We start from the raw sequence: 57,671 nt of genomic DNA on the forward strand, positions 1-57,671 counted from the left end.
CAGATATACACCTTGTCTTTGCTCAAATGAAATATTGGTTTCAGCTTGAATACGTTGGTAAAAAGAACGCGTTTCAAGCGCGTACTTTCGCCACTGTTGCTCTGGATGGGTTAATGTCGATGTCCCGACCATGCCAAAATTACGGCGAGTCGCCCCCACTGGCTTAGAATTTTTCTCGAATATACAAACTTTTAAGCCTTGCTCTTGTGCCTGTATGGCAGCAGACAAACCTAAAATACCGGCACCGACAACAATTAAATCAAACTGTGTGTTATTCATAAGACTTCCAATTTGCGAAATTTAGGATGAACAAACCCTTGCCTTGTTGAACAAAGCATTTCGTTTCAATCGGTTAAATAAAAATTGTGTTTAGCTAAAACTTAGTGAGCGCTTTCGCGCCATTGCTGACTTCTTGCCATAATTTTTCTGGTAAATAACCAGTGAATGAGTTTTACAACACATGAGGTTGTCAAAATGAGAATGCTCATCGCAACAGCAGCAACCGTGTCTCCCGCATCATCCATATTCAAAACAGCCACCGCAGCTAAACTTGTGTCTGGTGAATAGAGGAAAATGGCAGCCGACACAGTGGTCATGGCATTCACAAAAATATAGACCGACACATCGCATAGCGCTGGAAAACACATTGGCAAATATACTTTCCAAAAGGTTTTCCACTTCGATGTTCCTAAAGTTTGTGCTGCTTGGTCGAGCTGTAGCGGAATTTGTGTAATGGCATTGCTTAAAGTGAGGTGTGGCACAGTGTAATAATGCACGATGGTTGAAATCACCAAAATGGTCATGGTTCCATACAACACATTTAACGGGTTGCTTTGCTGGTTAAAAAACAAAATATAAGCAATACCCAAGACCAAACCCGGCACAGCGAGTGGCAGTAAAACCAAAGCTTGTACATAGTTTTTAATGACAGGATGTGCCTTAAAACGTTCGGTTAACAGTGCCACCATAAAAATGAGTGCCGTTCCAAAAACTGTACTAAAGAGTGCCATGCGAACCGAGTTGAAGTACGCAGCCCAACCGCCGCCATCGACATATTCAAAACTGTAATGTGCCAAGGTCAAAGACAAATCATAAGGCCAAGACTGAATAAATGAAGCCAACACAGCCGTTAAAATAATCAGTAAAATCGAGCCTGAAACCAAACCACAAAATAAGCTCAGAACGACTTCAAGTTTTTTATTCGGTGCAGAGACATAAGGTTTAGCCTGAAAAGCTTGAAAACGTGTATGACGTTTGCTTTGTATACGATCAAAAATGAACACAAAAACTGCTGGTAGCAATAACAAGATGGAAATCACCGCACCCATGCTCATGTTTTGCTGACCAATAATCTGTTTATAGACATCAAGCGCCATCATGTTAAATGAACCGCCAATGACTTTTGGAATCCCAAAATCGGTCAGTACATAAATAAAAGCCACTAAACTTGCGCTGATGAGTCCATAGCGAATTGCAGGTAGCGTGACATGGTAATGGGTCTTCCAGATATTTTTGCCGAGCGACAAAGATGCTTCAATTAAACGCTGATCGACGCTGCGAAAAGACACCATCATCAACATCAAAATTGCTGGAAATAGCCAAAAACAGTAACTGATTAAAATACCGATTGGGCCATAAATTTGTATATCGGCCAGTAAAGGTTTTAATACACCTTGCTTACCAAACAAGTAAACCAGTGCCAAAGAGGGCAAAAGTGACGGCGCTAAAATGGGTAAAAAAGCGACCACTTTAAAGAAGCCTTTGCCTTTCATATTGACGTTGGTAAGTGCAAAAGCATAAATACTGGCAAGCAACACTGTAATGACAGTGGCAGCACAAGCAACCCACACCGAGTTAAATACAGAGCTGAGTAAAGCTGGACTTGCAAAATAATTATAGAAGTTTTCAAGGCCAACAAACTGCTGATTTTCATCAAAAAATGCAGTTTCAAACAGCATCATTAAAGGAGCGATAATCGCTAAAGTCAAAGCAATTGCGACGCTAGCCAAAGCAATATTTGATCTTAATGAATAGTCAGTTTTCCGACGCGGCTGTGTTTTTAAAACCGCTGAAGCAGCTTCATTTAACATAGTGCGTATCCTTGTTCGTCAAAGACATGAATGAGCTGATTAGGCACTTTTATAAACATGAGTTCTTGCAAAGATTTGAACTTGGTATTTTCAATTTCAATTTGCAAAAGGTGTTTTGCCTGCTCAATTCCATCGATATGAATAGTGCAAAACAAACGACGTTTTGCGCCTAAAAATTCAGTGCTTATTACTTTAACTGGCAAATACAACGACTCTTTATCACTACCAAAATCATCAACCAACTCGACTGCTTCGGGTCTAAAACCAATGCTGTAGTTTTCCCCAGCTTTAAGTTTTTGCTGTTCCAAATTTAGAGGAATAAAACCCAAAACCTCGAGCTGATTAACCACAAAACAAGTAGCTGCTAAAAAGTTCATAGTGCCAATAAACTTTGCAACGAATTGGGTTTGTGGCTTGTAGTAAATATTGTGCGGTGTATCAATTTGCTCAATGACGCCATGATTCATCACCACAACACGGTCAGAAATGCTTAATGCTTCTTCTTGATCGTGTGTGACCATAATGGTGGGCAAGTTAAGCTGCGTTTGAATCGAACGAATCTTTTGTCTTAAGTTTAGACGTACCTGAGCATCAAGTGCAGACAAGGGTTCATCGAGCAGTAAAATATCAGGATTCGGTGCAATTGCCCGAGCAAGCGCAACACGTTGCTGCTGCCCACCCGACAATTGGTTTGGATATTTTTTAGCAATATCGGGTAATTCAATCAGTTCTAATAACTGTTGAACCCTTTGACTACGCTGTGCCTTATCCCACTTTTTTTTGTCTAAGCCAAAAGCAATATTTTCTTCGACGTTTAAGTTTGGAAATAACGCATAGTTCTGAAACACAATGCCACAGTGACGTTTTTCAGCACTCAACAACGTAATGTCTGTGCCTTTTTTTATGACTTTTCCATAATCAGGTTTTTCTAGACCTGCAATTATGCGTAGCAATGTGGTTTTACCGCACCCTGAAGGCCCCAAAAAGCTCACGAACTCGCCAGCTTTCAGGTCTAAATTAATATGCGTTAGGGCCTGAAAGTGTTGAAACTTTTTTTGAATATCCACCACTTCTAAAACCGAAGGGCCATGTTCAGGATATTTATAGGTCGTTAAGGTCGACAATAAATGCCCTGCTAACTCACCCTTTTGGTTTTGACCTAGCAGCGATGATTGCAATGACGAAGGTATTTGCATAATGAGGCCCTTATCCAAAAGATCACTTTTCAAAACGCTTTGACCATTCAGCCAAAATACGTTCACGCTGCTCAGCCGCCCAATAAAAATCATTTTTTACTAGCATTTGAGGAAGGTTTTTTGGGAAGTCCATAGTAGTATTTTCAGTGCCTTTATAAGCCACCATTGAAAAGTTATGGGCATAGGCTTCATTTGCCGCTTTGCTTACCGACCAATTTATAAATTTCTGTGCACTACTTAATTTCTTGGTTCCTTTCACAATTGCTGATGCTTCCATTTCCCAGCCTAAACCTTCAGTTGGATAAACTACTTCTAAAGGTGCACCCTCTGCTTTTAATTTAAATGCCGGATAACCGAAAGAAACACCGATTGGAATTTCGCCCTGTGCCGCCATCTTGCAAGGTTTTGAACCAGAGTGAGGATATTGTGAAATGTTTTTATTTAAAGCCTGCATATAGTCCCACGCCTGCTTTTCACCCCAGATCTGCATCCAAGCTGTCACATCCAAATACCCTGTGCCACTTGAAGCTGGGTTTGGCATCACAATCAGGTTTTTATAAATTGGATTGGTTAAATCTTTCCAAGTTTTTGGAATCGGTAATTTACGCTTTTCTAATTCGACTTTATTGACACAAATTGCAGATTCCCATGCATCCATACCAGTCCAAGTCGGTACAGTTTTTTGGCTTATAAATTCTGGTTTTAAATTTTGAATGCCTTCAGGTTTAAAAGGTTCAAGCATGTCTTTCTTTTCCATGACCAGCAAACTGGTTAAAGCCACACCAAAAACCACATCTGCTTGAGGATTCTTCTGCTCTGCTAAAAGTTTAGCGGTGATTACACCAGTTGAATCACGTACCCATTTTACTTTGAGTTCTGGATAGGCTTTGTGTAATTCCTCTTGGTATTGCTTAAGCTGATCGGCTTCCACTGCCGTATAGACTGTAATTTCTTCTGAGTTTTTTGATGTTGCCGATGAACATCCCATTTGAATAGCGACCACTACACCTAAAACTGATGCAGTGCCTAGTTTAATTGTCTGTTGAACGTACTGTTTCATCTGCAAACCATCGAATGCAATTATTTGATGATCGTATTTCAACAGGTTTATATGACAGTTTGATTAATCTGGTTTAAACCAGATTATATTTTTATGCTCGCGCTTCGAAATGCAAATCTAAAACATCGTGTAGCCAATATTCTTGGTCAACATCTGTAATCACGCCTTTTTCATTTCTGTTGCTACGACAAATATATAACCCGAGCGCGCCCACATTGACATGCAGTGCTTTGGCCTGCTGCTCCGATAAAGCTGTTGGATACAGATTAATATCGGCTCTTGTGATATGGCAGTTATATTGATTTGCCATGAGTAAAGTAATCGATTGCTTAAGATCATGAGTTAAAAACTCAGGAAAAAGCTCGGCATTCACACGTAAATGTTCAACCAAAACAGGTCGACCATTAATACAACGACGTCGCCAAACTGAATAAATCGGATGCCCTTTTTCAACTTTTAAATGCTTGGCATCCCAAGAAGTAGCCGTTGTTAGCTCACTCGAAATCACTTCGGTCGAAGGTTCATAGCCTTGTTCAATCACAAACTGGTTAAAGTTTTTTGTCGATTGCGGATGATAAATAATACGAGGAGAACGAACATACCAACCACGGCGGTCCAAGCGATAAATCAAACCATCAGTTTCCAAAGCCAGTAAAGCTTCACGTGCAGCCACTCGAGTGGTTTGGAATTGTTCCGAAAGCACTCTTTCTGATGGAAGTTTTGCGTGGGCTTCTAATACACCAGATTCAATATCATGGGCAATTGCATCGCGGATAGGAATATATTTAGGTATGCGTGCTTGGTCCTGTTCCATACAAACTTAGAATTTATAAATAAAGAAATTAATAGCAATATACTGAAAAAATGTGACAAAAGCTTTTATTAATGCTGATCTTTTAAGCAAAACAATCTCTTAAACTATTTCGTCCCACCCCATTTTTTATATAAAAAAAGGACATTTTCATGCCCTTTTTATTTTTTATCTAGCTTTTAGCTTGCGCGCTTAAAACTATCAATTTGCTTAATCTCATAAGGCAAACCGACATAATTTTCAGCCAATGTTGTTCTACCTGCAATCGAGCCAAGCACATAACTGAGTTCGGCTTGTTTAATCTTATGATCAAACTCACTTTCAGTTTCAAAGCGATGCAATAAATGAGTCATCCACCAAGAAAAACGCTCTGCTTTCCATACACGTTGTAGGCATTTTTCAGAATATTCATCAATACCTTGCTCGGAACCTTCAACATAATATTCAACAAGCGCACTTGATAAATAAGCAATATCGGAAGCCGCGAGGTTTAGGCCTTTTGCTCCTGTCGGTGGCACAATATGCGCAGCATCACCTGCTAAAAATAATTTTCCAAAGCGCATTGGTTCGGTCACAAAGCTTCGTAACGGCGCAATACTTTTTTCAATAGAGGCCCCAGTTACTAGCTTTTCACGGCTTTCGGGATCTAGGCGGTTTTTTAACTCATCCCAAAACTTTTCATCTGACCAATCTTCGACGTGATCTGTTAAAGGGACTTGTAAATAATAACGGCTACGCGTTTCAGAACGCATACTGCATAAAGCAAATCCACGTTCTGACTGTACGTAAATGAGTTCATCGGCTACAGGTGGAACGTCTGCCAACACCCCTAACCAGCCAAACGGATAAACTTTTTCAAAGGTTTTAATTTTATCTTCTGGCACGCTGGCACGGCAGACACCGTGGTAGCCATCACAACCAGCAATAAAGTCACACTGAATTTGAAAGGCTTTACCTTGGTACTCAAACTCAACTTTTGGTGCAGTGTAAAAATCTTTCACTTGTACATTTTGAGCTTCATAAAATGAAGTGAGCTGCTCTGCTTCACGCGCAGTCATTAAATCTTTGGTGACTTCGGTCTGACCATATACGGTCACTTGTTTACCACCCGTGAGTGCGGCTAAATCAACTCGATGCAATTCACCATTGGTTAAGATTTCAATGCCCGAATGTGGTAATCCTTTTTCTTTTAAGTTTTGGTCAACGCCTGCTTGTTTCAGTAAGTCGACCGAAACTTGCTCTAAAATTCCTGCACGAATCCGTGAAGCCACATATTCAGCACTACGTTGCTCAACAATAATATGGTCGATGCCAGCTTTATATAAAAGTTGCCCAAGCAATAACCCTGCTGGTCCAGATCCAATAATTGCAACCTGTGTCTTTAAAATATCCATAACTTCATCCTTGTTTCATCCTGACTTTTAAATTACTGGCTTTAAGTTTTGTGCACTATGTATCCAAGACGAAAATAACCGTTTATCATTTAGTTTGTCCGAATAGCGGACAGAAACAACCAAAATAACAGGAATGAAAGGATGCCTTCTCTCGATGCTTTTTTAGAGCACCCAAACTCGCATGAGAAAATTCGTCAAGAAGACTACATTGCAGGGTTAGCAAAAGGTTTAGCTTTACTCGAAGCTTTTGGAACAGATCGGCAACGGCTCAATGTCACTCAAGTGGCCGAGCGAACTGGCATTAGTCGTACCGCGGCAAGACGTTATCTTAAAACTTTAAAATACTTAGGCTATTTAGAAACCGATGAACATTACTTTTGGCTCACTCATCGCGTGCTGCGCTTTTCGAGTTCTTATTTAAGCTCTGCCCACCTGCCTAAAGTTGCTCAATCCTTTTTAAATCTTTTGTGTGCGCAGACGTCTCTGACTTTTTCGATTGTAGTTTTGGATGATAACGAAGTGGTGCCGATTGCCCGTAGTTATTTACCGCAGCAAGATAATTTGCGCGTTAGTCCTTATGGCATGCATTTAGGAAACCGACTCCCTGCCCATGCCACGTCTACAGGTAAAGTATTGCTGGCAGCACTGCCCGAAGAAGCTCAGCATGCATGGGTAAAGACTTATGGTTTAAAACGCTTAACCCCATTTACCATTGTAGATGAGTCAAAGTTTTTTGAAGTACTTAAGGGTATTTCGTTATCGGATTATTGTCTTTCTAAAGAAGAACATGAGCTTGGTGTGATCGCGATTGCAGTGCCTGTATTTAATGCACAAGGTCAAGCCATAGCAGCGCTTAACTGCATGTCTCAAACTAACCGTGTACAAGAAGATTATTTGGTTCAGCAAATTTTGCCATTGCTACGCAACACGGCAAATGAACTCAGAAATGTGATTTAAATAGAATTAGAAACTCTTGTTTCCTAATCATGAATACAAGAGTTTCAACTCATAATTTTAAACGGCGAATTCTTTGACTTGCTGGTTTGCCAGAGCTAATGAAAGAACGAATACGAGCCAATTGAGCAGCTAAACAATATTGAAAAAATTACTTACAGCAATTTTTAGGCATTGGTGTGTTGATGAAGATTTTGTTCAATAGACATGGCTTTTTTCCAGCTTTCTAGGTTTTCTAGACCTTTTACATATTGTTCAATATTGAGATATTTTGACCGAATATTTAAAGAATTAATTAGACCATAGACTACGAAACCAATCATAAAATCTGCACCCGTTAAGCAATCGCCTACTAAGAATTTTTTGCCTACTAATTGTTGATCTAAATATGAAAATACTTTATCCAACTCAGTTTGCGCATATTGATCTAAGAACTTTAATTGAGTGCCATTTTTTAACTCAATCGAATTAAAAATATTTAATAAATATGGAACCATAGCCGAACTTTCTGAAAAATGAACCCATTGTAAATAATCAAGATAACTGTCTGAATCTTTCGCGGGCATCATTTGAGGAGCAAACTTTTCAATCAAAATTTCTACAATGGCACCTGATTCAGCAATTACTTTTCCATCAAGCTCAATCACAGGTGATTTTCCTAAAGGATGTATGTTTTTTAATTCTTGAGGTGCAAGATTTGTAGTTTTATCTCGAAAATAACTTTTTAATTCATAAGGTTGATTAGTTTCTTCAAGTAACCACAGAATGCGAAATGAGCGTGAAGCATTTAAATGATGAAGAATAATAGACATTAATTTTCTCTTTTAAACTAGAAGGCCAACAAAGTGAGGCCTAACTATATAGATCTATAGACGACCGGTCTAATATTTTTTGTTATCAGCTCAGTATTTGTCTGATTAAGTAATAAAGTAAATGTGTTAAAAACATAAAAAAAACACATCCGTAGATATGGTGACAAATTGGCTTTTAATTTTATCGATTATCTAGCGCATTCTGAGGCCTCAAATTACATTAACTAACTAAACTGCGCAAAAAACAATCCAGTACCTTTTCCCGATTATCTGCCCCATCTGAGCTTAAATGCTGAATAATTGCGCCTTCAATCATATATAAAAATAGTTTTGCATCCTGAAAAGTCGCATCTGTTTTTAGTTTTATAAGCTGGCTATAGATTTCATTCATTAGCCACGTTCTATATTTAATTGCGACTTGATAGGCTTTTGAATAGGTCAGTTTTGTTTCAAAAATAGCTTTAAATAATAGGTAGTACATCCCGTCTAAATCGGTGTGTAAAAGATAAAGTTTCTTAAGTTTTTCCTTCACACTTGTGCCTTGGTCGTACTCAGCAATTGAAACCACTTTTTCTTTTAGACGCTCTTTTTGCACGATCAAACAGATTTCAATAAACCGCTCTTTCGAGTGAAAGTAGTTATAAAAAGTCGCTTTTGGAATTCCGCACTCTTTCACGATTCTGTCGACCCCAACAGTATGAAACCCAAAATGGTGAAATAAATTAATCGACTTATTGATGACTTGTATGGCACGTGTTGGGAGAACTAATTTTGGCATGGTTTTACCGTTATAAATTCTTGTTGTTTCTAAACGAGATACTTTTTTGGGAGAAAAAAAGGCATAGCAAAGCCTATAAAGACTGTGCGTGGCACATCTCAAGTTTTGTTGTTCAAATAAGTTTTTTGAGCCGTAATGACTTAAAGCCTGAAAACCTTAGGGCATTCAAGCTGCTTTAATTTTTTAAGCTGTGTCGTTATAGCTTTTGGCATCGAGAGCCAAGAAATAATGGATGTGCAAAGCCAACTCCTTTTTATTGGGAGTTCTGCCGACATTAAAATTATGGTGGCAGAACGAGAAAGGGTTCGCGGACTGGTACAACAACCAGCACACCCGAAGGTGTCCCTCTCCCGTCCTACCGCTACGGGAGGGAACGAGGAGATGCTCACACAAAACTATCCCTCAGAAAGGAATAATTCTGATGCTGTTGTAATCGGTCCGCGACGACCGGCTGACAATGTAGGCCAGCAGGCAAAGGATAGTGCCCTGTCCTATTTCAGTCAAGCACGCAAAATGCCATTTGTTTTAAATTAAATCATTAAAAAAGTAAGGCTAAATAATGAAGGGGTTATTGTTAAGTGGGGGTTGTAAGAAAGTTTTAGGAGAGAAATTAGTTTAGAAAATGAGTGGGGTTAAGTAAAACTTTTACTTAAGAAAAAGCGGCTATTATTCAATTAATAGCCACTTTTCTATTTAGTATCCCTTATGATGAATGGAAAGCTATAGCTTAAATACATTAAAAACATTTAATTAAATATAATAAACATGATTAGAAAAATAGCTTATCAAGTTCTTGCTGGATTACCTGTAATCAAAGAGTTAATTATTATTCTAAGCATCATCCACCACGCATAAACAGTAGCTATGGTTGATGAAGTCTCATCATCCAACAGTCCATGAGCAACTTGATTTCTCAAATTAAAGCCCAGTGATTCCGTAAAGATACATTTAATTTCAAATACTAAATCTTTGCCAAATACAATTTCAGCTTCTGGTAAATTCATTAATGTGCTTAATCCATTTTCATTTTCTATTCCTGCTTTGTCTATATTTCTTGTCTGAGCTCCAACTTTAATCAGTTCAGTACGTACAATATTTTCTAATTGAGGACAAAGTAAATGAATTGCCGTACTAAAATCTTCTTCAAATCCAAACCATAAAGCGCTGCCTATTAAAACTGCTCTCCCATCAGGAACCAGTGGTGATTTTTCACAAATCGCAATCAACAGTTCCTTCGTAAATCTATGTTCTAAACTTAATTGTCGTAAGGCAGGGAGAATACTTCCTTGCACTATAACTTGAACTTGATTAGTAAAATATTCATACATTTTACTATTCAAAAGAACTTCATTTTCTGGATCATCTAAACCAACTTCACGTTTTAGACTAGGAATACGTGCTATGACTCTTCCATCAGAACTCATTTTAAATTTACCAAAAATACTTTCAAAGACACTATTATTTAGCAATTCTTTTGCATTATTCCTTAGGATTTGATAATTAGCACCTTGACTTAAGCCGCAAAAATAAACTAGTGCATGTTGAGCATTTCGTTTACTAGTAACATGCGTAATTGACGATTCAACTAGGTCCGAAATATTATATTTTTCTGTTTCGAACGTAACCATTTCATCAACTGAAGCTTGCCCTGATGAGAATTTTTTTGTTCTTATATTCGATATTTTCTCTTCAATATTATGTTTAGATCTATGTTTTGCTGGAATATTTCTATAAGCCTGAATTGCATTTTCGTAAAATGAATTAGCAACTAAATTACTATCTTTACTCCTAGAAACTGCTTCCAATTCAAAAGTTTCAGCAATTTCAACTAGAGAGTTAATCCATTCATCCTCCGAACCACATTTTTTATATTTTTTTGCTGCTAATTCAAGATAGCTTCTAGCAGTGAAGTAATCATATTGTGCTTTAAAATTACTAGCTCTAGTAAACAATGAGTCTGCAATATCTTTTTCAAAATCCTTATCAACTTTAAATTTATCCATCAAATCTGCTATCCAAAAATTCATATACTTCAAATTTGAATATTCAACAGAAAAAGCGGAAAACAAACGTCCTTTTATATCATCTAAACTGGCATAATCTTTAATTTGCATACTTAACTGTATTGCACGTGACCAGCAGGTATTCACCCCTCTATGCCATCCTTCCTCATTAATACTAGCTGAGGTATATGAATCAATTGCCATTCTTGCATAATCAGGATTCCTAGGACTTTTCAGTAACCAAAGAATATCCGCAAGCCTTGCTTTCAAAGCTGGTTCATTCACGTCATTTAAAATCAGTTCAAAAAATGTTAATTCATCCAAAGTGAAATCATCGGGAATCACTCCTCTTCTTTGATTTTGAAGATCATGGAAAGCTGGCTGAAAAGGTTCATTTAAACTGTTTGGTTCAAGAAGCATTGATGTTACTTTATATAGTAATTCTAGAATTTTATACTCATCTGTTTTTCCTACATCCAACACCTTCCTTGCTGATACCTCTAAAATTCTACTAATAGTTAAATAGTCATAACACTCATTTTCAGGAATTTCACTATTCCAATTACATTCTAAAAATTTGTCACGTGTAAGATGTTCATTATTTGCCATATTCTCCCCTCTAATTTATTAAGGTAATAAATTATTCTTATTAAATATCTATTTTTTTTAATTTCAATAGTATTATATATTTTTTGTCTATTTTTCACTTACTTGATATATTTCAAAGTAAAGAACCAAATATTATTAGAACTATATTTTTCAAAGTTGTTAAAAATTAGAATATTTTAATCAATTCTCTTAAATTGAATGTACTCTGATATTTAGTATAAAGTGTCATACGAAATTTAAACGAACTAGGATGTAATATTTAAAAAATATGGAAAGAAATGAATATCAAGAAGAGAAATACACAAAGTTCATTTATTCAAGTAAAAAACGTATTCAGCGAAGAGTTCTACAGCTAGAAAAACTTACGGCTGAGGCCATTCATAACTATATTCAGCTCAACTACAAAGACGAATGGTTTGAAAGCAATTTTTCAATTTTAAGTTGTTGGAAATTTTCAAAAAAAGACTTTGAGAACACAGACAAATTTTGGTGTGATGCCATTTATTTCGAAGACTTTCATATAGAAAATGAACGAGTATTTATTTTTAATGGACACGCGTGGATTGGCTTGGCAAGCAATGTTGGATCAGAATGGAAAGTTCCAGTCTCAGGAAAATTTTGCATAAGTTCGAATGGAAAAACTTTAAAAAGCTATACCTTAACTTTTTACAATGAAAGTCAGGAATTAGTTTTATCAAAACGGAATTAATATGAGTATTTTTCTGATCAGGCATGCTGAAAGTGAAGCCAACATTAATGGAAAAACCCTTTCACATGCTTCAATTGCTTTAAGTGAAGATGGGCATAAACAAGCTCAAGCACTCTGTTTAAAGCTCCCCAAGATTGATCATGTGATTGTGTCTCAATATCTACGTACACATCAAACCGCTGCCCCCCTACTAGAAAAATATAATCTCACTTTTGAAGTAGATAAGCATTTGCATGAATTTAGCTATTTGTCTGAGCGTAAATGTGCCAATACCAATATGGATGACCGTAAAGCTTGGGTAAATGCTTACTGGGAAAAAATGGATTATCAGCACAAAGATGCCGATGATGCCGAATCTTTTGAAGATCTATTTATACGAGTTCAAGCTTTCCATGAGAAGTTAAAGATATTGGCTGAAAATTATGTCCAAAAGAATTTGGCTGTGTTTAGTCATGGACAGTTTTTACAGCTTTTGATGATGCAAATACAACAACCTCAACCAATTTCAAAAGATTTAATGCGGCAATTTAGATACAATCTAGTTTATCAGCCAATTAGAAACACTCAGGTTTTTACTTATTGAACTGATAAATTTCATATAAGGTATATAATTTTAGAAACTCTTTAAAATAATGAATAGAGAACTTATGACTCAATTTCCCGATTTACTTAAGAAGTTACACCAACTAGATTTTGATTATGCTGATGGAGATGGCATTGATTTTGAACCATACCAAGATTTCTTATCACCCGAAGAAATAGCTGAATGGTTAAAAGCTTGGACTGGAAACCCTCAAGCTGATGCTAGTACATTATTATTTTTTGGCCAAGATGGTACAGGTGGGTGTGCTGCTTTTTGGATAATTAATAAAGACAAAGATATATTAGATCAACCAATTGTATTCTTAGGATCAGAAGGAGAAATGGGAGTAGTAGCGAAAGATTTTAATGATTATCTTTGGTTGTTATCACAGAATCATGGTCCATTTGAATCTATCGAATATCCTGAAGCTAACACTCAAATTAATAATGATTTTCTGACTTTTGCAAAACAGAATTCTAAATCTAATTCTAGATCAGTTACTGAAATTTTAAACGATGCTCAAAGTTCTTATCCTAACTTTAAGACTTGGATAGAAGATATGATTCGGTAATGAAATGCCTATTAATACAATGGGTATTAGATAAAATAAAAGCAGCCTATTGAGTTTAAGCATCGCTGCGCAAGCTCAATTCAGGCTCGTGAGGCTTAATGTTTAAAATAAGATGGGGCACCTCGCCCCATCTTATTTTTTAGCACTCAATTGCATTAACAGCGAGGCCACCTTTTGAAGTTTCTTTATATTTCTCAGACATATCTCTGCCTGTTTCTTTCATGGTCTGAATGACTTTATCGAGCGTCACAAAATGCTCACCTTCATCATGAAGTGCCATTTGTGCAGCATTAATGGCTTTTACGGCTGCAATTGCATTTCGCTCAATGCAAGGAACTTGAACCAAGCCACCAATCGGGTCACACGTTAAACCTAAGTTATGTTCAAGGCCAATTTCAGCTGCATGTTCCACTTGTTCAGGTGATGCACCTAAAATCTCGGCTAAACCAGCCGAAGCCATCGCACAAGCTGAGCCTACTTCGCCCTGACATCCCACTTCTGCACCAGAAATAGATGCATTGAGCTTACATAAAATACCGACTGCTGCTGCACTTAGAAAAAAGCGAACCACTTTGTCTTCAGAAAAGTCTTTAGAAAAAGTCACGTAGTAATATAAAACTGCGGGAATAATCCCAGCTGCGCCATTTGTGGGTGCAGTCACTACTCGGCCGCCAGCAGCATTTTCTTCATTTACTGCTAAGGCAAATAAATTGACCCACTCCATGGCATGAAAAGTTGTCACAATCAGGTTTGAATTTTTCTTATTTAACAACTTATCGTGAATTTTTTTAGCCCGACGTTTTACGTTTAATCCGCCCGGTAATATTCCTTCATTAATTAATCCGTTGTGAATGCACTGCTGCATCACTTTCCAGATGTCCATAATCTTGCTGCGAATCTCAGCCTCACTACGCCAGCTTTTTTCGTTTTCAAGCATCAATTCACTGATTGATAAATGATGAGTTTTACATAAGCTTAAAAGTTCAGCCGCACTGTGAAATGGATATGGAACATTCACATCACTGGTTTCAGATTGAGTTTGTGTTAATTGTCTTTGGCTAATAATAAAACCCCCACCAATCGAGTAATAGGTTTCTTCATATAAGATTTCTTCCGCCTCGTTATACGCAATCAACTCCATTGCATTGGGGTGATAAGGTAAAGATTCATCAAGAAAAAGTACATCGCGTTTATAGTCAAAAGAAATACTCTTTTGCTGATTAAGCTGGATGGCGTTATTTTCAAGAACATCTTCAATCAAGCTTGTAGTTACTTGAGTATCGATATGTTCAGGGTCAAAGCCCATTAAGCCTAACAGAATAGCCTTGTCTGTCGCATGGCCGACACCAGTTGCTGCAAGCGAACCGTATAACTTCACCTGAACTCTAACCGTGTTTTGTAGATCATTTTGTTGTAATAAATCATCCACAAAACTGTATGCCGCTCGCATGGGTCCAACTGTATGGGAGCTAGATGGACCAATACCAATTTTAAAAAGATCAAATACACTAATAAACACTGGGTCCTACCTTCAATTCATTATTATTCGTATGTTCGTCGTTATTGTGTCCTTTCGGATAACTCTAAAACTATCATTAAGCTATCCATAAAGCACTGAAAATAAATGGGTCATTGCCTAAAAACAACACAATCAATTTCTAATTTAATATTTTCCAAAAAATGGAATTTTCCATTAATTTAAATGGTAAATTACTCAACAAATATTTAAGAATTGTTCTTTTTAACAAATAAAATAGCGAACCTTTCCCAATTTTTTATAAAAAAAATTTGGTTTTCAAGCTATTTACTTGGAATTTAAATTATTTAAAAAAAATTAAAAACAATAACTTACCAAATATTTAGATCATTCTTCGCCATTAAATAGAATAAAAATTCCCCTATTTACCAACAACCATATATCGTATACGATATATGAAAGAACAATAGTTCTGTCGTTAAGGAAAACGTAATGACAAGTCAGTTTAAAAAGCAGTTATCTCTAATGGATCTTACATTCATTGGCTTAGGCGCCATTTTCGGTTCTGGATGGTTATTTTCAGCAAGTCATGTGGCCTCTCAAGCCGGCCCTGCAGGTATATTGTCATGGATTATTGGGGGCTTTGCCGTTTTAATTCTGGGAATTATTTATTGTGAGTTAGGTGCAGCCTTACCACGAGCAGGCGGTATTATCCGTTATCCCGTATTTTCACATGGTCCTTTACAAGGATATTTACTTGGTTCTGTGACCGTCATTGCCTTTTCAAGTTTAATTGCAATTGAAGTCGTTGCTGCTCGTGAATATGCAGCGGCATGGTTCCCTTCACTTACAGAAATACACGATGGTATTCGATCTCCAACTACCACTGGTTGGTTGTTTCAGTTTGCACTTTTATGCGTATTTTTTGCATTGAATTATTACAGCGTAAAAACCTTTGCAATTGCCAACAACCTCATCAGTGCATTGAAGTTTGCTGTTCCAGTTTTAGTGATGGTTGCACTTCTATACCACTTTAAACCAGCAAACTTTTCAATGACCGAGTTTGCCCCAATGGGTGCTCACGGCGTACAAGGTGCCGTCTCTGCTGGCGGTATTATTTTTGCGTACTTAGGCTTAACGCCGATTATTTCGGTAGCCAGTGAAGTAAAGCGTCCTCAATTTACCATTCCTTTTGCACTCATCTTATCTGTCGTTTTAGCAACGATTATTTATGTCGTGCTTCAAGTTGCTTTCTTAGGTGCTGTACCTACCGATATGTTAGCAAATGGTTGGTCAGGACTCAGTGACAAGTTCCCATTACCTTATCGCGACATTGCCATGTTATTAGGTTTGGGATGGTTAGCGCTTTTAGTTGTTTCAGACGCTATTATCTCTCCGTCTGGCTGCGGCAATATCTATATGGCTGCAACTCCACGTGTCATTTATGCATGGTCGAACAGTAATACGTTCTTCCGTATTTTTACTCGTGTCGATCCAAAATCAGGCATTCCACGTTATGCATTATGGTTAACATTTGCACTTTCTGTATTTTGGACTATGCCGTTTCCATCTTGGGATAAATTAATTTCTGTAGTTTCGGCAGCGTTAGTTTTAAGTTATGCCCTAGCTCCTGTCACAGTGGGTGCCTTACGTCGTAATGCTCCTGAGCTTGAACGTCCATTCTATGTAAAAGGCTTTACTGTTCTTGGCCCACTTGCCTTCGTGATTGCCTCTTTTATTGTCTATTGGTCTGGCTGGAATGTCATTTCATGGTTATTAGGCGCACAAATCGTATTGTTTGCACTCTATGTCATTTTTAAACGCTATGTGCCAACCCAAGAAGTCAGCCTAGCTCAACAATTAAAGTCATCAGCTTGGCTTCTTGTTTACTACATTTTAATGATTATTGTTTCTTACCTTGGCAGCTTCGGTGATGGCGCATCGCACTTATTGGCAGCTCCGTTTGACACACTTTTAGTTATGGTGATTTCTCTTGGTTGTTACTACTGGGGAATACATTCAGGTTTACCAAAAGCACTCATTAAAAATGATGATGAAGCTTAGCGATTACTTGCTTAAACACATATTGGTTGGGGTTTTCTTCTGATTAATAACGTATACAAAATACTATATTTTTCGAAAGTAAAACCTAGGCTTCGATAATTCTCCAACGTCAGAAGAACTACTTTTGACGTTCACTCTAAAGTGAGGTTGATAATGTTAAATATTACTGGTCAAAATTTTATTGCAGGTCAACGTTCAAGTTCGGGCAGTAAATTTGTCTTAAGTTACGATGCTGCAACAGATGAAGCATTACCCTATCAATTTGCTCAGGCTACTCCTGAAGAAATTGATCAGGCAGCTCAAGCAGCTGCATTGGCTTATCCAGCTTTTAGACAAACTACGCCAGAACAGCGCGCTGTTTTTCTAGAAACAATTGCCAGTGAAATTGATGCGCTTGATGACCAGTTTATTGCCACAGTCTGTCAAGAAACTGCTTTACCAGAAGCCCGTATTCGCGGTGAACGTGGGCGAACTACTGGCCAATTACGTCTATTTGCTCAAGTATTACGCCGTGGTGATTATTTAGGTGCCCGTATTGATTTGGCTTTACCTGAGCGTCAACCACTTCCACGTCCAGATTTACGTCAATATAAAATCGGTGTTGGGCCAGTTGCTGTATTTGGCGCTAGTAATTTCCCTCTTGCCTTTTCTACTGCTGGTGGCGATACCGCTTCAGCACTTGCGGCTGGATGTCCTGTCATTGTGAAGGCGCATAGCGGCCACATGGCAACCGCCGAATCAATTGCAAATGCGATTTGTAGTGCAATTGAGAAATGTGCTATGCCAAAAGGCATCTTTAGCATGATTTATGGTCAAGGTGTTGGTGAACCCCTGGTAAAACACCCTGCAATTAAAGCAGTTGGATTTACAGGTTCACTCAAAGGTGGCCGTGCTCTCTGCGATTTAGCTGCTGCACGCCCTGAGCCAATTCCTGTTTTTGCCGAAATGTCGAGCATTAACCCAATGGTTTTATTACCCGAAGCTCTAAAAGTGCGTGGTGATAAAATTGCAGCTGAACTTAGTGGTTCAGTGGTTTTAGGTTGCGGTCAGTTCTGTACCAATCCGGGTTTAATTATTGGAATTAAATCAGCTGAGTTTAGCCAATTTCTTGAGCAGTTCACGGCTGCAATGGCTCAGCAACCACCACAAACCATGCTTAACAAAGGCACTTTAAGAAGCTATGAACATGGCCTGAAAGCATTACTCGCACACGACAAAATTGAGCATTTAGCAGGTCAACCACAGCAAGGCCATCAAGCCTATCCTCAGCTCTTTAAAGCTGATGCAGCTCTTTTACTAGAGCAAGATGAATTACTTCAAGAAGAAGTATTTGGCCCAACGACGATTGTGATTGAAGTTGAATCGGCAGAGCAACTTGCTCTAGCGTTAAACGGACTTCGTGGTCAGCTTACCGCATCATTAATTGCCGAGCTGCAAGATTTTGAGAACTTCTCTAACCTGATTTCATTACTTGAAGAAAAAGCAGGGCGTTTACTTCTAAATGGTTATCCAACAGGTGTTGAAGTCTGTGATGCCATGGTACACGGCGGTCCTTATCCTGCAACTTCAGATGCACGTGGTACTTCGGTAGGAACATTAGCAATCGAGCGTTATTTACGACCAGTATGCTATCAAAACTATCCAGATCACTTACTGCCACTCGCCCTTCAAAATGCCAATCCGCTTGGTATTGCGCGTTTAGTAAATGGTGAAATGAGTAAAGCTGCTCTTTAATATTTTTAAAGGAGTTTATCTAAGTGATTAACTCCTTTTTATTTAGATCAAAATCGCAAAACGTAACCGCACATTATTTAAATAAAAAAGTGCAAAAAATGAATAGCAAGATGCTCAAACAAATCATTGCGTAACATATTTTTTAATAAGGATATTGGTATATGACGACAACACTAAAAAAGGTAGTCGCGGCCTCTATGGTCGGCTCCGTAGCTGAATGGTATGAATTTTTCCTTTATGGAACCGCTTCTGCCCTTGTCTTTGGCGAACTTTTCTTTCAACAAACGGGCAACGCTATAGATGGTATTTTGGCGGCCTTTGCCCTATATGCCGTTGGCTTTTTAGCAAGACCGATTGGTGGCCTCGTATTTGGCCATTACGGCGATAAAATTGGACGTAAGAAATTATTGCAAATTAGCCTGATTATTGTTGGTATCACTACTTTTTTGATGGGCTGTATTCCGACCTTCCATCAAATTGGTTATTGGGCACCTACACTATTGGTTATGCTGCGTTTAATTCAAGGCTTTGCTTTTGGTGGTGAATGGGGCGGCGCAGTTATTTTGGTTTCAGAGCACAGTCCAGATGATCGCAGAGGCTATTGGGCAAGCTGGCCACAAACTGGTGTACCGCTCGGCAATTTAGTAGCCACACTGGTTTTATTACTACTTTCAAAAAACCTCTCACCCGAACAATTCCTAGATTGGGGATGGCGCTGTGCATTCTGGTTTTCGGCGGTCGTGGTACTGATTGGTTTATGGATTCGAAAAAATGTAGACGATGCCGAGGTGTTTAAAGAAGCACAGGCCAAACAACAGCTTCTTGAAAAACAACAACTCGGGATTATTGAGGTTTTAAAATATCATAAGAAATCTGTTATTGCGGGTATCGGTGCCCGATTCGCAGAAAATATTTTGTATTATATGGTGGTTACTTTTTCGATCAGTTATTTAAAGTTGGTCGTCCATAAAGATACTTCGCAGATCTTACTGCTTATGTTCGGCGCTCACCTGATCCATTTCTTTATTATTCCTGTTATGGGGCATTTAAGCGATATATTTGGCCGTAAACCAATTTACCTTATTGGAGCTGTACTCACTGCATTTTGGGGCTTTGTCGGCTTTCCTTTAATGGATACAGGCAATAACTGGCTCATCATGTTAGCGATTGTGCTCGGTCTATTTATTGAGTCGATGACCTACTCGCCTTACTCTGCTTTAATGACTGAGTTATTTCCAACTCACATTCGCTATACGGCACTTTCATTTTGTTATCAAGTCGCACCCATTATGGCAGGTTCACTCGCTCCATTAATTGCGTTAACCTTACTCAAAGAATTTAATAGCTCGGTTCCAATTTCTTTATATTTAGTTGCCGCAAGTCTGATTTCTATTGTCTCGATTTTGCTGGTGAAAGAAACCAAAGGCCGGTCATTGGCTTTCAAAGATTAGTCTTTAAGATATAAATTAAGCACTTAACGATGATTGTGGGTTGTCCTAAACAACCCATTTTTTTCATCTAAATATTTTTGATAGAGGCACGATACAAGGTAGGTGACATCCCTGTATGCAGCTTAAACTGACGACAAAAAGCACTATGGTCGGTATAACCACAGCGCAAACCAATTTGAGTAATGGGTAAATCTGTGGCCAATAGTTCAGTTGCGACTTGAAGACGAATTTTGCTAATCATTTGCCGCGGCGTTAAATGGTATATTTTTTTGCAATAGCGTTCTAACTGAGCCACCGACACACCAGCAATTGCGGTCAAGTGTGCCAACGTAATCGTTTCGGCATAATTCTTTTTAATATATTCCTCAACCTGAACCATTTTATAAAAAGCAGGATGTGTATTTTCAGGCACATTTAAATCATTAGAAATACCCGCTATTCCTACTAACTTTCCATCCGCATCAAATAAAGGTTCTTTATAAGTCAAACACCAGCCCGACTGGTTCTTTGCATATAAATGCAGTTCTAATTGCTCTGTTAACTTTTTACCACGGCGAATGACTTGCAAGTCTTGAGATGTATATATTTTTCCAAGAGAGTGAGGAAAGACTTCTTCCGAGGTCTTTCCAAGTAACGCAGTTTTATCTTTTAGACCACAGCGATTTACCAATGTTTGATTAACAAAGACATAGCGTGCTTCAGTATTTTTGATGAAAAATACCACCGAAGATAAAGCATCAAATAATGGTTCAATACTTTCCAGATTTTTTAAGAAATCTTCCAAAGTTGTGGTTAGTTTCGGAATTTGAACCAAAGTCATGAGCTAGAGCGGGCAAAGTAATAACTTGTCTACTCTAGAACATTTCATTTTTGATTTAAAGGAGAAGTAGACATCTCCATGAGGCTTTTTACACGGGTAGGAAATAATGGTGGTCGAGAGTTAGGTAGCTGCCAATCAAACAGGCAGGCGGCAGCTGTTGCACAAGTGCTTCCCTGACATGCTCCCATTCCACAACGGGTATGTAATTTTGCATCAATCCAACTACTACGCTCGGCAACCTTATCAAAAGTCACATCTTCACATCGACAAAAAATAGTTTCTGGACGAGCAAGCGTTTTTAACTCCGTACGTAATTTGAAGCTTTTCTCAAGGAGATGCGCAAATAATCGATACCGTTGTCTGTGAGCAAATAATTGACTGGCTTTTTCATTTTGGCCTATAGCTGCATAACCTGCGATGCTACCTTCAACCATCGCCAGCTCACTTCCGCCAAAACCTGTACACTCACCTGCTGCCCAAACCTGCGGCTGTGATGTAAGTTGATAATCATCGACCGTAATCGCATTGTCCTTAATTTGACAACCCATTAACTGGCCTAATTGAGTATTCGGTACTAAACCAAACCCACATGCGAGTCGATCACACTCAATTTCAACAATTCCTTTCGGCGTTTGTAGTCTTACTCGTTCAAGACGCTCCTGACCAATCGCTTCAATCACATAACTGTCAGGGTGATATAGACGATAAGGTAAAGATAATGCCTGTATTATTTTTGCAGGCCAGCGCCAAAGTTGTAGTGCAAATTTACGAACGGAAGATGAAGCTGCCTGTTCAGCAACATAGAGAACTTGAGCACCTGCTTTTTTTGCAGTATCAGCACTTGCTAAGAGTAATGGTCCGGAACCAGCAATCACAACACGTTCATTTTTTACAGGTGTACCTGCTTTAATTAAAGCTTGTAAACCACCTGCACCCGTTACTCCAGATAAGGTCCACCCAGGAAAAGGTAAAAATAGTTCTCTTGCACCCGTACACAATATAAGCTGGCGATAAGACAAATTTAGGCTGTCATGAGGTCGCTCAACGAGTAATTGGCCTACAAAAGGTGCAGCGACAATCTTGGCACCAAACATAAATTCAATATTAGGATAAGCCTTGATTTGTTGATATTTCTGCTGCGCCATTTCAGGTACAGGAAAAATCGGTCCAGCACGCCAGATTTGACCGCCCGCCTGTGGGTTATTATCTAATATTAAAATTCGCCCACCACTCTCGGCGGCCACAATAGCAGCTGATAACCCAGCAGGGCCTGCTCCTACAACTACTACATCGTATTGTTTTTCCATTATTGTGTTTCCACCTTCATGTCTTGCTGGCACAGCGTCTGACAAGCAAGCACTCTGAGTCCATTAATATTGACACGGCATTCCTGACAAACTCCCATTCCACAAAATGGAGTACGTTTTTCACCACAAACAGATAGACGACTGTAAGACTTTGCTTGTGCTAAAGCAGCAGCAACACTGGTGCCCTCAATCACAGAAACTGATTGTCCGTTAATAAAAAGCTGAATCATCTATGCAGCTCCTATAAAACGATGAGGTAAAAAAGGTTCAGGATCTATATCAAAAGTTAATCCACACACATGGGAAGCAATAAGTCTTGCTGTACCTGTCGCAGTGGTTACACCTAGTCCTTCATGACCAACCGCTAAATAAACCGATTGAAATGCAGGATGTCGTCCAATAACAGGAATGCCATCCGGAGTAGCTGCACGAAAACCAGTCCATGCCCGAATAACATTAAGATCAGCCAAAGCTGGAAAATAATCAGCAGCCTCTTTAAGCACCCGAGTAAACACTTCTGGCTCTACAGTTGGATCAACCGTATTGAACTGACGAGATGACCCAATAAATAGCTGACCTGTCGGTCTAGGTTGAATATTACAAGCGACTGAAATTCCACTTGTCGCTTGAGTGCTGGCTGCATAAGCCAAAGCCACTAACGTATGTTTTACATTTAATTCGGGATAACGGTCGGTAATAGCTAAATGACCTTTTTTAGGTTCAATCGGTAACTCTGGAAAAAAATCTGTCGCATGAATGCCGTTTGCTAAAACAATATGTGCTGCTTCGAGCCATGTTCCATCACTTAACTGAACCCGATTTTCTTCAATATGAATAACTTTAGCTTGTTGAACCTGAATCTTTTGCGGGAATTGTTTTAACAACCATTCAGCAGCACAGGGTGCATACAAAATGCCATCATCAAAAACTTCCAACCCACCGTAGAGACCATGCTTTAAGTGAGGTTCAAGCTGACGGATTTCCTCTGCATTTCGAAGTTGGCAACGGACACCTTGTGCAGTGAGACGTTGATATTTTTCTTCGGCAATCTGCATTTCTTCTGGGCTACTTGCCAGCCATAAAGTTGGTGTTTGGCGATAGGCACATTCTTCTGAAAGCTCGTGCCCTAATTCATGCCACAACTGAACTGACCAATGGCTAAGCTTTAATTCGGCGTCCAAGTCATCCATAATGACCAAATGCCCCATGCCCGCAGCTGTTGCCCCACCGATACGAGCATCCAAAACTTGCACATTTAACCCTTGCCGAGCCAATTCATAAGCACATGCCGCACCTACAATGCCTGCCCCAATGACGATGGCATCGGTTCTCATAGCTGAATACCCCAAGCAAATGGGTCATTTTCATCCATAAATAAAGTTGCTTCGGCACTCATGTAAGCTTCACCACGAATGGTTGGAATAACATATTCCCCTGCTTGCTCATAAGAGGCAATAAACTGGCTACCGATAATGCTGGCTTGTTTCCATAACTTTCCTGGTTCAAGTTTGCCATCTGCAGCTAAGCAAGCAATTTTCGCACTCGTTCCGGTTCCACATGGTGAACGGTCATAGGCCTTGCCTGGGCAAAGTACGAAATTTTTACTGTCCGCTTCGGCGTCACTTGCAAATAACTCAATATGGTCAATTTCTTGTCCATCTTTACCAGTTATTCCTTGTGCCGTAAGCGCCTGTCTGACTGTCCACGCATAGTCAGTCAGTTGATCCAAATTATCACTTGCAACACTTTGATCATGGTCATTAATCAAGAAGAACCAGTTACCACCCCATGCAATATCACCAGTAACTTTTCCATATTTTTCAACATCAACTTCGACCGCTTTTTTATAACGATATGCTGGTACATTTCGTACACTAACTGAATGATCTTCATGTAGTGTTGCTTCAACATCACCGACTGGAGTTTCAATTAAATGTGTACCTACTTGTATTTTTCCCAAGTGTGCTAACGAAGCCACTAAACCAATCGTGCCATGACCGCACATGCCTAGGTAGCCCGTGTTATTAAAGAAAATAACGCCCGCGCTCGCTTTGGGATTCACTGGCTTACACAATAATGCGCCAACCAACACATCATTACCGCGCGGCTCTAACATGGTTGCTCTACGGAAATGGTCATATTGTTCTGATAATATTTTTCGGCGGCTTTCCATATCTCCTGTGCCTAAATCAGGAAATCCTTCAAGTACTAATCGTGTTGGTTCACCACCAGTATGAGAGTCCAAAATTTTTACTGTTTTCATAGAAGTATCCTTACATTTTTTTCTAGGATGACTGATCTCAAAACAGCAAGCTTGATCGTTTTCTTATGAATCGATGACGAAATCAGCATAGTAAAAACTTGCTTCATCTAAAATAAAGACAAAAAAATTAGGCCATTGGCCTAATTTAAATAACACTGAAATGATTAAGAATGAAGCGCTTATTTTTTCACATTTTTATGGTGAGGTAGATGTTCATAAAGTGATTGGCAAACACCATTAATATGCTCTTCAATTAATTTAACCGCTAAATCAACATCTTTGGCTTTGCAGGCTTTCACGATTTCTTTGTGTTCATCATTTGCACGTGATTTGCCTTCTGAAACATTCATTTGTAATCTTAAATATCGCTCAATTTTATCGTAAATAGAACGGATTAATCCAAGCATATAGGGCCGTTGTGCCGGTTCATAAAGGCATGCATGTAACTGCCAATTTAGTGTGGTCCAGCTTCCAATATCCATGTTATCGATAAAGGCATTACAAATTTCATCTGCCTTTTTATAAGTTTCTTCCGTCATATTCGGCACGGCGAGCTGAATCAGCTTCGTTTCCAACATCACTCGGACTTCAAAAATCTGTGCCAACTCTTCTTCAGAGATGCGGGTCACAATTGCGCCACGATTTTTTATAAACTCAACTAAGCCTTCAGCTTCAAGTTGCTTTAAGGCTTCACGTACGGGAATTTTACTGACATTAAAAAGTTTGGCAATTTCATCCTGACGAATCGGTTCGCCTTCAGCAATATGCCCTGCAATAATTGCTTCTCTAATATATTTGACAATAACTTCAGATACCGAAGGCATTGCACCAAGATTTGATACATTAAAAGATGGTAGCGTCACGAATATTCTCTTAACCTCAAAATATGACACAAATAAAAGGATGATAGTTTTTATTCATCCGCCATAATGAAATCATTGCTTTTCAAGCATTATTTTCGGCACGGCTTACCTTTAATTCAATGCTGCTAAAACTCATTTTCTCTATTTATTGGAGCTAATAATTTTTAACTGCATTAATAGCTAAAGTATACTTTATACCATTTAATTCACAAAACTATTATTAGACTATGCTGAAATCGTCATCATTTTATTGTATCCAACCAAGCAAATCATAATAAATAGCAGCATACTACCCTGTTCTCTTGATGGGTAACTGTCAAAAAGATTCCTATCCGTTTAGCTAAGTTATTGCCTGCAAGATAAATTTTTTATCTTGTAAAAATCATGCTGCATAAAACTTTTAAAGTTTGAGTCACTTCATATGAGTACGCCAACAGAAGCAAAATTTTCCCTGAATTATTATACGGGTTTCTTATCTGTACTATTTGCTGCTTTTCTATGGGGTACAGCAGGTACAGCGGCATCTTTTGCAAAAGGCATTAGTCCACTTGTAATTGCTACCATTTCCGTGGGCTTCGGTGGATTAATTCATACATTTTTAAGCTTAAAAGCCATTAAAAAAAATTACCAAAAACTATTTAACTATAAATCCCAAGTTTTTATTGCGGTCATTGTTTCAATTCTTTGTCCATTTGCATTTTATTCATCTGTCTCTTTGGCTGGTGTTTCTATTGGCACCGTGATTTCTATTGGTTGTGCGCCTTTGTTTTCAGTGCTTTTGGAATGGATTTTAGATAAACGAAAACTTTCTTTAAAATGGCTCATCAGTTTTATTCTCGGTTTTTTAGGAATTATTTTACTCTCTTATGCAGGTGATCATGCGCAGCACCAAATCGTACAATCTGATCGTATTTTAGGGGTATTTTTTGGCTTACTCTCTAGCCTGAGCTATGCAACATATTCTTGGATAATGAGAAACCTAATTCGTCAAGATGTCGACTCAAGAGCTGCCATGGGAGTGATTTTTGGTATCTCTGCAGTGCTTTTACTACCTACATTATTCTTTACGGCACAAAACCTTTTTGTTTACCTAACTAACATTTGGGTTGCGATTTATATTCCGATTGTTCCTATGTTTTTAGGCTATTTATTTTTTAGCTTTGGTCTTAAACGAATTCCAGCAAGTCAGGCTATGACACTAGCTTTGGTTGAGATTCCAGTTGCAGCATTATTAGCAGTTGTTGTAGTGGGTGAAAGTTTAACAATGCATAGTTATTTGGGTTTAATTCTCATTTTCCTATGCGTTATTGTTCTGACCAAAAAGTAATTCATAGAAATAAAAAAAGAGGCTCAATTGGTAGCCTCTTTTTTTTATGAATACTTACTTAGATTTCAGCTGACCAGTTACGGTACCAGGTACGGAATAACTCATACTGAGTTTCAACATATTTACGTTGCGATTCGCTCAATGCATCAGTCTCGTTAAAGTGTAAGGTATATTCTTTATCTCCGTTAAGTACCATTAAGTATTTATAGTAAAGAACAAGATCCGTTCCTTCGTCAAAAGATGATAAAACTTCTAATGCGCTTGATAACTCTTGTGCTAAGCGACGGGCTTTTGCATCACCTGCTGCAGCTTTCTTACTAAGGTCAACCAACAGTAAAACTTCTTTAGGTAAAGCATTACCAATCCCAGTAATCGCACCAGTTGCATTACAATTGACGAAACCATGGAAAACTTGAGTGTCTACGCCAGCCATTAAGGTAACTGAATCATCTTGTGAAGTAATGAACTCAGCTGCGTAACGCATATCGGCAGCGCCACCAAATTCTTTAAAACCAATTAAGTTTGGAAACTCACGGCGTAATTCAAAAAATAAATCTGCACGAGTTGCAAATCCATAATATGGACTATTGTAAATCACCGAAGGTAAGCTTGGAGCTGCTTTTAAAATAGCAGAAAAGTGAGCTTTTTGTGCAGTTGGTGATGCCCCGCGTGACAGTACACGTGGAATAACCATAAGCCCTTGTGCACCTACCTTTTCTGCATGAGCTGCATGAGAAACTGCTTCTTTTGAATTAACTGCACCAGTACCAACAATTGTTGGAATGCCAGCAGCAACAAGTCGTGCTACACCTTCTTGGCGTTGAGCTTCTGTCAATAAAGGCCAATCACCCATAGAACCACAATACACTACCGCACTCATGCCAGCTTCAATCAGCTCATGCCCTTTTTTCACAAGCGCGTCAAAATCTGGCTCACGGTTAGGAGTACATGGAGTCATTAGCGCCGGGATACATCCTGTGAAGATATTACTCATAATTATTCCTCAGTAATACAAATAAAACTCTTGGTAGTCGTACTTTCGAGTTAATCCATCTCAAAAGTTATGGAATGGGATTAATAGCTGCTTAATCATTCTTCATATATCGTATACGATATACAACAAAAAGAATAGTCTTTCCCTTTAAATTCTTTAACTTAATAAAAATTCATATAAATCAAATAGTAATTTCATTTATATAATTAAAGATAAGATTCATCCCATATTTTTTTAAAAAATTGAATCTAAAAAATTTATGAAATTTAAAAATTAGTGCTCAGAATAGAAATTAAATCTGAGTTTATAGGTGCTTAAGAAACGACCACGAAACATTAGCCATTAGTCGCACCTCCCTATTTTTATTCATTTTTGCTGGTAAAGTGCTTTACATGGTTTGATACAACCTACTTAACTCAGATGCATAATTCACCTGTTCTTGCATCTGATGTTTTTCTGCCTCTAGTCCGCTAGGGGCTTTTTTTATTATTGATTTAAATGCTGATATATTAAATTTCTAGACATAATTAAAGACAAGAAAAATGAATCGAATTTTCAAATTAAGTATTTTAAGTTTTCCGGTTTTATTGTTAAGTGGTTGTATTGGCTGTTATAACCCGACAGGCTGTAACCGTGATACTTCGCCTTATTTCTATACAACACAAATCACTCAAATCAAAGGCGTAACAGTTCCTGTTGGAACAAAACTAGTTTATAAATCTCAAAAGTCCAAACAGAAAGATGAGCAAACTGCCCCCCTTAAAGAAGAACATATAACAGGAATAAAGTTACCAAAAGATAGCGCTATGCTTTGGGGAGGAATGCCCACCAATCATCTCCTTCAATTTGCTAACTCTGAAATGCAAGGATTTACAGCCTACCGAGCACAAGAAGCTCCCGCTGTATATTCCAATCAATTTTTAAAACTCTGGAAAGAATGTGATAGTGATTTAGATATCTCGATCAAAAATAAAAATGACTGGAGCTTTAATCCCGCAAATATGAAAATTATTGGATGTGGAATTAACTATCAAGAAAGAGCTTCATACAACACCAACAATCCAAGCCAAGATAAAGTTGATATTTTTCTCATCAAAATTAATCAGGCTTTGCAACAACTGCCTCAACAAAAAGAGTATCCAGTCATTCATTATTCCCAAAATTAAAGTCATAAAAAAGCCTGCTGAAATGCAGGCTTTTGTACTTCAAGATTTGGTTTAGCAAACTTTAATTAAACAAATTAACCACAAGTTGCCTGAGTAATTTTCTTAGAAGCAGGATCAATAGTAACTGTAACTCGGTTTGTACGATAATCCATTGTCATTGGTTGACCTGGAGCTACTGTGCGCACAATTTCTGATTTAGTTTTTTGTTTAATTTGATCATCAGTCAGGCCAGATCGCCCCACTAATTTTTGAGCTTCTTCTGCTACACAGTTCGCTTGGTTATCACGGAATAATTTCCATTCTTCAACAACTTGGCCATTTGGTAAATGACAATACCCCACCTGACCATTTGCTTCATTTCTAATTTCTAATTTCCCACCTTGTTCAACACAATATTGACTAGCTGGGTTTGGTGAACCAATTTTTGGTGGAGTTGAATCTTTATGTTGTACAGACGAACAAGCCGTTAACGAAACAAGCGCTAAGCCAAGAAAGATAGTTTTTTTCATAATTTTTTGCTTCTTACTAAAAAAACTAAAGATATCAAAAAAATTCATGTTTCATATGACTTGTTTACAATAAAAAACTCACTTGAATGTTCTAGAAAAATAAATTTAATTTATTGGAAATTAAGATGTTCCCAATTAAAAGCCATTTTTGAACTATTCTATTCAGGTCTTTCTAAAATTCGGGCCCCTGATCCGTCTTGTCCTAAAATATCTTCAGGATTTCTTAATGGACATTGCTCTAATGATAAACAACCACAGCCAATGCACCAGTCCATTTCATCTCTTAATCGAGTTAATTTTTGAATTCGATCATCCAAATTTTCTCGCCAATGACTCGATAAATCCTTCCATTGCTTAGCTGTTAATTTGCTACCAATAGGATACTGACTTAAAGCTTCTTTAATCTCATTTAAAGGAATACCTACCCTTTGAGCAACTTTAATAATCGCAATGTATCTTAAAATAATTAAGGGATAGCGACGTTGATTACCATTGGTTCTTATACTTTTTATAAGTCCTTTCGCTTCGTAAAAATGAAGGGTTGAAACAGGAACCCCGCTCCTTTTTGCAACTTCACCCACAGTCAAAACTCGACTAGGGTCACCTTTTTTATTTTCACTCATCACAATTGACCTCAACTTTACTTGAGGTTTATAAGAGTACGTCTTTGTTTTGTCAAATAAATAACACGGGTTTTGTTATATGTATGTGCCGCTTTTATCAAGCTATAGTTCTTATCTGTAAAAGCAAAAGACAAAAAAATGGATCTGATGATTAATCCAGTTCATTCTATAAAATAACTTGCTATCAGTTAAATTTAAAAAATTAGTTTTGTAGAGTACACGGACATCCACAAATCCAAAACATGTTGTAAACAAAAGGCATTGGGGCGCCTAATGGATAGACTTTAATTTGCTCGATCTTATAAGTTTTTTTACGTGATTCAATGTGAAGTATATTATCGTGACGTGCAATCACAATTCCCTTTTTATAGAATTTTTTCCTTTCATTCTTTGCATCAAATTTATATACCAAAAAGTAAACTTTTTCTCCTACGCTAATCTTTGAATGATTAACCATAATGTAACCGTTACAATACTTACATTGCCAATCTTTCATATCTCAAATTATCACACGCTTAAATTAAAAAAACACACTGAATTTTATAGTATAAATTTATTAAAGATATAAATCTAAAGAAATACTTTAATTGAAAAAATAAGGTTTATTTGTGACACATATCACAATAAAAACTTAAAATTATATTCAGATACATCAATCACTTATCAAAAAATATTTAAGGTTTATTATTTTTTAATATATAAAATCTACCCATAATTTATTTAATCATATAGTATATTTAATAATAACTTTAAGGTTAATTATAAAGATGACTTCAATATTTGGCACAATATTTATTTCATTATATTTAGCTTAATATTAAAAATATTAATAGATAACATTAAATTAATTTCACAGTAAAATTGAAAATAATTCATTTCACATTATATAAAAAATAAATATATAATGAATTGCATTACAATTTAATTTTTTTATTATGTCAACTCAACGTTTAAAATTAGAACTTCCATCTGGACATGATCAATTATTACTTCACTCCTGTTGTGCTCCTTGTTCAGGAGAAGTTATGGAAGCATTGATTGACTCAGACATTAAATTTTCAATATTTTTTTATAATCCTAATATTCATCCAGTAAAAGAATATCTCATCCGTAAAGAAGAAAATATTCGTTTTGCCGAAAAGCATAATATTCCGTTTATTGATGCAGACTATGACACTGACAATTGGTTTGCTCGAGCAAAAGGTATGGAAGATGAACCCGAACGTGGTATTCGTTGCACCATGTGTTTCGATATGCGATTTGAACGAACTGCCCTTTACGCATATGAACACGGCTTTAGTCTCATCAGTAGTTCGCTAGGAATTTCTCGCTGGAAAAATATGGCGCAAATCAATGACTGCGGAATTCGTGCTGCTGCACACTATCCTGAAATTCAGTACTGGGATTACAACTGGCGTAAAAACGGTGGCTCAAGCCGTATGATTGAAATCAGTAAACGAGAAGAGTTTTATCAACAAGAATATTGTGGCTGTGTATATTCTTTAAGAGATACTAATCGCTGGCGTATGGGTAATGGGCGTGATCGTATTAAACTGGGTGTTAAGTTTTATAGTAATGCCATGGAAGAAGATTAATTTTTATTTCTCTTTAAGAATTAATTAAGTTATTCGGAACTATATTTATTTTTGATAAAAAAACGGCCACATCTGGAGAATGTGGCCAAAAGGTGTACTAAATAAGCTTTGATGTAGTTAGATTAATTGTGCTAGCTTAAAATAATATTAATTAAAATTAACTTTTAAAAATTTTAATAATATCTCTATTTTCATATAACCAATTGATCATCATAGAAATTCGTATTTAAGCATTTAAAGAATGATTAAATTTATCTAAATAACAAAACTTAGGCTATTACTTTTCTTGTAAATATTGTTCAATTTTTTGAATGTTTTCAATAATTTCATTAGGTGTGTGGGCCGCATAGCCAAAAAGTACCGCGCCCTTTTTGTTTGGCATCTGACAATATCTTGATAATGGCTGAACAGCCAAGTTTAGAGCTGAACACTGATCAATAAATTCTTGCTCTGTCCACTTACCTTTTAACCAACACACTGCATGGATACCTGAATCTGTGGGTTGAACACTAAGCACATCTGAAAGATGCTCATCAATAGCTTTAATCAATGCTTGTTGGCGCTCATAGCAAGCTTTTCGAACTTTGCGTACATGCCGAGCATAGTGGCCTTTTTGTATAAATTGAGACAAAGCCACTTGCTCTAAATAAGAACTTCGAACATCGGTATAGTATTTGGCTGCACTAAATGTTTCGATTAATGCTTCAGGCACAACCATGAATCCTAACCGAAACTCTGGAAACATCATTTTGGTAAAAGTACCAGAGTAAATGACTCTTTGCTGCTGATCTAAACCTTGTAGAGCTTGAATAGGATGTGTGCCGTAGCGAAATTCACTATTATAGTCATCTTCAAAAATCCACTTCCCTTGTTGAGATGCCCAATCAAGTAACGAAAAACGGCGTGTGAGACTTAAGGTCCCACCTACAGGAAACTGATGTGAAGGCGCTGTATAGACCAGTTTGCTTTTTGAATAACGATGAATAATGTCATAGACTTGCATTCCCTCTTCATCACTTTCAATTAAATTTACCTGCGCACCAAAACTTCGGAAAATATTAAAAGCTGCGTCATAACCTGGTTCATCTAAACACACCTCATCATTTGTTTGAAGTAAAGCATAGGCTGTTAAATGAATAGCTTGCTGTATCCCATTTACGATAATAATTTGCTCTTCGTTGCAGTTCAGCCCTCGGGTGGAGCGAACATATTCACAAATTGCCTGACGTAGAGGCAGATAGCCACGCGGGTCGTGAAATTGACCAAGCTGATAATACGACTGCCGCCAAGCTTGATTTAATAACTTTCCCCAAAGTTGATGAGGAAATAAATCAACACAACCTACACCTACATGGAACATTTTTTTCTTTTGACTTGACCACGACTGCTCTCGCCATGAATCCAATAAAGCTTCAATATTCGGATTAATATTTAAGGATTGATGATTATTTTTAGACGTTTTTTCTGAATTTTCTTGAACATGTATTAACTGATCTGGCACAACCTCAGCAACATAGGTACCCGAACTTGGTTTGGTAAATAAATATCCCTCATCAAGTAATCGTTCAAGAGCTGCCAATACAGAGTTTCTTGAAATTGACATCATCTCTGCTAGGGCACGACTTGAAGGTAATTTTGTTCCAGCAGATAGTCTTCCATCTAAAATAGCATCACGCAAAGCCGAATATAGCCCATCTTTAATCTGACCTTTTGGCAAAATCAAATGTGGGAAAGATGCCGAAATCGAAGCTGCCATAACAAACTGGTACTGTAAAAAATATCAAAAGTGTACCTTATAAAAATACCACTATCAAAACTACACTCTAGTTGTCCATTTTCCATTACTTTAAAATAGAGTGTAATTATTATGCAAAATCAAGATATTCAAATCATCCCTGTTCAACAGCAGGACTATTCACAATGGGAAAAATATTGGCTTGCTTATCAAAATTTTTATCAGGTAAATTTACCTCTTCATGTCACAAAAGTGACTTGGGAACGCTTTTTCGATGAAAATGAACCCGTTTATTGTGCTGTTGCCAAACAAGGTGAGCAAGTTTTGGGAATTGTGCATTATGTTATTCATCGTTCAACATGGGCAGAAGATAATTATTGTTATTTAGAAGACCTCTATGTTTCACCCGAAGTTCGTGGACAACACATTGGTAAGCAACTTATTGAATATGTGCAGAAGCAAGCAATTGAACACAACTGTGACCGTTTATATTGGCATACTCAAGAAACCAATCTAACAGCACAAAAGCTTTATGACTGGATTGCACAAAAACCAGGGATTATTGAATATCGTATGCCTTTGAACTAAAGAAGTAAAAACACCAAAAGTTGGAGTGCTTTTGGTGTTTAAATTTTAGTACGAATGAGCTTAATCACTTTGTCATTAATGGTTAAGCACTGGTTAAATGCTGCGAAACGTTTGAGCTCTTGATCTAGTTCAAAAAAGAAATGCTCTTTATCTTTGATTGTTTTTTCTAGATGCAAGCTAATCACTTCTAATTCTTTGATAGACCGATGTGCTTTACAATCTAGTCGGCCTACTAACTCATCTTGATATAGGATCGGCAAACAGAAATATCCATATACCCGTTTAGCCGCTGGTACATAGCATTCAATCCGATAATCAAACTCAAATAAAGAAGTTAAGCGGTCACGATGAATAAGCGAGTTATCAAAAGGCGAAAGTATTTTTAAACCAAAATCAGTCTCCACTTTTTGTTCTATTGCAGCTAGATCCACATATAGGGTTTGACCATCGGCAAGTTTAACCGCTGATACAACACCATCATCAACTTGCTCTTTTAGCACAACACGCATAGCCTCTTTTAAATCATTTTTCTTTAAATGAACTAATTGCTTCCATGTAAATGCTCCATGTGCTCGAAGCGTATTATTAAATAAATACTGCGCATATTCATAAAGCGTGGGCATACTTAAATCAATATTTTCAGGTAAGCAGCGTTCGGTCAAATCATAGACTTTTTCCATTCCATTACGCTCACAGATCATCAAGTCACCCTGCATATATAACTGCTCAAAAGCACGGCGACCTGGACCTGTATTCCACCAATTTCCCAAATTTTTCTTATTATTCTTATCAATGTCTCGCAGTCGAATTTTACCTTCGGCACGAACACGCACCAATATCTCATTCATAAGGTGCTGATCACCTCTATTGAAATAACGACTTTCTCCGTTCCTGACAGACATCATGGCAGGTAGCGCATAGCGATAATCTTTTATAGGAAGATAAGACGCAGCATGATACCAATATTCAAAAATCTGGCGCTCACGAACCAAACTATTTAAATGATTTAAATCATAGTCAGGCACTCGGCTCCACAATATATGGTGATGAGCTCGCTCTACAACCGATATGGTATCAATCTGTACATATCCTAAATGCTCAATAGCCTGTAAAGTGCCATCCACACCTTTTGGAAATCGACTGGTTTTTCCTAAGCCTTGATTAAATAAAGTGAGTCGTTTTAAAGAAGAAGTCATAGAAATCAAATATTGTTGTATTCATTTAGAAGCAGAAAAATTTCAGTTCTATCCTATCACTATTTCCTAATTTGCTTGTGCTTTAGCATCAGTAATTCTTTATAAAAAGAATCTCGGCCAACTCAACATTTTACAGACTCATCTTAAAATAACTTTTGGGAGCCAATCTAATCACTAAAATAACAACCAATATCACACTGGCTAAATGAAAAAGCCATCCTGCTTTGTAAGTCCCAGTAAAATCATGCAAAATTGCAATAATCCACGGCGGAATTGCTGCCAGTAAAAAACCACCGCCTTGCATCAGTGCAGATAAAGCACCTGCATGAATGGGTTCATCAAAATGGTCTAATGCAACTATAAGCGTTAATGCAAAACATCCTCCTAAGCCAACGCCTAAACAAATTGCCCAAAGCATAGCGGCGATCTCAGGTATAAAAGCCATTCCTGAAAAACCAATCATTTGCATTGCTAACGTAAACCATAGCCATGGACGTCGGTCTTTATATTTCCTAGCTAAAACAGGCAAAATGAGTGCTGAAGCTGCTTGGCTCAAGGCCAGAAGAGCAAGTAATTTCCCACTTTGTGCTGCGCTCCAACCGTGATCTTGAAAAGAAGGTGCTAACCAAGCCACGACTGATGAATAGCCACCATTTATAAGCCCAAAGCAAGCCATTAATAACCAAGTTCGAGGTTGGTTTAATAATTTTCTTACAGGCGCACGATGAATGAATGAGCTAGTTTTTTTAGGTAAAAAAGCCAGCGCCAATATAAATGCAAACAAAGCTGGGACTGCAAAAAAAGCCAGTCCAACAAACCATAAACCCGTTATATTTGAAACTACAGGCGCTAACCATGCTCCTAAGGCACCACCGCCCATAAGCATGGCTGAGTAAAGCCCCATCATCGGACCAATATGTTGGCTAAATTCTCTTTTGATCATGCCAGGAAATGCCGCTTGTATCATCGCGACTCCGAATCCAATCACTATGGCACTAAGAATTAATCCTTCGTCAGTAGGAAATAAAAATCGGAAAGCACATCCCGCACAAATGGTCAGCAATGCACCAAGAATAGCCTTTCGTTCACCGACAAAGTTTTGCAATATTGGCCCAACAAATGCAACGATTCCCATAATCATCATCGGTAGCAAAGTGAGCAGTGCCACCCCTTGTAAGCTTAAGCCAGTGGCTGTTCGAATATTGGCAATCAATGGTCCAATACTTGTGATAAATGGTCTTAAATTAAGGCCCACCAAAGCTACCGTTACAACAAGCATGGGACGAGTCAAAAAAACGCCAGACTGCTTCATTATTTTGAGCCTGAATGATTGGCTTGATAATTCTTCCAATGCGCATAAAGATCAGTGCGGTTTTCAACTCTGATCGGTACATATTGAATTTTCATTGATTGCTCAGCAAAGGGCTTGGCAAGCTCAATATATATTTCGGCCGTAGACAAACCAAATGGTGTTCCGTCTTCATTAGAATAAGCATAGCTCACCGACGTTATACCGGCCAAACGCATTGCAGCCATACACATTGGGCATGGGTGTCCACTTGCATACACAGAGCAGCCTTCTAGATTGGCAGATCCTAAAACTTGACTGGCTGCACGAATCGCCAGTAATTCAGCATGTGCAGTTGGGTCATTCGTTGTCAGAATCTGATTTACGCCTGAAGCAATAACTTCTCCGTTCTTTACAACCACGGCTCCAAATGGTCTGCCACCTTTTTCAATATTGTTATAGGCAAGCTCAATCGCATTACGTAAAAACTGTTCACCTTTTTCCATCACATACTCTCACTTTCTATTTTGCACCAGCTGCCAGAAGTCTTCTTTCAATTTCGCGGTATTCTCGTGAACGCGCATGTTGTAAGGGAGTTATCCCGTCTTTATCTGCCAAGTTCGGATCAGCACCTGCTTTTAATAAAAGCTCTACAATGTGTTGATATTTGAGTTCTCCATTTCCCAAAATGATGGCCTCAAGCAATGCCGTCCATCCCAAATTATTGACATGATTAACATCTACACCAGCGGCAATTAATGTACGAACTGTTTCGACATGGCCTCGTTCCGCTGCTGGAATGAGCGCAGTCCCACCGTAACGGTTAATACTTTTTAAATCGGCACCATGCATGAGTGTCATTCTTAGAATTTTTAAATATCCCTGTGCACCAGCATATAAGTATGGACTGTCTTGAATATTGTCTTTTGCATTTACATCAGCCCCAGCCTCTATCAGCATATGAGCAGCATGTACATTATTTGCTCTTGTTGCGACCATCAAAGCAGTTGAACCAGTTTCATCTCGCTCATCAATTAAGGTCTTTTGGGATAAAATCTGTTTGATAGATTGAGTGTCGTTATTTATCACTGCCTGATGTAAAGGATAATCACCCATTGCATTCGTCATATTTGTAAAACCCAAAGCCCCCAGTGCGACAATCAGATTCATCCATATCAGTGACTTACGCATGGTGGCCTCCCAATAGAAATTTATGGCAAAACATTTTGCAATTAGAATAAGCTTCACCAAAAGTATTTGGAAATTAAATTATTTAATTGATACTATTAAGATTATGAATACTTTTTTTTCATCAGCTTTTAAGCGTGGCGGTACCTAATCATGTTTGATCCTCGCCTTTTACGTGCTTTCGTCACTATTTTTGAAACTGGCAGTTTTACCGCAGCTGCCGATCGATTACACCTGACTCAATCAACAATTAGTCAGCAGTTAGCTCGTCTTGAAGAATCAGTGGGACATGCGCTTATAGATCGAACAGCAAGACCTTTCAAATTGACGGTGTCTGGAGAATATCTCATTGGTTATGCGCAAAGGATTTTGACCCTTCAAGAAGAAGCTGAAGCACTACTTAAAGATCCGGCAGGAAGTATTCCTATTCGTATTGGTTTACCAGAAGATATGATGAGTCCAGCAATGGCTGAAGTTTTTGGTATATTTGCCAAAGAACATCGTTCCATTCGTTTAGACGTAACCTCTGGCTTGAGTCGCAACTTAACAGAACGTTATCGAAATGGTGAATTCGATATCATTATTGTCAAAGAACCTGCGGCCAGTGCTGATCACCACGCTACATTCCCAGAAGAAATGGCATGGTTTGAAAGTGAGAACTCAACAACGACATGGTCTGATCCCATGAGTTTAGTGACCTTTCCTCAAGGAGGACTTTATCGGGATGAGATGTTCGCAACGTTAGAGCGCGAACGGCGTCGTTGGTATATTGCCTTTACGGGTAGTAGTCTAGAAAGCGTGTTAGTTAGTGTTGAAACTGGCTTAGGATTATCTTTATTGCCTGTGGCAACAACCCGTGGACGTCGAGTACGTCGATATGATTCATTAGGGACCGTCCTCCCTATGGTTGTTTCAATTTATACATGGGAAAAAGCTGGGATCATTTCCCAGCTTGTAGACAAGATGACAACTGTTTTACAAGAACGTTTTCAATCGTCAATAAGTGTTTAACTTACTTCATTCAAACTTTCAGCGATCAGTTTTTCAGCCATTTCCTGTGTTTTTCTTAAGCCCGGCATACGGAACTCGGTATGGCCATAATCTTGAATAGATTTCCAACGTCCACCCCATGTAAGCCCAACCGATTCAGCAACTTGCCCATATAAACGATAGCCCTGCATAGCCCAAGGGTCTCTTTCAGAAATAACTACTTTTCCATTTCGTTTAAAGGCGACATCTGCTGCCAAACCAAATTGATGATAACTCTGATACCCTTTTGCTTTTGTCGTGTTCGGATTACCTGCCAACATATTCTGACGCACAGGACTACGATATCCCTCTAATAGAACCAACTCATAGCCATATTGTTCTTTCATGATTTTAAAAACCATGAGTAAACGCTGCTTATAACGCGGGTTCATTTTGCTCCATTTACGATCTACTAAACTGGTATCTAAAATAGCTCGGCCATCAAAACTCGTATTATCAATAGGTGAAGAATTAATGGTTCCACTATTTTGAGCAGAATATTGTTGCTCTAATTGTGTAGCCTCTACAATTGCGGCTTCAATTAGGCTTTCATCCACTTCTGGTGGTGGCGATAGTATTTCACCGTTCAAAAGCGCGTAGATTTGAGGATCTGTTTTTTTGAGATATTCAGCTTCAATTCGAGTTGAGCTAATAGGTCGAGTAAAAGCAAACACTAAAATACTGGCAAACAAGAAAAAACCTGCAATAACAATCCACCACTGCTGTAAATGCCAATGGGATTGCAACTTTTCAGGCGCAGCCGCCTGATTCATTGTTTGAGCAAATTGTCTAACCTGATTAAGCTGTTTACGGCCTTGCGGCAGTAATGACAAAACAAAATCTTTGCTTCTCGTCCTTAGCTCATAAGACATTAAAAACGCTAAACCAATTGCTAAGCATGTAAAGCAAAAGAAAATGAGAAAAATCATCATTTGTTCATTAATTCACAGCAAAAGGACTTCGTGTAATTTTAATATCTACCGATGCTTTAGGTGGTTCAACCTCAGCTTCGGGTTCGGCTGGAGCTTTATTCTCAACAACAGGTTTAGCCTGTGCCACTTGTTGCTGCGGTTTACTCACTGGCTTTTGCTGAGTTGGCTGTACCTTCGGTTGAGTCGTTTTAGCTGCACCCGTCTGTAGTTGAGGCACAACCTGAACTTTCTTTTCACCCGTGAGCTGTTCGTCAAATGGAGAAACTCGCTGTTGATTGAAAGTAGCAGGCTTATGCTGAGCAGGTTTAAAGATATTACTTAATTCATTATCTTTAGGTTGTTCAAAGCCATCACGGCTCATTGAATCTGTTTCGTTGTCTTGACTGACAGCAACCTGATTTTGTTCATCAGCAGAATGAGCAGTTTCTTGATTTAAAATCTGTTCTTCTGTTGATTTACTCTCAATTGCTGTTGATTCTGACGAATGCGGTTGAGACAAGAACAGGAATAGCGAGATGCTGACAAACACCCCGGCAATAACACCAATGACAATATAAAGTATTGGTGATTTCGGCTTTTTTTTATTCGATTGTAAAACTCGAATAGAAGTTGGTTTTTCCTGAGCCATTTCGTACCATCATCAAGGTAAATAAATTGTAATATGTGCTTGCTCTTGAGGAGCAGAAATCACATTTTGATAATTAGATAATGCTTTATCATTTTGATTATTCAGCATAAATCTTAGCCCTGCAAAGGTAAGCAATGCAAAAATCAATAAAAAGATCAAAATCCAAAAGAAAGGTACTTCACGATGAATAATATTTCGTATCTGATCGGGAATGGCCGAGAACGGCGAAAAAGCAACTTTTTTCCCTTTCAAATAGTCAATTTCGTCACCGACTCTTGATACTAAATGGTTGAGACTTTCCGTAGATTCGATTCGGTACTTACCCTGAAAACCTAATAAAAGGCAGTAATGAAATACTTCTAAAGCAGCTAGACGCTCTTTTCCACGGCTACGTAATTGTTCCAATATTTCAAAGAAGCGATAACCCGCTAACTGAGAACCAAACAAGCTCAATTGTAACGGGCTAATTAACCAAGCATTTTGCAAATTAAAATAACTTGGGTCTTGTTGCGTTACGATCGTTTCATCAATCAAAGCACAAAATGCATATTTAGCATCATGAATATCATCGGCTGAAAATTGTAACTTTTTGGCTTGTTGCTCAAATTGATTGAGTAAATTTAAGATTTTTTCACGAAACTGTTGAGCGTCTGCTGGCACATACTGATTTCGAATCAAGAAAACCAAATAAAAGCCGTCATGCAATAAATCAATAAGATTGATTGCCTGTAGTTTTGCTTGAGACTGGCTATTATTGTTGCCGCCCGTTCCAATTTGCCCATCATCAAATAAAGAAGGAGCACCTGTGGATTGTGACATTTTTCTCTCCTTTACTCTTAAGCGTTCATGACCGCAATCAATTCAATACTGATATCTTGGAAACCAGCCGGAACATAAATACAAATCGTTTCTGAATCTAACATGCGCTGATAAAGCTCATGATGTGGTTCAATCTCGAAATAGCTCACACCAGAACGTACTGGTATTGCTGTTGGAACTTGAATTAAGTGATGCAATGGAATCGCAGGTAATGCAGCAACTACACGTTGTTCTACATCTAAAGTGCTACCGATCTTGAATCGTAAAGGCACAATCTGGATTAACTCATGTGTCTGCATTGCGCTACTTGATACAGCAATATAAAGTCGAGTGTCTCGAGTAATCTTATCGGTCTCAAGACTTCCCACCCAATATGAAGGTCGGATTTCTTTAAGCGCAATGCTGATGTATCGACTCGAAATAATCGTATCGAGCAAATCACGTAGAATCGTGTCTAACTGCGAAAAACTTTCTTGTAAGTTATGGTGTTTATAGGCAGGCAACTGATCGACATCATATGCCGTCGAGAATGTTAATAATGAACCTGCTAAACGCAATAATTCGAAGAACAAACGCTCTGGATGAATTTGTGGATATTGCACAAAATGATTTAGACCAGCATGAGCTGTATTTAACGCATTTACTAACCAGAACGAAACGATATCACCAGAACGGAATTCAATTAATTTCTGTTCATTTTCTCGGTTATTGGTTTGAATCGTCTTAATTTTTGCCTTAATAACGTTCAGTGTTCTTTTTAAATTTGAAATGAGTGTTTCAGATGCATCCACATGCAAAATTGGTGGAATAAACTTTCGGTCAATTTCAAAAGCACCCGAACTTTGACGTTTAATCTTTCCAATAGGCAGATATAAGAAACCATCCAGATTATGGTCTGGATTACTATGTACATCCAATAATTTAAAAACAGCACGGCGACGTAGCAAACTAATATCTGCTTCAGTAGCATTCGTAAAAAGATCATGCGTTTCGACAAGATGAGATTGATATCTGCCCTTTTGCGCTTGGTTTTGATCAATTAGATTTTGCTTGTTCGCTTGTAAGAGTGGCAATGCTAAATAAATTAGCATCTCACCACGTAAATTAAGATCATCCAATAAAATTGGCTCAGGCAATAGATCATATGCAGGCGCCTGATAAATTTCACCGTCTTGCCAGATCATCTCTACAGACTCAAGAGCAAGAATATGGGTGCTCAATTGAGCCTCATCAAAACTTAATTTCTGAATACCATATGAAAAAGGTACGACCGCACGAACCGTATGATTCAAGCGTTGTTCATGGTAGGTATCTTGAATTTGGAAATGTTGAGGTCTTAAAAATAAACCTTCGCCCCACAGGACTTTTTCAGCTTTAAACATATGTCTTTACCAATCTTTATTCGTATTCATTTTTAGGCTGCACACCTAACATTTCCTGAACCATTTGTAATGGATGCTCATCTTTAATGACTTGTGCTAGCCATTCATGTAACGGCATTTGACTCCATTTAATGGTTTTTTGAAGCATATAACTCACAGGACTATGAGGCTCGTTTGCCTGAAAGTAATCCGCAATTTCTTGCAGCACTTTCATTGCTTGCTCACGGTTCGCCAAGTGTGTTTGAGCTTGAGGCTGAAAAGCAGGCTGATCTGAAACAACTTGTACAGGCACTTGATTTTCCATAGATGAACTCGTGATGACAGTCGCCTGCTCTTGGACTGGCGTAAGTCCAGTACCAAAAGCTTCTGCTTTATAAATCTTGCGTAATGTGCTGTGAATGGTTTCAAATGCTGAATCAATTGCACCAAAACTTGGTGAGTCGAGTCCCATTAAATGGTCAAGGGTTTGCTTTAAAACATCCCACTCGGTTAAGACTGAGCTAAAATCTTGATAATTAGAATATTGAAAAGTTTTAGACGTATTAAAAATAGCTTGATCGAACTGTTCTAACTCCGATGGTCCCGACTGACTATCGTACTCTTCAGTTTGCTTACGACGAATGTTCTCGTGATATAGAAAATTATCGTAATCAAGCAAATTGTAATAAGGCACTGTATTGGTTAAAGAGACTTTCTTCAACAAGCCAGGCAACTGATTAATTAAACCCTGTAATAAACCAATGCGTTGATCTAAGTCATCATCTTCAATAACAGGATGAATTTCCTGCCAGTATTGATTAAGCATGGTATGGCTTAAAGTTAAGCCTTTCGCCATACCCTCAAAACCATAAAGATGAGTCCAAGCTTCTAAGAGCCAAGTTAATAGACGAATATCTTTAGTATTCTCTTTTAGCAAAACACTCGTTTTATTTGATACAAAATCCCAGTCGGCTTGTTTTCGCTCAGCAACCCAATCGCCTTGATCTAGCAATAGATCATCTTGTGTTTTCGCCTTTTTGATTTCATGAAATTCATTAGAAAATGAAAAGTCATCACCACAAGGTAAGCTATCGCTAATGGGTTCAAGGAGTTCAGAAATATCAATATTCATCTAATTTTAGCTCTATTCAATTTAAACTTCTGACTTCAACTTTTTACTGGTCCTTTTTTTAGCAGCTTTCGCAACTGGATCTAGTAAATATTGAATTTCGTCATCTTTAGCATCAATCATGATAACTTTTGGCAACTTTTGCTCTGCTAAAGCCACTAAAATTTCTGTAGCCAATGCAGGTAACACCGTAGAATTTAAAATATTATCAACATTACGTGCACCACTATCGACTTCTGTACAGCGACTTAAAAGTAGCTCTACCAAATCTTCAGAATACTGGACTTGTGTACCGTATTGTTTTTCAATTCTTGCTGTGATCTTGCCCAACTTATGTTTAATAATTCGTACAAGTAGATCGTCATGCAATGGGAAATATGGCACAACTCTCATTCGGCCTAAAAATGCAGGCTTGAATTGCTTATATAAACTTGGTTTTAAATGGTCAATCAACTCTTCAGCTGTCGGCCAGTCTTCGACTGGTGTATTTAAGCAAGCTTGCATGATCGCACTTGAGCCAGCATTTGAAGTCAACAAAATAGTGGTGTTTTTAAAGTCAATTACTCGTCCTTCACCATCCTCTAAAGTACCTTTATCAAATACTTGATAGAATAGTTCCTGAACATCACTATGTGCTTTTTCAATTTCATCAAGCAACACAACACTGTAAGGGTTGCGACGAACAGCTTCTGTTAAAACACCACCTTGACCATATCCCACATATCCAGGAGGTGCTCCTTTAAGCGAAGATACAGTATGTGCTTCTTGATATTCAGACATATTAATAGTGATTAAATGCTGCTCACCGCCATATAATTCATTTGCCAAAGTTAATGCAGTTTCAGTTTTACCTACACCACTTGGCCCGACCAAAAGAAATACACCTTGCGGCTTATTAGGATCTTCAAGTCTTGCTTTTGAAGTTTTAATGCCTTGAACTAATTGTGTAAGCGCATAATCTTGCCCCATTACACGCTCGCCCAATTTATCTTCAAGCGTCAATATTTGTTTAATTTCATCATTAACCATTTTTCCAACAGGAATTCCGGTCCAATCAGAAATAATTTCATTAATAATTTGAGAATTTACTCTTTCAAATACTAATGGTTGCTGGCCTTGAATTTCAGCAAGATCTTTACGCAGTAAATTAATCTGATCATAAGCTTCAGATTCATTAGAATGATTCTGTGCTTCTAATTCCTGAATTTTATGAACAAGTTCTAATTCTTTATTCCATTGCTCTTCAGTTTCATGAATCTCTTTTTGCAAAGATTCTAAATTAGCTTTTAAAGATTCTAATCGTTCATGATGAATTGGAATCTGACGATGTTCATTTTCTAAAATTTGCTGTTCAAGCTTTAAGTTATGCTCTTGAGCCTTTAACTGATCAAGCTTTACAGGTTGGGCATTTTGGGTCAACGCAACACGTGCTGCTGCAGTATCAAGAACACTAACTGCTTTATCCGGAAGTTGACGACCACTAATATATCGATGTGAAGAGTGAACCGCTGTAACAATCGCCTCATCATCAATTTGTAATTTAAAATGCTGCTGCATGACAGGAATCATCGCACGCAACATATCTACCGCAACTTCTTCGGTTGGCTCTTCTACTTTTACAACCTGAAAACGTCGGCTCAATGCAGCATCTTTTTCAAAATATTGTTTATATTCTGCCCAAGTAGTCGCAGCAATGGTACGCAATTCACCACGTGCAAGTGCTGGTTTTAAAAGATTTGCAGCATCATTTTGCCCGGCTTGTCCACCTGCACCAATTAAAGTATGCGCTTCATCAATAAATAAGATGATAGGATGAACCGAGGCTTGGACCTCTTGAATCACTTGTTTTAGACGATTTTCAAATTCGCCTTTAACACTTGCTCCAGCCTGTAAAAGTCCCATATCCAATACATGTAAATGGACATTCTTAAGGGCGTTTGGTACTAAACCTTGAGCAATTTTTAAAGCTAAACCTTCGACCACAGCTGTTTTACCAACCCCTGGCTCTCCAGTTAAGATTGGGTTGTTTTGGCGTCTACGCATTAAAATATCGAGCATTAGGCGAATTTCATATTCACGCCCAATAACTGGATCTATACCGCCTTTTTTCGCTTTTTCAGTTAAATTAATCGTATATTGATCAAGTGCTGGTGTTTTAGCAGTTTTTGTACTTGCTACTGTCGTTTCTGTTGCTTCAGCTTCACCTGAAGGTGTTTTTATTTCATCTTGCTGTTCAACACTCTTCTCACAAATTTCAAGAAACTTATGTTTCATTGAATCAATTGGTAAGAGATCAAATAAACTCGAAGCACGAGTCGCAATTTGATATAAATCAGGTGCAGTTAATAGCGCAACTAATAAATGACCACTACGAATAACTGGATTTTGCTCAGCCGAAGCCAATAACCATGCTTGTTCAAACAAACGGACAATAGATTTAGCAAAAATAGGAGTTCGTGAATTACCTTTCGGTAATTGAGAAATTGTTTCTTTTAAATCATCAGCCAAAGCTTCAGATGAAATTTTATATTTCTTTAATAAAATCTTTAAATCATTCTCTAAAGATTGATTAAGTAACTCTAAGAATAAATGCTCAATTTCAATTTCATAATTTTGTTGAATAACACAAGCATTAGCCGATTTTTCTAAAGCAGTTCGCGCAACTGTAGAAAGTTTTGTAATTAAAATTTTTAAATTACTCATCATTACTCTCAATATTTTTAAATAATTTAATGCTTAAAATCATAATGCCTGTATATTAACAAAATTCAGCTTTATCAGACAAACTACTCATCATTTCAAGCGTTAATATGTTTTGGTAGATATTTATATCTATATAAAAATATCTCTGTCCTTATCCTTGATTAACTAAACTCTGTTTTGGCAATAATTTACAGCCGCATGATAATGAATCATTTACACGTGCTGCTGATTTACCCATAACAAGCATATTCGGATCGCCCGATACAATCGTTGCAACTATTTTGTGTAACGGGCAAGTCGCCTTGTCTCCTACACAGGCAATTGCAATTCCATCAATTAAAAATGTACTGTTTCCTGAAATGACTTGCCCTCCACCAGTTGTTGGGCATCCAATCGTAATGTAAGGGCTAGCCATGTTCTTCTCCTTATATTTATAGAACAGTAAACTCAATTCGACGGTTTTTCTTTCTGCCTTCTGGAGAAGTATTATCTGCAACAGGCTTAGATGAACCTAAACCTTCCGCAGATAAATGGTCGGCAGGAATACTTTTACTAATCAAATAGTTTTTTACTGCTAACGCACGATCTTGGCTAAGTTTCAAGTTTTTAGTCGCATCACCTGAACTATCTGTATGTCCTACGATTTTGACTTTTTTACCGCCTACTTTATTCAAGGCAACAGCCATCTCGTCTAGAATTTTTTGACCCGCATCAGTTAAAACCGCACTACCAGATTCAAACTCAATAATTCGATTTTTAAGTGCGTCATCAATGATTTTCTGCTCAGCCTGATTGACTGATAACTGTGAATACAGTTGATATGGTGGTTGTACTAACCCTTGAAAAGATTGAATGGTAGATTGAATATCTGCTGGATTCAGCATTTTTCCACTTAACTCAAATCGAGTACCATTTACGCTTAATTTACCTTGTGAAACTTTTTTTAAGTCAGGTGTAATAACTCTTGTAACAGAATCACTCCACCCATTTGGAGCAGCGACAGGTCTCACTTGTATTTTATCTACTACCTGATCAGCACCATAAACAGATTGCATTTTTAATAAGATGGCCTGTTTACTCGCCTCGTTAGGAACCACACCTTCTACAACAATAGGCTGAGCCAAAGCATAATTAGCTATTGCATAGATAAAACAGCCTTTTATGAGCTGTGTAAGTTTAGTTTGATTTCGTTGATTCATTATTATTCACCCAAAAAAGTCTGTCTAAATAGTTTTAAGCCTTGATTTAAACTTAATTGGCGTTGGCATAATGATTGTTCTAGCGTAGCTAAACCAGCATTTTGCTCCAAATAAGTATCAATCCACTGAGCTTCTATTAAAGAAACCCAATGTTTACTATCCATATTCTGAGTAAAAATATCGCTCAGGGCTAAAATATCAGCCCCTTGAAAACCGAAGAACAATACAGGTTGCTCTCGATGTAATAAACCTATCAATACCTCAGTATTATGTTCCTTTAAAAAGCGACAAATAATACTGACCCAAAAAGCTGCTATTTCATAACTGTAAGCAGGATTATTAATAGGCAAAATTAAAACTTTATTTAAGCGACTGGTTCCATTTTGTAAAATTGGCTGAAGTAATAATCCTAGCCCAATCATACTTTGCGCTAACTCATAAATACTGAGTTTCATTAATTGAGCAAATGAGTGCATCGTATGATTTTCATAGAAACCCACACACTCGCGTTCAGTTAAAACCTGAATTTGATTTTGTAAGTGACCTAATTTCCCAAGTAACAGATCGGAATCTTTAATTCCTTTTAAAGTCCGATTGTTTTGGAATAAATCAACGAGTACATGTTTATAGCTATAGGGCGCATACAACAAATTATCATACGGTAAATCAATTTCTAATAAATGGCTCAGTACCATTGGAAAAGATCGACCCGAACTATCTTCACTTGCAAGAAGGTTCGCCGCTAAAAACATATTTTCTTTCGGATTCGCAATAAAGAAGTCGAGTGAAGGCAACGTGTTATAAGCTTCTTTAAAGCTGCCCGATTGCATTGCATATTCCAATGCTTCAGTAATCCACTGATCAAGCAATTGTATTAAAGCATTCTGACCTTTTGTTTTTAAAAAGTCGCCGCGTGCAGGACTTTTGCCGTAATACAAAGGAGTTGTTTTTAATGTTTGCATTATTGCTCCTCCTTTCGCATAGAGGTTATTTTCCATGTCATGGTTTAACTCCCGCAGAAGGCTGAGCAAGTGCTGAAACAGGATTTTCTGTTTTTGCTGGAGCAGCTGCTTGAGCTGGCGCCTGCTGAGCAGACACCACACGAGCTGCTTTATCAGCAGTGACTTTATCCACTAGTTGCATACCTGCATAACCACGGCTTGAACCAATACTGCCTGAATTACTGCTGATTAGACGGAAATTCATTTTTACAACTAATGATGGGTCGGTTTTACTACGCCAAAGCATTTCAAATCCGCCATTTTGTTCTTTACGCTGAGCACTATCAATTAAGCGGTTAATACCGTATTCACCTGGCTCATCAAAAATCGTATGCGTTTGACCTTGTAAATCTACAGCGGTAATACGAGCACCTGGAATACTGCCTTGATTTGGCCAAATGAAGTTCACCCACTGTTGCACACCGTTCTCATAAGTCATGCGCTGACCATCAATATCCACGGTATATGAAAGCAATTGTGGATTTGGAATTGGGTAGAACTGGAAGTTAGATTGATTAGTTGCAGGTGCTGCTGGAGCTTGACTATTCAACTCACCTGTTGCCATGCCATTAGATGGCGTAACGTATCTTTGGAAATTCATCACAAATTGAGGATTTAAACTAATTCCTAAATCCTTCCATGTCTTAGACGTTAATGTATAACCACGACGAATCACAAATGGATCAAGATTTTCTTTTACAAAACGAGAAATGCTACCGTTTTCGCCCAAGATTTGTCCAATTTCACTACTTGTCGCTTGCAAAGAAGCTGATGAATTAAATGGATATTTCTTAGCAAGATTTGCTGTAAATGGCTGATAGGCTTGCATGACCCATAATTTATTAATTTCGTCTTGTGTTGGCGTAATTAAGCTCTCGAAAGCCTGTGTCAGTGGGCTAACTACTAATTTTTGTAGTAATCGCTGATCAATTTCACTAAAACCAACCGCCATTTTTTCATCTACAATTTTTTGCGTTTGGTTAAATACAGAAGTTTGCTCATTCAGGGTTTGCTTGACTAATGTCATCGCATTAGGCCCAACTTCCCCTGCATTCTTAAGCTCATTAAACTTACTACGAACAAGGGCTAAATTTGTCATATATTCATCAAGTAATGATTTACCCTGTTGATCATCACGTTTGCGAACCAACTGATAGAACATTTGGTATTCTTGAGAAATAGCGCCCTGAGCATTAGTTGCCACTTGATTAGCAGCCTTATCATCATGATTTAAAACCTTACGTTTAAACCATGCAATAAATCCTTTTTGTGGAGCTGCCAACTCAGCTTGTACAACTGGATTATCCCAGTTTGTTTCAATTGCAACTCTTTCAATTAATGTTCTAATTGGAGAGTTCTGTGGCTCACCTAAAACATCAATATTTTTTACTTGCTGAGGGAATTGGGCAGCCTTAGCATAATGAATACCATTTAAGAATTTTCTCCATTCCGCAATGTATTCTTGCTTATAGAGTGCTGTCAGTTGCTTTCTAATTTGCTCTGGACTACCTGAGAAAGTTAAATCATCAGATTGACGGCTATTTAACACCCAATCTTTACTATCTGTTGGCTTATCTGCGGCTTCTTCAATCGCTTTTTCTACATAGTCATTCCATGCCTTTTGGGTAAACACACCCGGTAATGCATAACTACCTAATACAACATTTTTATTTGCTTCACCCACAATCTGACTTACAGTCAATGCAGGAAAACGTACTGCTGCACGCATTTTTATTTCGTTATAAACACGATCACGCGCCGGCATTCCTCGAACAACAGAGAGTAATACTTGGCGTGTTTGATCAACAATTTGCGAATCTGCATCTAAAACTGGGAATTGCTTATCATTTGCCAAAGTCATTGCGTACGACAAGATTTGTTCAGCTTCCTGAATCATATCTGCACGTGGCATTTGACCTTTATTTGCGTCTAACCAAGAACGCCAGAAACGTGTAACCTGATCACTCAGATGACTTGCATCCATGTATTGTGGATTACTCATCATTAAATACGCTTTTAATGCATTATAAGCATCTTGAGGATTGGTATCTGAAGGTTCTAAATATTGTTGAGTCTGAGCAGTTTGCTTGATTTCAACATTCGTGTGATTCGCTTTTAATGTCGCTTCATTATTTTTTACGCGTTGCAAATATTGAGCAATATTTTGCTGTGTCGGTGTTAATACAATTTGCTTAACACCTTTTAAATATTCAGCTTTTAGCTTTTCACGAAGCTCATTGCCCTGATATAAACCAAAACTAAACTTAAGTGGTCTATTTTCGTCAAACTCATCTAACTGCTGTAGACGTCTTTGAAGAATAAGTAAAGCTTCTAATTGGGTAGACAGTTGCTGACCAGAAGCTCTTTCTAATTGAACAACCTTATTTAAATCAGCTTGAACTTCACCAATTAATTGTTGGTTATTACGATAAGACCAAACCCACACACCAAGAATAATTGAAACGCCAGCTAGAGCACCAATAAATGCAATGTAGCGTTGACGTTTTCTACCCGTATTTACATGCTGTTTAACAAGATCTTTATCTTTCAAAATAACATCTGAAAATAGACCATTTAAGAAATAACCATGGTTAGGCGTAATTTTTGAATGATCTTTTAAATCACTTTGTGCAATTTGAGTAAGCTGAAATTCTTGTGCGATTTGTTCTGTCATTGGACTTTCAATGACACCTTCCTGCAAAGCACTGGTGAAGTAAAACCCACGGAAAACAGGTTGAAATTGATATGGATTATCTTCAAAAAGTGTACCGATAAAGCTTTTTAAAGCTGGTTTTAATGTTTTAAATTCTAATGGGAAGGTCATTACACTTGGTGAGATATTTTGCGAATGACGACGACTTAAATGAGTCGAACTTACCCCTTTTAGACCATCATAAAGAATGGTGTAATGTTTTTCGAATAAATCTACCGCGTTATGAGAAGAACTCTGCTCATATGGAAGCGTTGCTCCCCAAGCTTGGTTATATTCTTGAGCTTCATAAAATTCAAAAAACTCGGTAAAACCTGCAATCAAGTCCATCTTTGAAAAGACCAAATAAACAGGTACCACGACTTCTAGACGTTCTGTTAGATCTTGAATACGAGCACGTAAATTTTTAGCAAGCTTTAACGAATTTTCAGGACTTTGACTAATTAGCTCAGCAATACTAACAATTAAAATCAAACCATTGACCGGAGCTTTGGAACGGTTCTTTTTTAAAATATTTAAGAAACCTAACCACTCAGAATGATCTTCGCTATAAACAGAATAACGGCCTGCCGTATCGAGTAAAATACCTTCTGTAGAGAAAAACCAGTCACAATTTCGAGTACCGCTTAAACCAGCAGATACCATTTTTTGATGCGTTTCTTCGAAAGGAAACTTTAAACCAGAATTATAAATAGCTGAACTTTTACCTGCGGCGGGGTTACCAATAACCATATACCAAGGAAGCTCATATAATGCAGCATTCCCTTTTTTATCACCCAACTTAGATTTACGAATCAGTTGAATTGATTCTTTCATTTGTTGACTAACAAGCTGAAGCTCTTCTTTATCTTTATTTTTGCCATATTCAGCTTGGTTGTCTTTTTCAATTGCTTCAGCTAGCTCTTCGCCCTGAGCAGCATGCTTTCTTCGTTGAATAAGCCAATAGATACCATAAACAATAAGACCCAAAGCATAGGCAGTTGCTAAAGCCCAGAATATATGACGAGGAATTGAAGTATATGAAGACATCAATGCCACGAACAATGACAAGGCGATAATTGCTTTAGGATTCGTGATGTACTGCCACAAGTAGCCTAAAATTGTATGCATTCTATTCTCGTTCTAAGTCCAAAGTTTAAATTAGTTATTCAACACCATCACATCATCTTCTGAATTTTCAGTGACACTTTGCACAAATGTATGTGCTGACACCGTATTTTCACCAAAGACAAAAGGAATGATATGTTCAGGGAAATGCATGCTCAGCATAAAGCCATAAATATCAGCTAAATGTTGGGTATGCCCTAATGAAGATTTCACATAAATATAGTGATGTGGTTCTACAGGTGTTTGAAGAAAGTGCTGCTGCAATTTTTTCGAAACTTTTATATCGGTCTGATCTGACAATATCAGCACATAAGGTTCCTCACCTTCATGCTGAGGTAAATCATGAAATTCAAAATTAGAAAAAAGCTTTGCTATATCTTGTTGGCCTACAACAACTTTCAGATTTTTAGTCGGCTCTAATTCTTGAATTTTCACTAAAGGATCTGCCAGTAAACAGCTTGCTGCAAATTCAGCAGGAATATAATCTTTAATCATCCAAGACTTTTCATCGACTAGATCCTGATCAATTTCGGAATCGGCTACGAGCAAAAAGAACATCTCATGTTCTCTTTTATGAATACTCTTTAATAGGTGTATCAGCTCTTGATAAGCCAGTTGCTCTCCAAAAAAATGATATTCAATATGGATCTTTTGAGCAGGAATGCCGATCTCAGCAAAAAACTCTAAAATTAATTCATTACTTTGTTCATCATTCCAGATATGTAATAAATCCTCCGAAAGAAGGATATGTAGATTTAAGCGATTTAATCGATAAACTTCGACTATCGGCATTTGAACATCATCATATTCAGACTCAGGATCAACCCATGCCGGATGCATATGATATTCACGTGCTTGCTGCGACTCATAAAATAAAGTTGAACGTTTTAAATGCTCTGCAAGAAGATATAAGTTTTCTATATTTTGTTCTAATTGCTGTTTTATTAATGACATCATACGAACTTGTCGTGGAGATGCATACTCGCTCTCCTCATGATTATCTTCATCAAAGGCTTTAATACGATAAGATAAAAGAGGCAATCCATAAGAATTTAACAGTTGATCATCCAGCTCTGGACTTTTAAAGTTTTGTAGCTCTGCAATAATGCTTTCATTCTCACCAAATGCATGCACAGCAAAAGAAGAGTAAATATTAAAATCTAGCTGTTCGAGTGGTGCATCGGTTACTGCAGTTTGTTTTTGGTTAGTATCATCTTTATCTTGATTTATAGCTTGTTCTTTCTTTTCTTTATAATTTTTATAAGCGCTATAAATTAACCATGGCGATAAAATCACCAAGGTAATAATTGCTGGTAATAGCAGGAAATAAAGGAAAAAATCACCCTTATCAGGGTTATATTGAACATCACGCCAGTAGAAAATAATAAATCCACTAACTAATGCAAAAATAGCGATGAACGAGAGTAATATTTTTTTAATCATATTCGCTCTCCAATAAGGCTATAACATGTTTCATGGCTATGTACTTTCGGTTCTCGTGATATAAGAAAAGAACCTTGCCCCAAACCATTCTGATTAGGGTGAGTGAGACAAATAGGTTGTATTTCTGACTCATCCAATACGAGTCGAAGATCTATTGATAAAGTTGGACTGCACCAAGTTTCTACAATTTTTTTAAGCTTTAAACTTAACTCTTGATTTGGTAAAAAACTGAGATATTGCTGACGCTTTAATGGCCCAATTTGAATTTCAATTTTCCCATCAATTTGCTGAATGGTTTCACCACAAAATGTATTAACACCAAGTAGGCTCGGCTGAGCTCCACCCAAAGTGGTTAATTGGTCACTCGCTAACTTAAAAGATTCTTGTATAAACTCTTTAATCGTAATTTCATGCTTAAAAATACACGACAGCATCGTTTTTAAGGCATGAACTGTATTATTCTGGCCCTGCATTAATCCAGAAAACTCTGCAAAATAGTCATCAAGCTCTGTTTGCTGATGTTGTGACCGTACATAGCCATTCAACGCATGCAAAATATCGAGATAATCATTTTTATGCTCGATCTCATATCGAATCGGCAAATTATAGGTAATGCTCGACTCTACATATTGAGCAGTAAGCTTATGGTTAAATAAGCTCAGAAACTCTTTAGTTTCAGCTCTTTGCTGACGCGAAGCTTGTTTAATCTTGTTCGTATACGTATACGGTAAAGCGCCTTGTATGCCCGTAAGACCAACAATTAAATTCGTGATATAAATCCGCTCGTCCGTTAATTCTAAATTTTCAATTTCTGTAGCAGGAAAATTTAAATTAAAGGATGTCTCAAACTTAAAATGATCACCCCAAGATGTACCAAATGTGCGACTTGAATCGTGTCTTAATAGCCGTGTTGCTTGAATAAATTCAAAAGACTTTGGCTTTGTAAAGAGCTCAGCTGTTATAGAAGAGTCTTGCCACCAACGTTCTGACTGCATTGGTATAACTCCTGCTGAGATGAATAATCCTTAACAACCAAATCAACGAAACTATTAATTTGAACCTTTAAATTAAAAACACGACTTAACAATTGGCTAAAAATGTATAGGCTATGCCCTCTAAATACAGATGAATCAATTTGCAATTCGGCCTTCACACCCCTTACAAACATTGGAAATGGCTTTCCATCTACAAGTTTGTGAGTAAGTGAAAATTCAAGATGCTTAATTGATTCAATAATTAAATAATTTTCTTTTGACAATGGTAAGTTGTATAAAGCAAGTAACTCTTTAATAGGAGATACCGCATCACCTTTCATTAAAGCTAAACTATTCAATGAAAGGTGCGAAATAACACGCCACTGCTCACTCTGACTTTGACCAAATTGATATGGTTTTGTAGGTCTTTTTAAAACAATCGCACGGCGAGCCAAACTACTATCATTGAGGTTCAATATATTATTAGACTGACCCAATGCCTCATGTGGTAAGTCACGATTTGAACATAATAATTTTGTGCTAATAAAATCCGAACGTGTTGACGAAGGATTTAGATTTTTAGAAATAATTGAATACCCCATTTCGACGAAATTGGGTTGTAATTTTTGATAGTTCACTGAATAGAAAAAACGAGCCTTATCAACATGGTAGTGACTCATCGCGAAAAAAGGTAGTACAGGAACACAGCTTTCTTCTTGACTCGTTTTTTCACGAACCATATTCATTTCAGTAATTGAATAGACTTGATAAAACTCAGGATGATGAGCATCTGTAATCAGCGGATATTCTAATTGCTTATGTACAATTTTTTGAGGTTCAGCGTATTTTTCAAATAAATTAATGACTGGTGTAGTAAATAATTTAAAATTAGCGATATTTAATTCAGAATAATTTCGGACTACGGCTTGATCATTTAAATTTAATTTAAAATGTATAAGCAGCTCAAAACCACTCTCTTCTAAAGATAGAAGCTTTAAAAAACTTAAATCGAGTTTTAGATAATTAAATTTTTCAGGAAAACAAAAATATTCCATCAGCAAACGATAAGCATGGTGAGTATGCTGATCGAGAGGCAATAGACTTTCTTGCTCTGAAAAGCCAGTTAATTCAAATGGATTTTTATTCAGCTCAACAACTTTCTGCCCTATTTTAATAGCAAAAGTTGTCCCCTTCTTAAAAATACTGTCTAGTACTTGAAGTGGAAAATTAGAAATTGCATCTAAATAAATAGGTAGTTTTTCATCTTTTAAACATAGATGAGCATTGTTAAAAATTTCGAATTTAAAATTTAAAGTCGCATTTTGACTTAAATGCATATGTGCACTAGGTGTACTTTTAAACTCTAGCACTTGCAAGCTTATCGGGAGTAATTTGACTTCTTGTGTAGTATTGAACTCACACTGAACCCCTTTAAAACTACGCGACTTTAAGACAGTGTGCGCAGGAACAATATGTGCTTCTGTGAGCTGCTTTATCTTATTTATATCTTCGAAACTGACCACCGAACAAGCAGGAAAGTGACGTAAGTATTGAGGAAACATCACCTCAAATAGAGAACGTGTAAATACGTCATAGCTATCAGCAAGCTTTTTATCAATGCGGGCAGCAATTAATGAAAACGCCTGTATAAGACGCTCAATATGCGGGTCATCAATCTGCTCTTGATTTAAAGATAAGCGCTGAGCAATTTTCGGATATTTTTGTGAAAATTCACGAGATTGCTGACCAAATTCTTGTAGTTGTTTTTCGTAAAACGGTAAAAGCTCTTCTATCACAACACACCCACTACGCTTAGGTTCTCGCTGAAATTACATATTGCTGCGTTGTCGGTTTTAGCAATGCATCAAAAACGACAGGTTCATACAGTGGATGAATATTTAGATAAGCCTGAATACTTAAACATAGTGCCCCCATATTATGTCCATCCAACAACATCTCTACCCGTATTTGTCTTAATCTAGGTTCATGAGCTGCTATTGATTGTTCAATGGATTGGCAAATCTTGTCTCGATCTAGCGGATTGGCTGTAGAAAGCCCCACAAAATCAATAATCCCGAACTGAAGTATAGATTTTTTAACTAGCGGATAATCATCGACCACATGATCCAATTTAGCGACTCGACTATTCAGCAAGTCTTCTAAATCTTTTGCTACCGATTCTCTTAACTGCTGAATAGAAAGACCCTTTGCATAATCTTCACTTTCAGGAATTAAGCGATCAAACAAAGTTGAACGAAATCCGTATGGATAAAGCCGATCTAAATTCATTCGAGTTCACAACAAGCATGCTTAAAGACAGCAGAGGCTAACTTTATGTCAGCCTCCACCAAATATTCACTTAGATAATTATGCTGCGTAAGAAGCAGTATTATTAGAAAGTGACCATTTCTTAGTAACAGCACCTTTAGCAGTACCGTTAATATCTTGTTGGTTATAAGTCCACTCAACAGCTGCGTATTTCAAACCAAACGCTTCAGTTGGAACACCTTCTTCGTTAACAGTTGGAGTTACACTAGAAACTAGAACATGCTTCAATTTAATTTGTAAGTACTTGATACGTTTATCGCCATTTGCACGATAAAAATCAATTTGTACTTCATCAAATGTATAACCAGCTGAACATGCTTCCCATAATTTCGGGCTAGTTGCATCTAGGTCTTTAATAAAAAGCATATCTGAATGTTCAACACGCTCAGCAGTATGACCACCAACACTACTTGAAGTAGCAGATTTAGGTTGACGAATGTTGTGAGACCAAGAGTTAACTTCTAACCAGCCTTTGTGCTCAGAGTCACGAGACTCGCCATCAACTTTATATTTACCGCGAAACTCAACGTATATATCTTTCATTTAGAAC

The 57,671-nt window shown here is 37.6% G+C and carries 52 protein-coding genes (1 of these 52 only partly in view); 12 read left to right on the top strand and 40 right to left on the bottom strand.

The annotated features are described in order from the left end of the window. The 6 genes from QLG01_RS17685 to pobA all read right to left on the bottom strand — a co-directional run. A protein-coding gene (locus QLG01_RS17685) for a TIGR03364 family FAD-dependent oxidoreductase (protein WP_282497057.1) crosses the window boundary here: on the bottom strand, positions 1-279 show its beginning. 876 nt of this gene lie to the left of the window's left edge; only the first 279 of its 1,155 coding nucleotides appear in the window; the start codon lies at positions 277-279; its stop codon lies beyond the left edge, outside the window. 101 nt (positions 280-380) lie between these two features. Beyond that, positions 381-2,090 carry a putative 2-aminoethylphosphonate ABC transporter permease subunit gene (locus QLG01_RS17690; protein WP_282497058.1) on the bottom strand — a complete coding sequence of 570 codons (1,710 nt, stop codon included), beginning with the start codon at positions 2,088-2,090 and terminating at the stop codon, positions 381-383. Continuing rightward, on the bottom strand, positions 2,084-3,286 hold the full coding sequence (locus QLG01_RS17695; protein ID WP_282497059.1) for an ATP-binding cassette domain-containing protein: 1,203 nt from the start codon (positions 3,284-3,286) through the stop codon (positions 2,084-2,086). Before QLG01_RS17695 ends, QLG01_RS17690 begins: the two co-directional genes overlap by 7 nt. Before the next feature lie 22 nt (positions 3,287-3,308). Continuing rightward, a complete protein-coding gene (locus QLG01_RS17700) occupies positions 3,309-4,346 on the bottom strand; it encodes a putative 2-aminoethylphosphonate ABC transporter substrate-binding protein (protein WP_282497060.1) in 1,038 nt (345 codons plus the stop codon). Between the two features lie 91 nt (positions 4,347-4,437). Continuing rightward, positions 4,438-5,160, bottom strand: a complete 723-nt coding sequence (locus tag QLG01_RS17705) for a UTRA domain-containing protein (RefSeq protein ID WP_144730912.1) — start codon at positions 5,158-5,160, stop codon at positions 4,438-4,440. A 176-nt stretch (positions 5,161-5,336) separates the two neighbouring features. Next, the gene (gene pobA, locus QLG01_RS17710; protein ID WP_282497061.1) at positions 5,337-6,551 is read right to left on the bottom strand and encodes a 4-hydroxybenzoate 3-monooxygenase; all 1,215 of its coding nucleotides are present in this window, start codon (positions 6,549-6,551) and stop codon (positions 5,337-5,339) included. 141 nt (positions 6,552-6,692) lie between these two features. Between pobA and pobR the strand changes: the two genes are divergently transcribed. Beyond that, positions 6,693-7,508, top strand: coding sequence for an IclR family transcriptional regulator PobR (gene pobR / locus QLG01_RS17715; RefSeq protein WP_013198256.1), 816 nt, complete (start codon positions 6,693-6,695; stop codon positions 7,506-7,508). A gap of 164 nt (positions 7,509-7,672) precedes the next feature. On the opposite strand, the gene QLG01_RS17720 is transcribed toward pobR, so the two are convergent. The 3 genes from QLG01_RS17720 to QLG01_RS17730 all read right to left on the bottom strand — a co-directional run bounded on the left by QLG01_RS17720 (position 7,673) and on the right by QLG01_RS17730 (position 11,707). Continuing rightward, positions 7,673-8,317, bottom strand: coding sequence for a glutathione S-transferase (locus QLG01_RS17720; protein WP_282497062.1), 645 nt, complete (start codon positions 8,315-8,317; stop codon positions 7,673-7,675). Between the two features lie 220 nt (positions 8,318-8,537). Continuing rightward, positions 8,538-9,095: a TetR/AcrR family transcriptional regulator gene (locus QLG01_RS17725; protein WP_282497063.1), complete on the bottom strand. Its 558-nt coding sequence runs from the start codon at positions 9,093-9,095 to the stop codon at positions 8,538-8,540. Between the two features lie 785 nt (positions 9,096-9,880). Next, a complete protein-coding gene (locus QLG01_RS17730) occupies positions 9,881-11,707 on the bottom strand; it encodes a DUF4209 domain-containing protein (RefSeq protein ID WP_282497064.1) in 1,827 nt (608 codons plus the stop codon). A gap of 268 nt (positions 11,708-11,975) precedes the next feature. On the opposite strand from QLG01_RS17730, the gene QLG01_RS17735 reads away from it, so the two are divergent. The 3 genes from QLG01_RS17735 (at position 11,976) to QLG01_RS17745 (ending at position 13,570) form a co-directional block, all read left to right on the top strand. Continuing rightward, positions 11,976-12,416, top strand: a complete 441-nt coding sequence (locus tag QLG01_RS17735) for a hypothetical protein (RefSeq protein ID WP_282497065.1) — start codon at positions 11,976-11,978, stop codon at positions 12,414-12,416. A gap of 1 nt (position 12,417) precedes the next feature. Further along, on the top strand, positions 12,418-12,999 hold the full coding sequence (locus QLG01_RS17740) for a histidine phosphatase family protein (RefSeq protein ID WP_282497066.1): 582 nt from the start codon (positions 12,418-12,420) through the stop codon (positions 12,997-12,999). Positions 13,000-13,063: 64 nt separating this feature from the next. After that, the gene (locus QLG01_RS17745) at positions 13,064-13,570 is read left to right on the top strand and encodes an SMI1/KNR4 family protein (protein WP_282497067.1); all 507 of its coding nucleotides are present in this window, start codon (positions 13,064-13,066) and stop codon (positions 13,568-13,570) included. 139 nt (positions 13,571-13,709) lie between these two features. Here the strand turns inward: QLG01_RS17745 and QLG01_RS17750 are convergent, their stop codons facing one another. Beyond that, positions 13,710-15,089, bottom strand: coding sequence for an L-serine ammonia-lyase (locus QLG01_RS17750; protein ID WP_282497068.1), 1,380 nt, complete (start codon positions 15,087-15,089; stop codon positions 13,710-13,712). Positions 15,090-15,539: 450 nt separating this feature from the next. Here QLG01_RS17750 and QLG01_RS17755 point away from each other — a divergent pair, with 450 nt between their 5' ends. From QLG01_RS17755 to abaF, 3 genes are all read left to right on the top strand, one after another. Next, positions 15,540-17,111, top strand: coding sequence for an APC family permease (locus tag QLG01_RS17755; RefSeq protein WP_282497069.1), 1,572 nt, complete (start codon positions 15,540-15,542; stop codon positions 17,109-17,111). Positions 17,112-17,264: 153 nt separating this feature from the next. Further along, entirely contained in the window at positions 17,265-18,845 is a 1,581-nt protein-coding gene (locus tag QLG01_RS17760; RefSeq protein WP_282497070.1) for an aldehyde dehydrogenase (NADP(+)), read from the top strand. A 161-nt stretch (positions 18,846-19,006) separates the two neighbouring features. Continuing rightward, positions 19,007-20,296, top strand: a complete 1,290-nt coding sequence (gene abaF, locus QLG01_RS17765) for a fosfomycin efflux MFS transporter AbaF (protein ID WP_005304099.1) — start codon at positions 19,007-19,009, stop codon at positions 20,294-20,296. Between the two features lie 67 nt (positions 20,297-20,363). Here the strand turns inward: abaF and QLG01_RS17770 are convergent, their stop codons facing one another. From QLG01_RS17770 to QLG01_RS17795, 6 genes are all read right to left on the bottom strand, one after another. Further along, positions 20,364-21,116 (bottom strand): AraC family transcriptional regulator, encoded by a 753-nt coding sequence (locus QLG01_RS17770; RefSeq protein ID WP_151767353.1) that lies wholly within the window; start codon positions 21,114-21,116, stop codon positions 20,364-20,366. Positions 21,117-21,160: 44 nt separating this feature from the next. Then, positions 21,161-22,423: an FAD-dependent oxidoreductase gene (locus QLG01_RS17775; protein ID WP_282497071.1), complete on the bottom strand. Its 1,263-nt coding sequence runs from the start codon at positions 22,421-22,423 to the stop codon at positions 21,161-21,163. Further along, on the bottom strand, positions 22,423-22,653 hold the full coding sequence (locus tag QLG01_RS17780) for a (2Fe-2S)-binding protein (protein WP_000615330.1): 231 nt from the start codon (positions 22,651-22,653) through the stop codon (positions 22,423-22,425). The genes QLG01_RS17775 and QLG01_RS17780 overlap by 1 nt, the downstream gene beginning before the upstream one ends. Then, positions 22,654-23,757 carry an FAD-dependent oxidoreductase gene (locus tag QLG01_RS17785; protein ID WP_005304089.1) on the bottom strand — a complete coding sequence of 368 codons (1,104 nt, stop codon included), beginning with the start codon at positions 23,755-23,757 and terminating at the stop codon, positions 22,654-22,656. It abuts the gene before it with no gap. After that, positions 23,754-24,686, bottom strand: a complete 933-nt coding sequence (locus tag QLG01_RS17790) for a 4-hydroxyproline epimerase (protein ID WP_282497072.1) — start codon at positions 24,684-24,686, stop codon at positions 23,754-23,756. Before QLG01_RS17790 ends, QLG01_RS17785 begins: the two co-directional genes overlap by 4 nt. 179 nt (positions 24,687-24,865) lie before the next feature. Next, positions 24,866-25,549 carry a GntR family transcriptional regulator gene (locus QLG01_RS17795; protein ID WP_000174668.1) on the bottom strand — a complete coding sequence of 228 codons (684 nt, stop codon included), beginning with the start codon at positions 25,547-25,549 and terminating at the stop codon, positions 24,866-24,868. 421 nt (positions 25,550-25,970) lie between these two features. Between QLG01_RS17795 and QLG01_RS17800 the strand changes: the two genes are divergently transcribed. Continuing rightward, complete coding sequence (locus QLG01_RS17800) at positions 25,971-26,876, top strand: EamA family transporter (RefSeq protein WP_282497073.1); 906 nt, start codon at positions 25,971-25,973, stop codon at positions 26,874-26,876. 58 nt (positions 26,877-26,934) lie between these two features. On the opposite strand, the gene QLG01_RS17805 is transcribed toward QLG01_RS17800, so the two are convergent. Then, complete coding sequence (locus QLG01_RS17805) at positions 26,935-27,870, bottom strand: dihydrodipicolinate synthase family protein (RefSeq protein ID WP_004793151.1); 936 nt, start codon at positions 27,868-27,870, stop codon at positions 26,935-26,937. A gap of 542 nt (positions 27,871-28,412) precedes the next feature. Between QLG01_RS17805 and QLG01_RS17810 the strand changes: the two genes are divergently transcribed. Next, on the top strand, positions 28,413-29,036 hold the full coding sequence (locus QLG01_RS17810; protein WP_282497074.1) for a hypothetical protein: 624 nt from the start codon (positions 28,413-28,415) through the stop codon (positions 29,034-29,036). A gap of 74 nt (positions 29,037-29,110) precedes the next feature. On the opposite strand, the gene QLG01_RS17815 is transcribed toward QLG01_RS17810, so the two are convergent. The 3 genes from QLG01_RS17815 to QLG01_RS17825 all read right to left on the bottom strand — a co-directional run bounded on the left by QLG01_RS17815 (position 29,111) and on the right by QLG01_RS17825 (position 30,664). Continuing rightward, entirely contained in the window at positions 29,111-29,545 is a 435-nt protein-coding gene (locus QLG01_RS17815) for an I78 family peptidase inhibitor (RefSeq protein WP_151821938.1), read from the bottom strand. 158 nt (positions 29,546-29,703) lie between these two features. Further along, on the bottom strand, positions 29,704-30,171 hold the full coding sequence (gene soxR, locus QLG01_RS17820; RefSeq protein WP_151821937.1) for a redox-sensitive transcriptional activator SoxR: 468 nt from the start codon (positions 30,169-30,171) through the stop codon (positions 29,704-29,706). A gap of 199 nt (positions 30,172-30,370) precedes the next feature. After that, positions 30,371-30,664 (bottom strand): hypothetical protein, encoded by a 294-nt coding sequence (locus tag QLG01_RS17825; RefSeq protein ID WP_005304072.1) that lies wholly within the window; start codon positions 30,662-30,664, stop codon positions 30,371-30,373. A 439-nt stretch (positions 30,665-31,103) separates the two neighbouring features. On the opposite strand from QLG01_RS17825, the gene QLG01_RS17830 reads away from it, so the two are divergent. Beyond that, complete coding sequence (locus tag QLG01_RS17830; RefSeq protein WP_151822146.1) at positions 31,104-31,763, top strand: epoxyqueuosine reductase QueH; 660 nt, start codon at positions 31,104-31,106, stop codon at positions 31,761-31,763. 277 nt (positions 31,764-32,040) lie between these two features. On the opposite strand, the gene QLG01_RS17835 is transcribed toward QLG01_RS17830, so the two are convergent. Continuing rightward, a complete protein-coding gene (locus QLG01_RS17835) occupies positions 32,041-33,519 on the bottom strand; it encodes a PLP-dependent aminotransferase family protein (RefSeq protein WP_282497075.1) in 1,479 nt (492 codons plus the stop codon). Positions 33,520-33,630: 111 nt separating this feature from the next. Here QLG01_RS17835 and QLG01_RS17840 point away from each other — a divergent pair, with 111 nt between their 5' ends. Next, positions 33,631-34,086, top strand: a complete 456-nt coding sequence (locus tag QLG01_RS17840; RefSeq protein ID WP_005304063.1) for a GNAT family N-acetyltransferase — start codon at positions 33,631-33,633, stop codon at positions 34,084-34,086. 38 nt (positions 34,087-34,124) lie between these two features. On the opposite strand, the gene QLG01_RS17845 is transcribed toward QLG01_RS17840, so the two are convergent. The 4 genes from QLG01_RS17845 to QLG01_RS17860 form a co-directional block, all read right to left on the bottom strand. Next, positions 34,125-35,282, bottom strand: coding sequence for a crosslink repair DNA glycosylase YcaQ family protein (locus QLG01_RS17845; RefSeq protein WP_282497076.1), 1,158 nt, complete (start codon positions 35,280-35,282; stop codon positions 34,125-34,127). Between the two features lie 130 nt (positions 35,283-35,412). Then, on the bottom strand, positions 35,413-36,594 hold the full coding sequence (locus tag QLG01_RS17850) for a cyanate transporter (RefSeq protein WP_282497077.1): 1,182 nt from the start codon (positions 36,592-36,594) through the stop codon (positions 35,413-35,415). Then, a complete protein-coding gene (locus tag QLG01_RS17855; RefSeq protein WP_282497078.1) occupies positions 36,594-37,076 on the bottom strand; it encodes a nucleoside deaminase in 483 nt (160 codons plus the stop codon). The genes QLG01_RS17850 and QLG01_RS17855 overlap by 1 nt, the downstream gene beginning before the upstream one ends. A 16-nt stretch (positions 37,077-37,092) precedes the next feature. Further along, on the bottom strand, positions 37,093-37,761 hold the full coding sequence (locus QLG01_RS17860; protein ID WP_282497079.1) for an ankyrin repeat domain-containing protein: 669 nt from the start codon (positions 37,759-37,761) through the stop codon (positions 37,093-37,095). A 150-nt stretch (positions 37,762-37,911) separates the two neighbouring features. Between QLG01_RS17860 and QLG01_RS17865 the strand changes: the two genes are divergently transcribed. After that, entirely contained in the window at positions 37,912-38,769 is an 858-nt protein-coding gene (locus QLG01_RS17865) for a LysR family transcriptional regulator (RefSeq protein ID WP_282497080.1), read from the top strand. Here QLG01_RS17865 and QLG01_RS17870 read toward each other — a convergent pair. The 15 genes from QLG01_RS17870 to QLG01_RS17940 all read right to left on the bottom strand — a co-directional run bounded on the left by QLG01_RS17870 (position 38,766) and on the right by QLG01_RS17940 (position 57,664). Then, a complete protein-coding gene (locus QLG01_RS17870; protein WP_005304046.1) occupies positions 38,766-39,719 on the bottom strand; it encodes a M15 family metallopeptidase in 954 nt (317 codons plus the stop codon). The genes QLG01_RS17865 and QLG01_RS17870 overlap by 4 nt on opposite strands. 7 nt (positions 39,720-39,726) lie before the next feature. Further along, positions 39,727-40,347, bottom strand: a complete 621-nt coding sequence (locus QLG01_RS17875; protein ID WP_282497081.1) for a hypothetical protein — start codon at positions 40,345-40,347, stop codon at positions 39,727-39,729. 12 nt (positions 40,348-40,359) lie between these two features. After that, entirely contained in the window at positions 40,360-41,166 is an 807-nt protein-coding gene (gene icmH, locus QLG01_RS17880) for a type IVB secretion system protein IcmH/DotU (RefSeq protein ID WP_004793176.1), read from the bottom strand. Between the two features lie 17 nt (positions 41,167-41,183). After that, positions 41,184-42,548, bottom strand: coding sequence for a type VI secretion system baseplate subunit TssK (tssK, locus tag QLG01_RS17885; RefSeq protein ID WP_005304041.1), 1,365 nt, complete (start codon positions 42,546-42,548; stop codon positions 41,184-41,186). A gap of 16 nt (positions 42,549-42,564) precedes the next feature. Continuing rightward, entirely contained in the window at positions 42,565-43,659 is a 1,095-nt protein-coding gene (gene tssA / locus QLG01_RS17890) for a type VI secretion system protein TssA (protein ID WP_174765447.1), read from the bottom strand. Positions 43,660-43,680: 21 nt separating this feature from the next. Then, positions 43,681-46,362, bottom strand: coding sequence for a type VI secretion system ATPase TssH (tssH, locus tag QLG01_RS17895; RefSeq protein WP_282497082.1), 2,682 nt, complete (start codon positions 46,360-46,362; stop codon positions 43,681-43,683). Between the two features lie 148 nt (positions 46,363-46,510). Continuing rightward, the gene (locus QLG01_RS17900; RefSeq protein WP_005304032.1) at positions 46,511-46,774 is read right to left on the bottom strand and encodes a PAAR domain-containing protein; all 264 of its coding nucleotides are present in this window, start codon (positions 46,772-46,774) and stop codon (positions 46,511-46,513) included. Positions 46,775-46,790: 16 nt separating this feature from the next. Beyond that, entirely contained in the window at positions 46,791-47,558 is a 768-nt protein-coding gene (locus tag QLG01_RS17905; protein ID WP_282497083.1) for an OmpA family protein, read from the bottom strand. 2 nt (positions 47,559-47,560) lie between these two features. Beyond that, complete coding sequence (gene tagF, locus QLG01_RS17910) at positions 47,561-48,520, bottom strand: type VI secretion system-associated protein TagF (protein WP_004793188.1); 960 nt, start codon at positions 48,518-48,520, stop codon at positions 47,561-47,563. Between the two features lie 37 nt (positions 48,521-48,557). Further along, entirely contained in the window at positions 48,558-52,379 is a 3,822-nt protein-coding gene (tssM, locus tag QLG01_RS17915; RefSeq protein ID WP_198307621.1) for a type VI secretion system membrane subunit TssM, read from the bottom strand. Between the two features lie 30 nt (positions 52,380-52,409). Further along, positions 52,410-53,819: a hypothetical protein gene (locus QLG01_RS17920; protein ID WP_282497084.1), complete on the bottom strand. Its 1,410-nt coding sequence runs from the start codon at positions 53,817-53,819 to the stop codon at positions 52,410-52,412. Next, on the bottom strand, positions 53,816-54,814 hold the full coding sequence (gene tssG / locus QLG01_RS17925; RefSeq protein WP_282497085.1) for a type VI secretion system baseplate subunit TssG: 999 nt from the start codon (positions 54,812-54,814) through the stop codon (positions 53,816-53,818). Before tssG ends, QLG01_RS17920 begins: the two co-directional genes overlap by 4 nt. Next, positions 54,778-56,589, bottom strand: coding sequence for a type VI secretion system baseplate subunit TssF (tssF, locus tag QLG01_RS17930; protein WP_282497086.1), 1,812 nt, complete (start codon positions 56,587-56,589; stop codon positions 54,778-54,780). Before tssF ends, tssG begins: the two co-directional genes overlap by 37 nt. A gap of 16 nt (positions 56,590-56,605) precedes the next feature. Then, entirely contained in the window at positions 56,606-57,082 is a 477-nt protein-coding gene (gene tssE, locus QLG01_RS17935) for a type VI secretion system baseplate subunit TssE (protein ID WP_002048404.1), read from the bottom strand. A gap of 78 nt (positions 57,083-57,160) precedes the next feature. Further along, the gene (locus tag QLG01_RS17940) at positions 57,161-57,664 is read right to left on the bottom strand and encodes a type VI secretion system tube protein Hcp (protein ID WP_003651052.1); all 504 of its coding nucleotides are present in this window, start codon (positions 57,662-57,664) and stop codon (positions 57,161-57,163) included. Positions 57,665-57,671: the final 7 nt, after the last annotated feature.

The organism is Acinetobacter sp. V89_4 (assembly GCF_029967875.1).
GTDB lineage: Bacteria > Pseudomonadota > Gammaproteobacteria > Pseudomonadales > Moraxellaceae > Acinetobacter > Acinetobacter oleivorans.

Excerpts from the sequence above, each read along its gene's own strand:
- QLG01_RS17705 (WP_144730912.1), bottom strand. The coding sequence starts at position 5,160 with ATGGAACAGGACCAAGCACGCATACCTAAATATATTCCTATCCGCGAT.
- QLG01_RS17830 (WP_151822146.1), top strand. The coding sequence starts at position 31,104 with ATGTCAACTCAACGTTTAAAATTAGAACTTCCATCTGGACATGATCAA.
- tssE (WP_002048404.1), bottom strand. The coding sequence starts at position 57,082 with ATGAATTTAGATCGGCTTTATCCATACGGATTTCGTTCAACTTTGTTT.
- QLG01_RS17850 (WP_282497077.1), bottom strand. The coding sequence starts at position 36,594 with ATGAAGCAGTCTGGCGTTTTTTTGACTCGTCCCATGCTTGTTGTAACG.
- QLG01_RS17775 (WP_282497071.1), bottom strand. The coding sequence starts at position 22,423 with ATGGAAAAACAATACGATGTAGTAGTTGTAGGAGCAGGCCCTGCTGGG.
- QLG01_RS17905 (WP_282497083.1), bottom strand. The coding sequence starts at position 47,558 with ATGAATCAACGAAATCAAACTAAACTTACACAGCTCATAAAAGGCTGT.
- QLG01_RS17900 (WP_005304032.1), bottom strand. The coding sequence starts at position 46,774 with ATGGCTAGCCCTTACATTACGATTGGATGCCCAACAACTGGTGGAGGG.
- QLG01_RS17755 (WP_282497069.1), top strand. The coding sequence starts at position 15,540 with ATGACAAGTCAGTTTAAAAAGCAGTTATCTCTAATGGATCTTACATTC.
- QLG01_RS17730 (WP_282497064.1), bottom strand. The coding sequence starts at position 11,707 with ATGGCAAATAATGAACATCTTACACGTGACAAATTTTTAGAATGTAAT.
- QLG01_RS17690 (WP_282497058.1), bottom strand. The coding sequence starts at position 2,090 with ATGTTAAATGAAGCTGCTTCAGCGGTTTTAAAAACACAGCCGCGTCGG.
- pobR (WP_013198256.1), top strand. The coding sequence starts at position 6,693 with ATGCCTTCTCTCGATGCTTTTTTAGAGCACCCAAACTCGCATGAGAAA.
- QLG01_RS17825 (WP_005304072.1), bottom strand. The coding sequence starts at position 30,664 with ATGAAAGATTGGCAATGTAAGTATTGTAACGGTTACATTATGGTTAAT.
- QLG01_RS17745 (WP_282497067.1), top strand. The coding sequence starts at position 13,064 with ATGACTCAATTTCCCGATTTACTTAAGAAGTTACACCAACTAGATTTT.
- QLG01_RS17805 (WP_004793151.1), bottom strand. The coding sequence starts at position 27,870 with ATGAGTAATATCTTCACAGGATGTATCCCGGCGCTAATGACTCCATGT.
- QLG01_RS17835 (WP_282497075.1), bottom strand. The coding sequence starts at position 33,519 with ATGGCAGCTTCGATTTCGGCATCTTTCCCACATTTGATTTTGCCAAAA.
- tagF (WP_004793188.1), bottom strand. The coding sequence starts at position 48,520 with ATGCAAACATTAAAAACAACTCCTTTGTATTACGGCAAAAGTCCTGCA.
- QLG01_RS17720 (WP_282497062.1), bottom strand. The coding sequence starts at position 8,317 with ATGTCTATTATTCTTCATCATTTAAATGCTTCACGCTCATTTCGCATT.
- tssH (WP_282497082.1), bottom strand. The coding sequence starts at position 46,362 with ATGATGAGTAATTTAAAAATTTTAATTACAAAACTTTCTACAGTTGCG.
- QLG01_RS17920 (WP_282497084.1), bottom strand. The coding sequence starts at position 53,819 with ATGATTAAAAAAATATTACTCTCGTTCATCGCTATTTTTGCATTAGTT.
- tssA (WP_174765447.1), bottom strand. The coding sequence starts at position 43,659 with ATGAATATTGATATTTCTGAACTCCTTGAACCCATTAGCGATAGCTTA.
- QLG01_RS17725 (WP_282497063.1), bottom strand. The coding sequence starts at position 9,095 with ATGCCAAAATTAGTTCTCCCAACACGTGCCATACAAGTCATCAATAAG.
- pobA (WP_282497061.1), bottom strand. The coding sequence starts at position 6,551 with ATGGATATTTTAAAGACACAGGTTGCAATTATTGGATCTGGACCAGCA.
- QLG01_RS17875 (WP_282497081.1), bottom strand. The coding sequence starts at position 40,347 with ATGGCTCAGGAAAAACCAACTTCTATTCGAGTTTTACAATCGAATAAA.
- QLG01_RS17860 (WP_282497079.1), bottom strand. The coding sequence starts at position 37,761 with ATGCGTAAGTCACTGATATGGATGAATCTGATTGTCGCACTGGGGGCT.
- QLG01_RS17770 (WP_151767353.1), bottom strand. The coding sequence starts at position 21,116 with ATGACTTTGGTTCAAATTCCGAAACTAACCACAACTTTGGAAGATTTC.
- QLG01_RS17855 (WP_282497078.1), bottom strand. The coding sequence starts at position 37,076 with ATGGAAAAAGGTGAACAGTTTTTACGTAATGCGATTGAGCTTGCCTAT.
- tssG (WP_282497085.1), bottom strand. The coding sequence starts at position 54,814 with ATGCAGTCAGAACGTTGGTGGCAAGACTCTTCTATAACAGCTGAGCTC.
- icmH (WP_004793176.1), bottom strand. The coding sequence starts at position 41,166 with ATGTCACAATCCACAGGTGCTCCTTCTTTATTTGATGATGGGCAAATT.
- QLG01_RS17940 (WP_003651052.1), bottom strand. The coding sequence starts at position 57,664 with ATGAAAGATATATACGTTGAGTTTCGCGGTAAATATAAAGTTGATGGC.
- QLG01_RS17800 (WP_282497073.1), top strand. The coding sequence starts at position 25,971 with ATGAGTACGCCAACAGAAGCAAAATTTTCCCTGAATTATTATACGGGT.
- QLG01_RS17865 (WP_282497080.1), top strand. The coding sequence starts at position 37,912 with ATGTTTGATCCTCGCCTTTTACGTGCTTTCGTCACTATTTTTGAAACT.
- QLG01_RS17780 (WP_000615330.1), bottom strand. The coding sequence starts at position 22,653 with ATGATTCAGCTTTTTATTAACGGACAATCAGTTTCTGTGATTGAGGGC.
- QLG01_RS17760 (WP_282497070.1), top strand. The coding sequence starts at position 17,265 with ATGTTAAATATTACTGGTCAAAATTTTATTGCAGGTCAACGTTCAAGT.
- QLG01_RS17695 (WP_282497059.1), bottom strand. The coding sequence starts at position 3,286 with ATGCAAATACCTTCGTCATTGCAATCATCGCTGCTAGGTCAAAACCAA.
- abaF (WP_005304099.1), top strand. The coding sequence starts at position 19,007 with ATGACGACAACACTAAAAAAGGTAGTCGCGGCCTCTATGGTCGGCTCC.
- QLG01_RS17735 (WP_282497065.1), top strand. The coding sequence starts at position 11,976 with ATGGAAAGAAATGAATATCAAGAAGAGAAATACACAAAGTTCATTTAT.
- QLG01_RS17790 (WP_282497072.1), bottom strand. The coding sequence starts at position 24,686 with ATGAAAACAGTAAAAATTTTGGACTCTCATACTGGTGGTGAACCAACA.
- QLG01_RS17840 (WP_005304063.1), top strand. The coding sequence starts at position 33,631 with ATGCAAAATCAAGATATTCAAATCATCCCTGTTCAACAGCAGGACTAT.
- tssK (WP_005304041.1), bottom strand. The coding sequence starts at position 42,548 with ATGTTTAAAGCTGAAAAAGTCCTGTGGGGCGAAGGTTTATTTTTAAGA.
- QLG01_RS17700 (WP_282497060.1), bottom strand. The coding sequence starts at position 4,346 with ATGAAACAGTACGTTCAACAGACAATTAAACTAGGCACTGCATCAGTT.
- QLG01_RS17740 (WP_282497066.1), top strand. The coding sequence starts at position 12,418 with ATGAGTATTTTTCTGATCAGGCATGCTGAAAGTGAAGCCAACATTAAT.
- QLG01_RS17845 (WP_282497076.1), bottom strand. The coding sequence starts at position 35,282 with ATGACTTCTTCTTTAAAACGACTCACTTTATTTAATCAAGGCTTAGGA.
- QLG01_RS17810 (WP_282497074.1), top strand. The coding sequence starts at position 28,413 with ATGAATCGAATTTTCAAATTAAGTATTTTAAGTTTTCCGGTTTTATTG.
- QLG01_RS17785 (WP_005304089.1), bottom strand. The coding sequence starts at position 23,757 with ATGAGAACCGATGCCATCGTCATTGGGGCAGGCATTGTAGGTGCGGCA.
- tssM (WP_198307621.1), bottom strand. The coding sequence starts at position 52,379 with ATGCATACAATTTTAGGCTACTTGTGGCAGTACATCACGAATCCTAAA.
- QLG01_RS17815 (WP_151821938.1), bottom strand. The coding sequence starts at position 29,545 with ATGAAAAAAACTATCTTTCTTGGCTTAGCGCTTGTTTCGTTAACGGCT.
- QLG01_RS17870 (WP_005304046.1), bottom strand. The coding sequence starts at position 39,719 with ATGATGATTTTTCTCATTTTCTTTTGCTTTACATGCTTAGCAATTGGT.